The following is a 44,648-nucleotide window of genomic DNA, read 5'->3' on the forward strand; positions in this document are numbered from 1 at the left end:
TTAAATTCTGCATTAAATGTTCGACGTTCTCTTTTAGTCATCGTAGATTCTCCTCGAGTATAATATCTGTAGTCTACTTGACCTTAATTTTCCTGTCTAGTTTAGTGTAGCCGATTCAAGGTCTTTATCACAACAGTAAACAAGCATTGAGTGCAATTGTCCCCTATGGTGATAAACGTGTGCTAAAATCTCTAATAACCACTCATATCTTGTGTAGGTAACTCCCCAATATGAAGTAGTTTCAGAGATGAGTTCGTCATTAGACAATTTCATATAATTATTTTTCAATGTATAAAAATTTGTAATTAGGCCTTCTTTTATCGAATCCAAGGTGTTATATGATACTCCTGCATAATAACTTTTCATTTCTTCTTCTGATGCTTCATTGGAAATACGCCAATCAGCCTCAAAAATTACTGCTAAATGCTCTAATAACTCCCCAATTGAACGTTTCTTTGGGTTAGGTCTATTTTGTAAATCATCTTCTTCTAAATTTCCAATAATCTGAACTATTGTATTTACTGCTAATTCAATCTGATAAAAAACACTACTGCAATTCATGAATTCTCTCCTTATTCAATAATACACATTAGTACTTGAAGTAACATCGATTCTTTAGAAACTGCGCTCGATGTTGAAAAGCACTATTAATTAAAGTCGCAATGGTTCGATGGTATTTAACCACACCATCAATATACCAATGCTGTTCCAAAATTTTGTTCTCCCTTCTAACTGAGTGTACTTGTAGCTTCTTGTCCAGTACATGTACTTTCTGGCAACATAACTAATTCGTTTTAAAATCCTAGATTAAGTTTTTTTTGAACGATATTTGCACTTCCCTCATTGATAAGCTTCCAACTTTTCAAATAATAGCTTTATCAAATCATATTGGGTTTTTATTTAACTGGAAGTAAATGATCGACAACAATACTATTTATTGCATTAATATACGCATATGCACTTGCTTTTAAGATGTCAGTATCTGATGCTTTAGCAGTATATATTTCCCCTTTGAATTCAACTTGAATTTTCACTTTTCCTAGTGCTTCTTTTCCCCTTGAAACACTTCTTATATCGTATTGAACCAACTTCATATCTAAATTACATACATTCATAATTGCAGAATATAAAGCATCAATTGGACCAGATCCTATCGCAGTTCCCTTAATAGTTTGATCAGCCTTCTTTAATTCCACACTAGCAGAAGGAAATTTTGTATTACTGATCACTTGCAGATCTATTAACTCATAAAAATTGTTACTGTAATGGCTGACGTCATGATTATTCCCCTTTTCTTTTTTGTGAAAATTTTCAACCAACACATATAGATCATGATTATATACCTCTTTTTTTACATCTGCTAATTCAAGAAAGTCTACAAAGATTTTCTCGAACTCTGAATTTGAAAATTGATTCATGCCCAATTCTTCAAAAGCAGTTTTTACCGCATGGCGTCCAGAACGTGCTGTTAGAACAAGCTCCATATCATCAAGACCAACAGTGACGGGATCAATTATTTCATAAGTATTTCTTGATTTAATTAATCCATCCTGGTGAATACCTGAAGAATGTGCAAAAGCATTTTCCCCTGTAATTGCTTTGTTTACTTGTACATCAAGTCCCATGAATCCACTTACCATCCTCGACGTATTCATAATTTCCTTTGTATTAATATTCGTAAATGCTTGATATATCTCGGAACGTGTATGAACTGCCATAACTACTTCCTCTAAAGAAGCATTTCCTGCACGTTCTCCAATTCCATTCATTGTACATTCTACTTTTTCTGCACCATTTTTAATTGCTGCCAATGTATTAGCTGTAGCCATTCCTAAGTCATTGTGGCAATGAACACTTAGAAGCACTTTGTCATTCAAATTCTTCAAGCGATCATTTATCTTATTTATTAATTCACCGAACTCTTGAGGCTCAGCAAAACCAACTGTATCAGGTATATTAATAATTGTAGCTCCTGCTTTTACGACAGCTTCTATAGTTTGCCATAAATATTCGAAATCAGCTCTTGACGCATCCTCAGTTGAATATTGCACATCTGGTAGGAGTGTTTTCGCATACTTCACAGCATCCACTCCAATTTCTAATATTTGATTTTTCGATTTTCCAAATTTCTTTTCCACATGAATATCCGAAGTACCTAATACAATATGGATTAGTGGATTTTTTGCATATTTCACACTGTTATATACAGCATCAATATCGGATTTTACTGCTCTTGCTAACGCCGTAATGATCACATCCTCTGTATTTCCTATCCTTTTAGCAATTTCTTTAACAGCGTTAAAATCACCTGTTGATGAAGATGGGAATCCAGCCTCAATCATATCAACTTTGAGTTTCTTTAATTGCTTGGCGACTTCCAATTTTTCATATACATTCAATTTTGCACCAGGAACTTGTTCTCCATCTCTTAATGTTGTATCAAATACCCAAATTTTTCTTGACATGTGACACACTCCTTTTTAAATAAAATATAAAAAGCCCCGCCTCTATATAAAAATATAGAGACGAGGCATTGCTCGCGGTACCACTCTAATTGGTTAATAAAATACAAAAGTAACCCACTCATTTTCGGCGGCGATCACCACCTATCTTTATAATAACGGAAGAAATCCGACATCTCCTACTTATATGGTTCAGAGAGTAGCTCTTGGATGAGTTCAAAGGGTATAACTACCGATTCTCACCAACCATCGGCTCTCTGAAGGAGTTTATAAACCTTCTACTATTTCCAATCTTTGCTTATTTATTATTTAATTATTGGTAATAATAAATCATTAAATTTAAGCTGTCAAGTTGTAATTTTCCGAAATATTTAACTTGTTTCATTTTTCAAAAACTATTACAAAAGGTTGTCTTTCATAATTTTATGAATTGGACAAATAAAAGGGCATTTCCATTTTTAAAAACATCCTTTGTTTCAATAACCAATTCAGTAATTCGTCTGATCCTTATGAATCTGAGCAATTTCTATTTAAACATTCATAAATTCATCCTTCATCTTTACCATTTTTATGTATGAGCACTGAATATTGAAGATTATTAAGATGGTAAGGTCTTCAAACCGTAATACTATTATTATATTTTAAATTTGGCAGTCATTGCTCTTAAATTTTCTGCTAATGAAGATAATGCTTGTGCAGATGAAGAAATTTCCTCCATTGTTGCTAATTGCTCTTCCGTTGCCGCTGCACTCTCCTGATTCGATAAAACACTTGTTTCAGCAACATTCTTTACCTGTTCAGAATTATTAACTATATGCTCGCTTACAGTAGCCATTTCTTGGATTGAAACCGATACCTCCTGAATTCTTGATGATACTAAGGAAATTAATTGTTGAATATCTTCAAACGCATCGTTTACGTCTTTTGAAAGAATAATACCTTGATTGACTTTTTCTGTTCCATTCTTCATGTATGACACGGCATTATTTGTTTCTGCTTGGATTTCATTCAATGTTTCTGTGATTAACGATGCTGATTGCTTCGATTCCTCAGCTAATTTTCTCACTTCATCTGCAACTACTGCAAATCCTTTACCATGTTCCCCTGCTCTTGCAGCTTCAATAGCAGCATTCAATGCTAATAGATTGGTTTGATCAGAAATATTTTTGATGATGTTCGTTATATTTTCTATTTCTTTAGATTTTTGGTCTAAATTACTAATCAAGGTAGATAATTCACTTACGATTTCAGAAATTACTGTCATTTGCTGAACAATATTTCTAACGGTTTTAGAACCGTTTAGAGTTGAATCATTAGCTTTTTTTGACATACTTAACATATCGCTACTACTAGATGCTATTTGTTGAATTGATGCTGAAAATTGTTGAATGGAACCAGATACTTCGTTAATATTCTGAAGTTGCCTATCTGCCCCTTCAGAATTATCCTGTGATAGAGTTGCCAGTTGCTCTGTTGCTTCAGTACTTTGCTCTACACTAGCACTCAGTTCTTCGGCTGAAGCACTAACATGTTCACTTGTTTGGGAAGTCTGTTCAACAAGCGTATATAAGTTTTGTTGCATTATGTTTATACCCTTAGTTAAATGAGAAATTTCATCTTTTGTTTTTACAGAAAGAGTATTCCCTGTTAAATCACCTTCAGCAATTCTAGAGACTCTATTAACAACCAATTTTATTGAGTTTACTATCCTATTTCCGACAGCATTTGAAATAGTCATTGCAATCATTAATACAATCACTAAACTTATGATTAATGTTGTGAGAATACTTTTATACGCTTCATTATTTTCTTTTATTAATTCTTCTGCTAAGTTCTGATTAATTTCTAGCAGTTGTTGTAAGTCAGCATATGCAGAGTTGTATTCCTCTCTTCCTAACCTAATTCCATTATCTGCTTTTTCAAAATCACTTGCTTGCATTAGAGATACATTATTCTTTACTCTCGAGTTAAAAGTTTCCCAATTTAATTTAAAATCCTCAAAAACTTTCCTTTCTTTTTCATCAAGATAATTTTTTTCATACCTATCTATAAATACATCAATCTCCTCTAGATCTGTTAATGCTGTTTCTGCCATAGAACTGTCTTTACGAAGAAGTGCTTGTACCATCTGTAATCGTATGTTCCCGGATTTTTCGACTATATGTGTCAAATCGATTACCGGAACTAACCTATTCTTATACATTTCCTGTCCGTTCTTATTTATATGCGAAACTGAAAAAATAGAATAAGCACCTAGTAATATAAGCATCACTACAAAAAGAAGGTAAGTTAGTAAAAGTTTAGTTTTAATTTTTTTCATTTTTATTTTTATCCTTTCATTCATAAAAACATAAGTATTCTAAAGTTCCAATTTACTATAAATACTTGAAAACCTTTTAGATTTAATAAAAATCAGCCAACACACACAACACAGACATAGTATACAATACCTATCAATTACATATAAGATTCTGATTTTCTTACAGTTTAACAGAAGGTGATAGGCATATGTATCGATCTTCGTCACATTTTCTTCCATTGATTTTAGAGAGTATGTATATTTGTTTAATAAGTTAGTGTGATAAATTTGTAACTCTTTATAATTTCATTCTAAATGGTCTTCTCCAATCTGGTCCTAACATGTAAAAGCACTTACCTATATTCAAGATAAGCACTCGATTTTCATATAAGGATAATTAACTTGACAAAGAAAACTTTCTACCTAACAGGTATTTCTACTATAAAAGTAGAACCTATGGCTTCTTTACTATTCACAATAATTTGACCCCCATGCAGTTTAACAATCGTTCCCACAATGGATAAACCCAAACCTGTCCCCTCAACAGTTCTTGTACGCGCTAGATCTGCACGATAAAAGCGGTCAAATATCCTGTTGAGTTCCGTCTCTTTCATACCTATTCCTGTATCTTCAAAAGTAATAGAGACAAATTTCCCTTTATCTTCTAAGGATATATCGATACTACCGCTCGGTTTATTATATTTAATGGCGTTTGATAAAAGATTATCCCAAACCGTATTAAGTAAGGATGGATCCCCATTCAACTCTATATCTGGTAAAGAGTAACTTAGCATAATTCCTTTTTCATTGATTGCCCACTGGTAATGATGAACCAATTCCTTAATTTGATTACCCAAGTTAAAGGTTTTTTTCTCTAAAATATCCTCATTTCGATCTAAAGAGGCTAGTAATAATAATTGTTTGGTTAAAATGGAAAGTCTCGCAATTTCACCGTTAATGATCGAAATGTATTTACTTCTTTCCTCATGGCAGATAGAATCGTTTTCTAATAAGTTCGTATACCCTTTAATATTCGAAAGGGGCGATTGGATATCATGAGATATATTAGAGATAAATTCCTTCCTAACATCATCCATTTGCTCTAGTTGCTTAGACATTTTTAAAAAACTATCTGTAAGTTCTCCCAATTCATCATGTCGAGTTACTTTTAAATCCACATTAAACTGACCCATTGCTAGAGCTTGAGTCGCTTTTGTTAAATTTGATATTGGTTTTACCAAATACTTTGTACTAAACAAAACCATAACAATGCTCAGTGTGATAGATATAATAAGGATCCAACTAAATAAATAGTGCATTTCATTAAATAGTAGATTGATATCTGGCCTAATAAAAAGGCCATAGTTTTGTCCTTTATATTCCATTTGGACACCAATTGTATTTTTTAGTTCATTTGCGAAAAAACCAGTGACAAACGTACTTGTTGGAAACTGAAGCATCCCATGATAAATATTACCCTTTAACACATATTCCTTTGTTAACACAGGAAGACTTTTATCTCGGAAAGGTGCACCAAAATGATATTCATTTCCGGAAGAGTCTACTAAATAGATTTGATATCCGATGGATGAAATATTTTCTAAATAATGTTGAAGGTCTACACCTCGATTTTCTTCTATAAACGAAGCAATATCTTGAGCGATTACTGTATTCTTTTGATCGTTAAGGGGTTTTATTTTATGTTGATAATAGACATTGGAAACTAAAAAGGCTAACATACTACTAACAAGCATAATGCCAATGGTGATCACAACAAATTTCAGATAAAGGGACCTCATTTACGGTTTCCCTCCAGTAAATAACCAACTCCCCGCACTGTTTTAATATGAAAATCATCCGTCAATTTGGAGAAACGTTCTCTTAAGCGTTTTATGTGAACATCTACCGTTCGCTCATCGCCTTCATAATCTATACCCCAAATCTGTTCAATAAGATGATTTCTGGAAAAAACTCGCATTGGATGTGACAGAAGAAAATACAAAAGCTCAAACTCTTTTAGTGGTAAAATCATCGTTCGATTCCCGATTTGAACCTCATAACTTTTTTTATTTATAATTGTACCTCCCATCCGCAAAATGTCTTCGTCGGAATCTTTCTCATAACGCCGTAACAAAGCTTTTATTCGAAAACTTAATTCTTTCGGTTCAAATGGCTTCACTAGATAGTCATCGGTACCAGCTTGAAATCCTTGTTCTTTGTCCTCAATCTGATCCTTTGCCGTTAGAAGAATAACAGGAATATCATAATTTTTCCTTATTTCCTTTGTGAGCTCATAACCATCCAAAAACGGCATCATTACATCAACTACAGCTAAATGAAAACTTTCTTGCTGAAGAAGTTTCAATGCTTCTATACCGTCTTTGGCTTGAAAAACCTTGTAGCCTTGTTCGGATAAATGGATATTTACTAGGTTTAGAATATTGCTATCATCATCAACGATTAGAATGTTTGTCATAAATGTTTGCTCCTACTATTAAAAATGACTATGTTTGTTTACTTGCATTATAAACACAATTAAAAAGCAAAGAAACCTCAGTCGAAAAGTATCAGTTTCCTAATACTTAAATACCTAGAATTCAAAAAATAGCCCTTGGTTTCCATGTAAGGGCTACTTCAATCATACTTTTTCTATCATTATTAAAAGAATTTACTCTATCTTTGCACAATTCGTCCATCACTCATTTTAATGATATTGTCTGCATAAGAGAGCATTTCTTCATCGTGCGTAACCATTAAAGTAGTTATATTTAATGTTTTCGTTAATTCTCTTATTAATAACATAACATCTTTAGATCGTTTAGAATCTAAACTAGCGGTTGGTTCGTCTGCGAAGAGAACTTTAGGCTGGTGAATAATTGCACGAGCAATGGCTACTCTCTGTTTCTCCCCACCTGATAAAGAAGATGGATTAGCATACTTCCGATGTTCCATCCCAACTAATTGCAGAATTCTATTCACTTCTCTTTTTTGTTCCTGTTTCTTTAATTTCAATTCAGAAACATCCAGCATGAGCAATAGTTGTTCTTCTACGGTGAGAAAAGGCACTAGATGAGAAAATTGGAATACAAATCCAAATTTACTTGCTCGTATTTTCCGAATTTGCTCTGAACTCATGGTAGCCATATTTTTTCCTTCGAATAGTACTTCTCCATGTGATGATGTTTGAAGCCCTGCAGCGATTGTAAGAAGTGTACTTTTACCTGAACCTGACGCACCTACTAATGCTGTTAATTCCCCTTCTCTAAGAGAAAGGTTAATTCCCTTCAAGATTTCTTCCTCAACTTCCCCATTCGTAAACGTCTTCCTAACTTTATCAATTGTAAATATTGACATATTATATCTCTCCTTGTTGTATTGCTTGTAGTGGTTCAACCTTCTTAATTTGTATTCCTGAGAGTGTAGCTCCAACAAATCCAATAACTAGGAATACTAGAGATAATTGTGCGGTTGTTACCATGGTTAAAGTAAAAGGCATTCCTTCAGGAGCAACCATATTAAAGACTTGACTAAGTGCAATAGAAAAAGCAAGTGAAGTTACTGTAATAAGAATCATTTGGATCCATATCATTTTAAATAATTTACTAGTTTTTACACCAATTGCTTTTAAAATACCGTACAAACCAATCTTTTGAACGTTCATCATGTAGAAAAAGATCGCAAACAACATTCCACTTATGACAACCAAAAACCAAACAATCATATTTAAAGACATCTGTTCAGCGCTATAACTTGAAATGGTATTTAAAAAAGCTTTATTTGAAAAGGATTGTAAGCCTGTAAATTCTTGAGAAGAGTCCTCTCCGGGTATGAAGATTAATTGCATTTCATCTACTCTAAACATTTCTTTGTAATTCTTTATATTAATAAAAGCGACAGGTGCATGGCTAAACTTCTCTTGTTCAACAAAATCTTTTACAATAAACTCCTCACTCATTTGATTGTTTGTTAAAATATCTCCAACTTTAATCCCTTTACCCTTCATGGAGCTATCCAATATGATCTCCCCATCTTGAACATCTGGAAACATTGTTGTTTGTGTTGAAGTAACAAAAGCAACGCTTTGTTGTTTATCATCCTTATCATTTAAAAAACCCATTTGAATAGATAGTGCTGTAGCGTCTGTCTGTTCACTCAACAATTTTTCTTGAATACTACTTACTATTCTCGATAGGTTATAGTTTTCGTCTGCATTCTCACTCATGTAAAATTGTCCATCTGGTAAATTTTTTATTAATGCAGCATTGTCTTGTGATAATCCATTTGCTAAACCAGATATAATAAAAGTTAGTAAACTAACTAGAAATACAATGGAGCCTAATAGTAAAAATCTCACTTTATTTTTCTTCATTTCTTTCCACGCAAGGTTCATTATTCATTCCTCCATTATCTTATTTACATCCTAAGTTTATAATCGGTATATGAACAGAAGATGAACAAGAAATTACATTTAAAAAAAGTTCAGGTGGAAGTTATCATTAATGTATGGGTCTTGGGACATTAATGGTAATATTGTTAAACAACCTTACTGGATTTACTAAGCCAGACTATGTTGACGGGCTATTTGTAGCTGCTTCTATTTTAAAGTTTACAATCTATCGATATTATTTGTTCAGTCGCATTGAGTTGAAGTACAACGTTTCATAAACACATACTATCTTTACCATAAGTATTCAATTATTCTTGATATTCTTACTCCATTAATTGGTCCTTTAATTGAAAAAGAGCGACAGCCTTATTCAAGACTGGCACTCGATTGCTGAAGATTGGTACGTAATAATATCAAGAATTAGTGACCAACATCCTTGAACTGCGAAGTACTAGCTATACTTTCTAATTGTATAACTTGCATATGGAATGGATAATCTATCTTATGAGGTAAAGGGATAGTGGTTATTCTTCACCTACTGATGCTCCAGAGCCTTGTTCCTTTTTGTACATCCTCAAAATTAAATTTTTCTCAATGCGAACATCGGAGTGAACGAGTATGGCTACATTTATGAGTTGGTTTTTATTCATCGCACCATGGTTTTTAATAATTCCCTTAAACCCATTGCGTGTACGAAGATTTTTATCAGTTTCTTTTTTCATTGTTCTAATAACTTCAATTTTTTTTCAAGTTGCTAAAGAATTTAACTGGTGGTCTATAACAAATAATATCTTTTTTCTAACAGATGTTTCTTCATTCAATTATGGACTTCTTCCTGTAACAACTATTTTAATGTTTTACTTTTTTTACCCAAATCCATGGCTATTTTTTGGAGCTAATATAGTTGCAGATGCTATACAAGCTTTCATTATTAGTCCCTATATCTTTGAAAGGATCGGACTATACCAGATGGAAAGTATGAATAACTTTGGACTTTTTCTAATAATAGTCATCCATATTCCTTTAATTTATGGATATCAAAAATGGTATGACAAAGTCTTTAGGATAAAATACAGATCTGAATAAGATTGAAATACCCCATTTTACATGGAGTGGAATGTTTATGCTTGTTTGTATAATTGGTGTTTTCTATATACTTTTTGGATTTTACATAAAACTGACTATGTCGCTTTTTCCGTCAATTCAATATTTTCCAAACCATAAATAAGCACTTTTCCTTGTTCAAGAATAGCGCTTATTTTGCGGAAGATCGTTATTGAATTAAACTGCTTAGAAAATACCATTGACTAGTTAAGTTTTCAAGTTGAAAGTAAATTGATTATTGAAAGGGAAATTTCCTTTTCTTACTTCTTCTTTTAACTTTTCGAGTGCATTTATAGCTCCAACTATAAGCTCTTCTGTATACATTCCTCCTCATCAACTCCTTTCCATTCTTTGTTTTTTCCTTAACGTAATCCAAATCAATAAAACAGATTTCTTGGTTATTAAAAACGTATGGTTTTGCGATATTACAGTAAACAGAAACAACCTCTTCCTTTTCAATTTCCATAGCAGCAGTGTACCATTCTTTCAATGAAAAAAATTCTATTGAGGTATTGTTGAAAGTAAAAACCTTATTTTTGCTATGATGAATCAGTTTACGGCCTGGTTTACAAATGTGAAGTAAATAGTCAGAGGTTTGGTGAAGTATTACTCCTTCCCATTCATAGTGTGGAATATCAGGGAATTTAAAAGCCTTAATTTTTAGAACTTTACCCAATTTAATCATCTTTTAAATAATTTATATCCTAAACCTTTCTCCTAATTATTAGGAAGTTCCTTCTTTAATTGACATATTGTAACTTCTAAAAGAAATTTCCCTTAACTTGATTACCGTTTTTATAAGTGAGTCTTTCAAATTGGGGCTTTAAATACTAAAAAGCACACATTCTTGTTCAAGAATGTCGCTTTGATTGTGGAAGATCAATATTCTACTTAATAGTATATTTGTACTGTGCAGCAAATGACTTTGTTTTGTTAGTTATTCCTCTAGAATATAAGCCCCATTAGCATTTAATTGTAATGATTCACAAAGTCGGCTAAAAATGAAGATCCTTGCTGCATAGTAAAAAGTCTACTGTGTAATAAAAGGGTTTTCTCCAATCTGGCGCGATTGATGTAGATAGAGATGTGAATAGAATCCGGTACTTCTCTTCTTTTAGACGTGTTAATAACACTTATCCTTAGACCTTCTATCAATAAAAAACGCCTCAAACCCATTACTTTCATGGGGTTAAGGCGTTTTAACTACTCATTTTCAGATGTGCTAATAGATATTATACCGGGATGATTGGAGATGCTTGGTTCAAACCAAAGTTACCCCTACAACATCATTGGGTTGCATGTTTTTTAGACTTGTTGTCTATCGTTCTGACTCGATTAAATAGCGGAATTTGAAAATCTACTCGATATAAAACTTATCACCTTAAGAATGTTAGTACAATTTCGACAAACTCTTTTGGATATTGAAATAAGGACCCATGTCCTGCATGCTCGAATATTTTCAATTTACTATTGGGGATTCTATTTGCCAAGTCATATGAATTTTCTGTTGGAACCATGCGATCATGATCTCCATTTATTATTAGTGTTGGTTGAACGATTTTGGATAGATCCGATGGCTTCTCTTTTCCCCATTTATTGATTGCATTTAATTGCTTTCTATACGCTATTAAACTGATTGGTTTATCTCTATGGTTTTTCTTTTTTTTTATTTGAATAAGAAATTCTTTAGCTTTTTTCTTACCATTCTCTGTGTTAGGAAAAAACAGATAGGTCTTCACGTCTTTGAAGGTCAAAGTTGCACGGACAAGATCAAGATTAGTAATATGCGAGACATTGGAAATACCTGTTCCTCCTCGAGGTCCTGTACCAACTAGTACCAGCTTTCTAACTAAGCTTGGTTCCTTTAAGATCAATTCTTGAGCAATCATTCCTCCCATTGACAAAGCGATCAAATCAACCTTTAACAATCCTAATCGTTTAATATACAAGGGGCATATCATAGTCTTGTATTAATTTTACACTCCCTTTAATATTTAATATTTCAAGTGGATTTATTGCAGCAACCTTTACCTTTACTAGTACTTCATTATCTTTAATACTCGGTATAGGGATATCAACAATCTGTGCTTCTATGTTTTTCGAGTATTTTTGTATTTGAGCAGCTTTTATATTCTTAAACTCCTTTTAAAAAACCACCAACTCTTACATTGATGGTTTTTATCATTCGTTTATATTAATTCATTGGTAATTGGTAATCTAGACTTGCTACTTTTTTACCCTTGCCTGTTTTATTCTTTTAAGAAAGGATAATCTGTATACCCTTCAGCTCCTCCTGTATAAATGGTATTTTTATCAGGTGTATTTAATGGAGCTTCCAATTTTAATCGCTCGACAAAATCTGGGTTGGCTATCATCCAAGTCCCTACAGTTATAACGTCCGCAAGTTCATTATCCAAATCTACCGTAAGTGGGTCTAAAGTACGTCCTGCTCGGTTAACAAGAAGTGCTTGCGACCAAAGTTGACGGATCTCTTGTAATCATGATTCATTTCCGAAGTGCATGATGTGGAGATATGCAAGGTTGAGCTTATCTAACTCACTGACTAAATAAAGGTACATTTCACTACTTGTTTCTCCCTCTTCTATTCCGTTTAGTGTTCCTTGAGGAGAGAAGCGTATGCCCGTTCGTTCTGGTCCAATCTCATTAACAACTGCTTTTGCTATCTCAATGGCAAATCTTGAGCGATTTTCAATCGTTCCACCGTACGCATCCTGACGTTGATTAGCATTTTCACTTAAGAACTGTTGAATAAGGTAACCATTCGCTCCGTGGATTTCAACCCCATCAGCACCAGCTTCTACTGCTGCTCGTGCATAGAAGAGGTTAAAGATTGTTTAAAACTTATCCTATTATTGGATAAATTTGATCTCGTAAATTGAAATTGTAGCTTTCATCTACAATTCCTACGACTTTATCGTTGTCATAAAGTTCCATCATAAAACCTGCCATTTGCTTAGCTGTGTGATACTTTGGCATAAAGTTTTTGTAATCAAATTCATCTACATCCTGTGCAGTTTTCTCAAATTCTGTTTCTGTCACTGCTGGTGCTAAAACTTTCGCCTTCATTTTTGCACTTTTGAGCTCTAGTTCTTTTGCAAGCCCTTCTGTAAATGCACTGACAAAATATTTAGATGCAGAATAGGTAATACCTCCAATATATGTTGCATATCCAAGTGCAGACGATACGTTAATTAATTGAGTTCCCTCTACATTAGAATAATCTCGCACAAATAGTGTAGAAAGGATTGCCAATGACTCTATATTAAGACGTAACATGGATTCTATTTTCTCTAAATTCTGATCAGTCACAGAAGAAGATTCACCAAGACCGGCATTATTAATCCAAGTCTCAATTTCATACCCTTTTAATTTGTTATACAGGTTATATGCCTGCTCTGTGACAGACAAGTCAACTCTGCAAGGGAGAACATCTAATTCAGGATTTATATTATGAATTTCGTTTTTTAGTTCTTCTAATTTATCTAATCTTCTAGCAACTAAAATTAAATTTTTTCCCCGAGCAGCAAATGCTAATGCTGTCTCATACCCTATACCTGAGCTTGCTCCTGTTATAACTGTGTATTTCATATTATCTCTCCTTAAATTAAAGTAATTTAAATTATTATTTTTTCATTATCTGTTTATTAAATAGATATCAAGGTAAACTTTGGATGAACAACAAGTGACGTCCAGCTAGATTAATCATCGCCTTATCGGGAACGATCATTCTCAAAAGAGTAAAAAAATTAATCTAGTACCGAGAGTGTTATATCAATAATATTATTTAATTTTTCTATGTCATCAGTTGTTTTGGTCATGACCCGTAGTCCTACTAAGGAATTGTGAAGAAATTCCGATGTTTTTTTTGCATCATGATGTTTAGATATTTCTCCTGATTTTTGACCTCTTAGTACTAGATTATTTAGCAATAATTCAGTCTTAGAAAAGCTCTCCATTACCTTTTCTGCTGCTTGTTCATCATGTAATGACAACTCAACTGCCGTATTTACGGTCAAACATCCAATAGGTTGTTGTATATCTCTGACAATTATCATTTCAAATAATTTCCTAATAGCATCCTTTACCGAATTTAGCTGGGTTACTTCATTCTCTATTCTAGTTCGTATTTTCTCATTATAATGATCCAATGCTTTTATAAACAAAGTATGCTTGTCACCAAACGTATCATATAAACTACGACGATGGACACCCATATACTTTACTAAATCCTGCATGGAGGTTTTTTCATAGCCTTGTATCCAAAAAAGTTCCATAGCTTTTCGTAATACTTCATTTTCATCAAATTCCTTATTTCTAGCCATACTATCATTTCCTTTGAGTAATCTTAGAGTAATCAGAAAATCTTAATGCTTCAAAAATAATCATCAATCAACAAAGTAAGAATATTGACTTTCTCATCCCTCGCCAATGATATCATTTTAAGAATGAGCAGTAAAGATTAGCAATAAGAGTTACTAACAATTTCACCATTTGTTTGTATTAACCATATGTGTTAACTACTCCACCTCCTTAAAGGGATTTTTTAATCTATTTCTGTAAGCTTGAGAAAGTGCTAAGTAATGTTTTTAGAACGATCATTCTCATTATGACAAAAATTAGCTAATAACCTTACAAAACTATATTATCATTTTGAGAACGATTGGTAAAGAATTAATTTGTTTTTTATCATTTTGATTGTTAAAAGTACAGAAATTGCTGACCAAGTGCTGCTCCAGCTCATTGAGAAATAACTTATCGTTGCCATCCTCTTTCTCCTTCCAGAAGTTTAAACGCCTTGGTAATGTGATCCGACCCGCACCTACTTCATGCTCAATGCCGTGGTGAACGTGCTGATAGTACATAACGTACACCGCTTCATCGATCGGACGAATGCTTCCGCGAAAGTCCACAACTACAGGCCAAATTAAACGGCCTTAGTCCGATGTAATTCAGGACCAAGGCCGCTTAGCGGATCTTTTATTTTTTGTACTTTCTACTTGACGGGGTGCAGTTCACTTATGAGACAGCCTCTCTCTGTAGTTTTTTTGTAAGACAGATTAAAGACGTTCATAATTGTAATGATACTTGCATGGCCGAGACGCTCTGAAATAATTTTGCCAAGCACACCTTTCACGCTGAATCAAAAACTATCTGTCAAATTTGAAGGATATTCCTGTTAAGGCCTCAGAAACGCTCCACAACTTGTTTGATATGTTAGAGTCTTACAATCTTTCAATGATCGCGTCGCGCTCGTTGGATAGCCCTTTTTGCCGTCTTTGCGATCAGGAGCGATATATTCTCCCCCCTTTATCGTGGATGCTGTCGCACTATACAAGGCAGGCAACGCGCCCATATGTAAAATACACACTACTAATTGTTTTAGAGTCGTTGCTCGAAATTCTGCCCAATTCATAAAGAAGAACGCATCTCTTGCTACAGAAATGCGGTTTGTTTGTTGAAGATCTGGATTCTTTTACTTGGTGTATAAATATGATGCTTAGTATAACTTACCTTTTGTTAATATAATTCCTTTCCCACCTACAATAACTCTTGGATTATTTTTATTTATTAATTTTGTAATGATAGTAGAAGGTCTTCCCATACTATACCCTTGAAGAAAAGAGTACTCTTGATTATATTTATTTAATACGTGGTTATTAAAAAGGTAATATGTTAATGCCCCATTTGAAGTACCTGTTGCGGCTTCCTCATCAATACCATAGAGTGGGCAAAAGTTTCTACTCTCTGCTATTCCTTCTTTTGTGTCAAGCGTAAATGCATGGACACCTCCCACTGTATTGTTCTTTGTATATTCAGCAAGTGCTTTAAAATCAGGATTTAAAGCATACAAAGCATCCTGTGTTTTTATTGGAAGCATTAAATCCCAAAGACCAGTGCTTGCAGCTTGAGGTACTAGATTGAAATTTGCACTCCCTATTTGGCTTTTATCTATTTTAAAAAGGTCAGACAAATAATCATAATCATCAAATTTTTTCCCTAACTTAGGTTTGGCTTGCTCCATCATAATAAATGATTGATTCACCTCAACGGAGAGTGTACCAGCGAGTGTTTTCATAACATATGTACTGTTATCTTCAATAGCCTGACTGTCCAATAAGGCTTTAAAGGAAGCAATGGTAGCATGTCCACATAGTTCAACTTGTGAAGTTGGTGTAAAAAACTTTATTTCAAACTTTTTCCTGTCTATTTTTTTTATAAATGCTGTTTCTGAAAAGCGAACTTCTGCAGAAAATTTCTGCATAAACTCTTCATCTAAATTTTCATGAATTACTACACCTGCTGGATTCCCGCCAAATTTTGTTTCTGTAAAAGCATCAATTACATAATATAACAATATTATTTCTCCCTCGTGTAGAATATAAAAAAATGTATCTTTTGCTTAACTATAATCATTTCAGTTTTACGACATTTTTGCAATAATTCCTCTACAATCTGGCCTTTTAAATGAAAAAGTGCGACATCCTTATTCAAGAACGGCGCTTGATTGTTGAAGATCGTTATTCGACTAAAGACCCCGTTAGTTGAATAAGAACTCTAATACGTTTTGTTTTAAGTAGTCATACTGTTGCTTATTAGTATCGGCAAATGCTTCTTCTCGATTGGAAAGAAAATCACTATATATAATGTCCTCTTTAAATTGAGAAGCTGTTAAATCGTATCGTTTGTTATTAATAAAATTATAAAAATGCCATCCATCAGCCAGTTTGGTCTTCCGTATTTCCCCACCCAATATATCATTTACTACTAATGTGGTCACACCACATTGTCCCTTGGCAGGATTGACCTTACTCCATTTTGAACTTGACTCTAAAGACCAAGATCTTAACAAAGCCTCAGTTATTTGTTCTATATTTACCGTATTAGTTCCCATATAAAACCTCTTTTTTCATAAATTAATTCATTTCGAATTTTATAAGCTAACCTGCACCGTTAGTGCAAGAAGCAAAACTTCCACTATTACAGTTAAATATTACACCCGTTAGAAAAGAGAGAAAGACTATTCACCATATTTCTCCTTCATTATTTCAATTAATTTTCCTGTTATTTTCTTTCGTATCTTTCCGTGTTTATCCTCACTGTATTGCAGCTCTGCCCAATGCCATAAGTCCCCATACTGCCAGACTGGATAAGATTTCTTATCTTCTGGTTCCCACTCATAGCGAGGAAAAATATGTGCGTGTAAAAAATCATCTGAATTTCCTTACATCGAATAATTTAAGCCTCTTGGTTTACATACAGATTGAATTGCATCACCTATCAGACTCATATCTACTAAATAATCGCTTCGTTGTTCAATTGTTAAATCATTAAGTGTATTAACCTTTGGATATGCAAGTAAAACACAGTATCCAGGCAAAAACTGAGTATCCCCGATAACTGCATAACCACTTTTCATTTTTGCAATAACCATTGGATTTTCTCCACGTTCTATAGCTCCAAAACAGTCTTTTTTCCAATCCTCACTCATATTGTCACTCCCCAGCTTTATTAATTCCATATGTATATTTCGATTTTAAAACAGTAATTACCTACTACCAAACTATCCTTCCGCTTTCATCAATAGAAAAGGCTGTCGAAGCAATACAGTTAAATAAACATATGAATAATTTCATTTTTTATACAAATTATATAATTGGGAGGTGAATTATGGAAAAATTCACAAAATCACTTGCTTTACTATTTATTATTTTTTTCAATTCAACTTATTTTGTTAATGCTGAGGAGTACCATCGGAAAGGTTATGCCGAGGACCTATATAATGTGACTCAAAATGTAACACAAGAACAATACTTTAAAAATTTTACGATTGAACTATTTCTACCTTTTATTGTAAATTCGACTCAACATTACTACAACGATGAATCTGCGACTGGTATTTCTTTTAATTGGGAAGATAATTATAATGTGGTTGAAATCTCCCAACCTGAGAATCAAGAAAAAGCTAGTGAGTATTCATTTATTATTAAATTTACTGTTAATGTTCATAACGGAGATATGAACAACCATAAAATATTCGGTACAGATACTTTAACTTTTGGTATTAATTCATTTATTTTTGCTCGTGATGATATTAAAGAATTTCCTGCAATTAAACTAATTGACTATAAACACAGGAAACCAACGAATTAAAAAGATTCATTTTTTTACTTTGGTTCCGTTTTGAGGCCTTTTTCTAAAAATCCGTGCCGAAATGTTGTGACCACCATATTTTCTAAACAAGAATGCAACTATGGTGATGATTGCACCTACGAAAACTGAAAAAAACGTAACTCTATCCCAAAGGGTATTATGGTTGCCATTATGACGTATTAAACCGTTTGCCAGTACGGAACCTAAACAGATTATATAACCAATCCATTCAATAATTCTTAACATTGGTTTAACTCCTTTCAAAAAATCCCTCCAATAAATTTTACCATAAATACCCAAACTTATTTATTAAACTATACTGCTTCGTTACTACAATAAGGAGTTCAACAAAAAAAGGGCATTCATCCTGCTTGGATCAACACCCCCGATAGTTTACAATTATAAATTATCAACAACCTCTGTTAATTTATCTAAAAACTTTAATTAAGTGTAAAAATTATACTTTGACATCGTACAAATTATGGAGATTATTTTTAAAAAATAAAAATGCCATTTGATATTCGAACTCATTTATTCATTGAGTTCATTAACTGGAAGAAGTATTCAGGTTTATGAGTCTTATTTAGGCCATACCAAGAATCTAATGTATCTGGTGCAAATACATCTAATTTTTTCAGTACTTCCACCGCAAATTCCAGAGGAGCTATTCCTGATGCAGTAACTAAATTCAAATCAGATACCGCAGATCCCACCTCATAGAACTTTTCTCCTTTATAGTTAGGACATACCATTTTAGTGTATTCTAAATTATTACTTGTATGCTTTCTAGTATCTAAGTATCCCATATTCGCAAGGGCCTCAATTGCACCACAAATTGCAGCAACAATGGTACCAAGCTTTAAAGCTTGTCCAATTCTTTCCAAGATAGGTTGATGAATTTCTTCATTCCAAGTAGTCCCTCCTGGTAAAATTAAAAGATCTTTACTCTCAAGAGTACATTCATCAAGGGAAATATCTGGTTTTATGCTCAGTCCTCCCATAGTAGTAATCATTTCTTTATTAGCTCCTACTGTAATTACTTTTAAAGGTACTATATCTTTTTTGAAATATCTTCCTGAGTTTAGTTCAGCAATTAAATATCCATATTCCCAGTCCGACATTGTATTAAATACATATAGAAAAACTTTTTTTGTCTGCATCCAATAACACTCCAATCATAAATTTTATAGTTTATTTTTTTACACATCAAAAGCAATCCCACCCAAAGGAACATATGTTCTCTTACGGATAATTGTATACCATATTTAACCAAAAGTCTATTTCTTATTCAACTAACCTGTCAGTTACTTTAAGTACATAATTTCACAAGCTTACTTAAATTTTAACATATATATCCAATTAAGCAGACAGGTATTGTTCGTCAATATGGCCTTTTAAATGAAAAAGAGCGACAACCTTATTCAAGAATGGCGCTTAGAGTGTTGAAGATCATTATTTACATAAATAACTCCACAAAGTATCTAGTTATCGTCTAAATATCGCTAGGTAGCGTTGCCGAATCTTTAGTAGTTACTTTCCATGAAATTATTGTTGTACTATCGCGTACATTATTTTTCTCAATTACTTCTAATAATCTCTTAACACCATCTAGATTCGATAATCCATTGAAGGTATTAAAAACTTCAACTGAATTGTAAAAATTAGTATTTGGACACTCAATTAGCCCATCGGTTGTTAAGAAAATATGATTTTCTCCTTTTCGTAATTCTTTTCTCCCTGAGCTATAACAAGGTACTACTAAATCAAATGTATTATTTTGACCTACCCATTCATAAAAACTTCTATGATTCTGTTGAAATTCTCCTAGCGCTTTAAGTTCAGGATGAAACAAATAAAGAATACAATCTCCTATCGACAACCACCAAAGAAATTTGTCTTTCCTAATAACAAAAAGGCAAGCAGTTTCTCCTTGGACCTTCTTACAAGCTTCTCGAAAGCTTTCACCCTTGAAAATATCTAAAATAAAGGTAGCAATCTTGTCGAAAGCTTCTCCCGTCTGCTCCTTAATATTTGTTGCACTGAGTCTCTTTCTTTTTCAAAGGTTGTAAGAACTAATTCTGCACTTTGTGATGTGTCATGAGCATCAAGAATAATGACAAACTCCCATTCCTCTTCTTGATTAATCCAAATTAAACAACCATCTTCATTCTTATATTGCCCAGTTGAAGAATTACCACCAAAATGACCTATTACAAAATTATTGAGCAACGTTTCTATATGAACTTCATCTACATAATGTTTTTGGCTTCCTATCCATCTATAATCATTCATGATAAATACTTACCTCTCCCAATATACAATATTACTTCCTTTGCCCCTCTATTCGTGCTTGTATGTATCCATAATATGCACAGGTACCGTTTGTAGATAAATCCTTTATTTCAAAACCACACTTTTCATAGAATTTGAAATTATTAGCAGATGTATGTGCGAACCAATCACCGTGAGGGAGTTTTTGAACACATATCTCAACAAGTTTTTTGCCTATACCTTTGCCACGATAATCTGATAAAACTACCAGACCTAATATGTCAGCAGTCGTTATTTGATCAGAAATTACCCTAACCATACCAATCATCTTGTTATTGTCCCAAACAGTAAATGCCCAAATTAAATTTTTAAACATTAAAGAAAACTTTTCTTTCTGCCAATCGGGACTATTTCTTACCACTCAGCATCTTCAAGAAGTGCTTCAACATATTCAGCTAGAACCCCTTCAGTGCCTTCCCTAATTACTAAACCATTGAAATATTCATACATATCAAGTCCCTCCCCCCTTATTTAATATTAATAAATACTACAGTTAAAAGTTATCTCCTCTGTTTTTATTAATTATTAATTGACCTATCCCAGATCGTTACTTAGAGTAAATTTTCAAAACATCTAATATGTCTTTTAGAGTGATATTTTCGAATCTGCTCATTAACACGAAAAAACACTTATCTTTATTGAAGATAAGCGCTCGATTGTTGAAAATTAATGCTTGATTGTAGAATCGTTCTTAACTAGTTGAACCCATTGGACCTATTTTAAAGGTGCGAAATACTGAGGGTATATCTTTATAGGCTTCAATAATTCCTTTTTCTTTAATATCACATTTGTTTACTATTTTTGTTGGCACAGTTACTTCGAATGCCTGTGTAAAAGGAAAGGGAGTTAAGCCGATATACCCTTCATTAAGCCAATATGCTACAATTCTATCACTTTTCTCAACTGAAAAGAGTTCTGTACCTTCAAAGCCATTTTGATACCAAGGAATTTCATCACTTTTTGGCACACCTGGTTCATTCATGCAAATATATATTGATAAGTTATCCAAGAATTTTAATATCTCAAGATGAATATTACTATCCTCCATTGCTATATCCAATTCTAGACATAATCTCTTCTGCCGTGTCTTTTCATATTGTAAATATTTAATCTCATCTTCACTCTTACTGTTGCTAAAAAAAGATGAATAGTGTCGACTACAAAGCAATGCAGCATACTTGTTTCGTTGTTCAATCCAGTCAATCCCATATCTATAATGCGGAAGTTTAAGTGATGAAGGTAAATGAATAAATGAGTATGGGGAATTTTTTTTATCATCCCAAAGAGGTGCAGCATCTAGCCCTATCCATGCGCAATCATGATATTGGGTGGCAAAAAGAATATCTTGTTTGAGTTCCATTCCTGTAAAAAATTCTTCTTGCAAATAGCTAAAGAGATCACCTGATAAAACAGCATGGTTATGTTGCTCTATTATTACAAACTCACTTTCTCGTTCATTAATAATCAATCATATCCCCTCCTTAGAAATGCTTTACCCTACTTTACCACCAATAAGAATACTTTATCTTCTGTCAATGTAATGATATTTTTTACAACTTCCGACTGATTTGCTTACCTGTCTCAAAAAAAGTTAGAAATAATTGATCTTTTGTACATAGCAAAATCATCACGTAGCTTTTGTGAATTTCACGGAAAAACAATTTTCCTGACACTATCTAGTGGTTTTTAAAATATAATTAAATTAACTCTTTAGCATGTTAGGAATCTGGCCCTATACTAAAATAAGCACATTTCCTTGCTCAAGAACAGCGCTCGATTGTTGAAGATCATTCTCGGATAAAAAAACTTTTGTAACAGCCATACTAGTTTACGGATCAACGATAAGGTTCCCCAAATGAAAGTAATAGATAAAAATAGAATTACAATTAGTAATTACCTATGTATCCAATTTCTCCTACAATTTTATTAAATGAATTCACTTGTAATAACACTCAGTATTCTCCAACCTACAAATCCACCTTATTTTTAACTTTCCTCTTCTAACGCCTTTTTTAAACGAGCAAAATTAATCTTAATCGGTTTACGGTTTCCTACCTTACGAACAATTCCTTCTGCTGTCAAATCATTTAGAAGTGCTGTCACTGTTTCTCGAATACTGCCCATCATCATTGCTAATTCTTGATGTGTTATTGAAATTTCGAGTTGAATCCAATCTTTTTCCTTCGGATCGCCACTAGGCAATTCCCTCCCAAACTTTACTACTAGTTTATTTAATAAAAATAAGAGGCGTTTTCGAACACTACTGTATGCCATATATTCTAGTAACTCTTCTACTTCTTTTAAACGGTTGGATAACATTTCGATAAACTTCAAGGAAACACTTGGCTGATCGAGCATTACTTTTTCAAACTTACCTTTATCTATCGTGCAAATAACGGAATCCTCCCACGTTTCCGCGTACATATTTTCAGAACCAGTAGTAAATGAACCAATCTCACCAAATACATGACCAGTTCCTAATACATCTATTGTAAGCTCCTTACCACTTTCAGATAATTTATATAAACGGACTTTGCCCGATTTGATTAAATACAAGATCTTTTGATTCATATGTGGAGAAGCAATAATCGTTCCTTTTTTTATAACATTAATGGGCGCGACTGGTTCAATTTTATTTATTTCTTCTAATTCCAACCCACTAAACAGTTGTATTCTTGACAAATATTTGATCTTGTCCATGTAACCCCCCCTATTTCCGCCATGTAGTCTAAACTACATATTTTATGAACTAAACAACTTAAAATTATATATAGGTGTAACTTCATCTATTATACTAGAGGGGGAAACGGCATGGGGGCAGTAATTATACTTATTCAAATCATTTTAGTTAGTATCTTTGTACTATCAATTTCGATGAAATTGTTACGTACAAAATCAATGGTTCACCATTGGAATGAATATCGGTATCCAATGTGGTTCATGAATGTAATTATCTTGTTAGAGTTAGTGGGTGTGATTGGATTGATCATTGGATTTTGGATTCCAGAATACTTAAAATTTTCAGGGGTCCTATATACGGTTCTAATGCTTGGTGCCCTACACGCTCACTTCATAAGAGCAAAACATAAACCGATTATGGCAGTTAATGCTATCGTAATGCTTATCCTGTCTATCGTGATCATCATATTTTAGTACGTGTTAAAATAAATACAAAATAGTTTGAATATGATCCCAATCTCTCAGTGATCATAAATGAGAGATTGGGATTTAATTATTCAACTAGATGGTCTAATAAATAAAAAACGACTATCCTTATTCAAGAACAACGCCCTATATTGGAATAACTGTAATCGGCCTCATTCTTAAATTCACGACGTTTCCGTTAGTGAAATCAGGTAGTATAAGGTAGCAAAACTCATTGTTCCTTTATAGCTGATTTTAGATTATTTATTATTTCCAACTGATCTTTGCCCTTTAACTCTCTTATTCGAGATGCGAATATTGGTACAAGCCATTCATCAAGAGGAATTCGGTCAATGCCTGAAAGGTTAGAGTATTCATCTAAATACTCTTTACCGAATAGATCACGATATTTCCTCTCCGTTAACCAAGAAGGAGCATTGGGAGGTAATGCATTAGAGTTAATCATCATGTATGTTCTTGTAACATCTGCGAGTTGATGTCCAACCAAAGTGTTCAGCCAATCGATAATAATAGGTCCATTAGGAGAAAGAATGATGTTTCCAGGGTGGAAGTCATAATGGCATAGAACTTTTCCTTCAGGCAATGTCTCAAGAATTCTGAGAACAATTTTTCTCTCTGATTCCGTGATTACCTCAGTGTTAGTAATGCTCTTTGATAATTCGGTCTTCAAATTTGAGTTAACATCGATCTTAACCTGATGTATTTCAAAGTGGATTTGTGCTAATAGCTTAGCATTATAAGACACAGAAAATCTCGTTGGTTCTATGTAATTGAGCATCGTGGGACCTTCTACCTTTTCATAGATAAGACACGTCTTTCCCTCATACTCCATAATCTTAGAAAATCTAGGTGCCCTTACATTTAGCTTATTTATTATTTTGGCATTTTGAGCTTCCTTTGTTACTTCATACATTGCACTCTTAAAATCATGGAAAATCTTTATAACTTCAGATTTTCCCCATTCATAGACACTTGCGGTATTTCCTACTCCAAGGAGTTGACCAATTTTCATAAAATACTCCTCCCTAAAAGCATGTTCTACCTGGTTACTAAACAATCGCGCTTATATTGTTGAAGATCCTAGTAATGTCTTACAGTACTTTATTCGAAGATCAGTTTTACCTTGCTTTCATTTTCCAATTGTTCTTGAACGAAATTTTTCAACTCTTCTTCATTGGTAAATTCATTCAAATCTCTTTCATACCATTCTTCTAGTCTTTCCTTCGTTATGTTATATTCTAAATCGCCAAAATTAAACTTTATCGAGTCAACATTTTGGATTAATGACAATAAAAATGTACCATTGTATATCACTGTTTCTTCGTAATCTTGTTCTATTTCTACATTATAATTTATGTTTATTCCATAAGGTTCTTCCTTAGTTTTAAGTTCAAACCCTTTTAAATGTTCACTGCTTGGTAAATAACTTAAAATGTGTGAAACCGCATTGTTATCACCAATATATGAATCGTTATATTGAAAAATATCTTCATTACTGACGTTACATCCATTTATGAATATTAATAGTAAAGCTGAAAACATTAACCTTTTTACTTTTCGCAATATATATCCCACATTAGCAAGCTTCCTTCTATTGTGAATTTTATCATGAAAATGCATAAGTTAAGAGTAAATAAAAAACGCATCTAATTTCTGAAACGCGCTTCGTTTGTTGAAGATTATTATTGAACTAACCCGTTACTTGAATAACAAATTAGTGTATATTACTTTTATTTGTTATCTAATTTTCTTTCGAGCAACTCTACTCGTTCTTTTAAAGAATATAATTCCTTTATTAACTCTGCATCACTGTTCTTCTTTGACTTAATTGTAGTATTATAGATTGATTTTAACCCCCAAAAAATCATTAAAAAGCATATTCCCAGTATGAACAAAATAATTAAAATACCAAATAAGGTGTCTAAAATAATACGTCAACTCCTACAAAATTAAACTTCATCTAAATTTTTCTTTTTAATGCACCATTACTACTTAATACGTTTTTATATTAATAAATGTTTCAATACTTTACAAATCTGTTTTTATCTTCTCCAATCTGGTCCTAACACGAAAAAAAACTTACCTTATATTCAAGATAAGCGCCAAATTCTTGAATAATTTAAGAACTTCTGTTAACTAGTATTTTGTTCAAAAATGATTTTATTGTCTTAACACAAACGGCTTAGAGTCTAATTCTGATCAATCACAGTACCTAAATCTTTTTTACGTTCTATGAATATCCCAGGATTACAAAATTGCCAGTGAAAATAAATTTTTATCCATGTTATTTTTAAGTATTTTGACAAGGTCCTTAATCTACCAATCGTATAAACTAGTGGATAAATGTAATAGAAAATAGGTGAAGTAAGTATGGAGTTAGCTAAATTATATAAGACATATCAACCATTTCTCTTTTCCATTGCATACCGGATGCTTGGATCAGTTTCCGACGCAGAAGATATTGTTCATGATTTATTCCTGCAGCTTAAGCTTGAGACTGACCAAATTAAGGACATGAAGGCATATCTTGCGAAAGTGACGACGAATCGCTGTCTAAACTTTTTAAATTCGTCCCGTAAGAGAAGAGAAATTTATACAGACCCTTGGTTGCCGGAGCCTCGGGTACACCAAACAGAGCAGCCTTTAGATAAGGTTTTAATAGATGAAACAGTTTCTTATGCGTTTCTCGTTTTGCTGGATCAACTATCACCTGTTGAAAGAGCAGTGTTCGTTCTTAGAGAAGCATTTGCTTATGACTATGGGGATATTGCTAGGATACTGGAAAAGACTGAGGTGAATTGTAGAAAAATTTATAGCCGCACTAAGCGGAAATTAAAGAATGATATGCCTGTCTATCCGGAGAATACTGAACATGTTGATCTCCTGGCAAAAACATTTATAAAAGCATCGATGACCCGAAATTTCGAGGGATTTATTGATATTCTTACAGACGATGTTGTACTTGTTACTGATGGTGGAGGCAAAGTGATTTCTGCATTAAATCCAATTGTAAATAAACAGCGTGTATCTGCCTTCCTTAAAGGAATTTCTGCTAAAGGAAGTTTCATAGGAGGACTTCTTCCGGTAATGGTCAATGGTCAAAGAGGAATCTTGCAAGTAAAAGATGGGCAGCCTACCAAAGTGATTTGTTTTGAGTTAGATTCAGAGCAAAGAAATATCCGGAAAATCTTTATAGTCAGTAACCCAGATAAATTAAAACACATCCTTATTCCTTAATACGGATAAACTGAGAGCTATTGTTCGGCTCTCATTATTTTTTTCTTATGTCACAAATTAATCCTCTATATTGTCATAATAGTGAAACCCTAAAAAATTATATGGAGGAGATAGACATGAAGCAACGTATAAACTATATGCAGACAAATCAGGAAATTGTCCGATTAATGAGACAACTGGAGGACTACAAAAAAACAACAGGATTTCATCGCAAATTAATTGAATTGATTAAAATTCGTGCCTCCCAAATTAACGGATGTGCGTACTGCTTAGATATGCATACAAAAGATGCCAGAGCAATTGGTGAAACCGAACAAAGAATTTACTGTTTGAGCGGTTGGAGAGAGTCACCATTTTATCTTGAAGAGGAAAGAGTAGCACTAGAATTAACCGAGGCAGTTACAAATATTTCCGCAAACGGTGTACCAGATGATCTGTATGAGCGGGTTCGCTTTCATTTTGATGAAAAACAATTTATCGATCTTGTTACCATAATCAACACGATCAACAGCTGGAATCGATTGGCTATTTCATCCCAAAGCATACCCGGACACTACAAACCTGCAACAGAAAAGTAATTTCACCAAAAAAATCCCTTGTATTTAGAATGGATACGAGGGATTTTTTCGCTTAGCTTTTTATTCCACAAAATGGCCTTATAAATGAAAAAGAGTGACATCTTTATGCAAGAATGGCGCTTATATTTCTGAAGATCACGATTAAATTAAAGCACCCGCTCATAGTATAAGGTTAGTCCGATTTTTTTGATTTGACCCATTTCGCAACAAAACAAGTGTATTCTGCTTCAGATATTTTTTTTTTGCCTTTTCTATGCGTTGCATATAATTAATTTCCTTTTAGGATAACAGATTTGCAAAAACATTTTGTTTATGAAATGACATTAACAAGTTTGTTTAGTGCTTCGTTAATTGGAGTAACTGGACGACCAAGAACTTTCTCAAAATCATTGCTTTCAACTTCTAGTGAACCATTCCGAATGCTTTCTTGAATTCCTACTACAATCGGAATCACAAAATCAGGCAACCCTAATCCTTTCATGATCTCTGCATATTTTTGGTCACTAACTTGTTGGACAGGTATTTCTTTATCCAATACATTACCAAGAGCAGATGCCAATTCTTCTTGAGTTAAAAGTGGACCAGAAAGTTCATACACTGTATTTTCGTGACCGTTTCCAACAAGAACTGCTGCTGCAGCATCTGCATAATCTTGTTGCAGCGCCCAACCTACTTTACCTTCTCCAGCAGAAGTTACCCATGGAGCTCCTGTAATAGCACCTTGAATGCTTCCAATTTCGTTTTCCAAATACCAATTGTTACGTAAGAAAGAATATGGGATACCTGTTTTAATGATGGCTGCTTCTGTTGCAACATGAGGTGGAGCCATTAAATTTTTACTTACTGTTGCATTGGCTATACTTGTGTAAGCAATAAATCTTACCCCTGAACGTTCAGCTGCTTGGACTGCATTAGCATGTTGTTGGATTCTTGTTTCATTGTCACCATCGGCAGAAATAATTAATAATCGGTCAATCCCTTTAAAAGCACTATTTAATGTTTCAGGATGGTCAAAATCACCTTGACGAACTTCCAGTCCACGATTACGAAGTTCCTCTGCTTTCTCTGGATTTCGGACACTCACCACCAAATTACTTGCAGGTACGGATTTCAATAATGATTCTACAACTTTTGAACCTAATTTTCCTGTTGCTCCAGTAACTAAAATTTTCATTAATATTCCCTCCAGTTAAATATCATCTGTAACAATACCTATTACATGTATTCATTTTAGTTACATGTAATCAATTTGTCAACATGTATAATAATATATATTATTTTGTTCGTATTTTGGTATAATAAACTTGTAATCAATATAATTACATGATGAAGATATAAAATAATATAAGGATTAGTTAATAAGGGTGGTGACTGAATATGTCCATCAGTAGTCGATTTGCAGTAGGAATTCATATATTGGCGCTAATTGAATTAAATAAAAAAGAAGTAACTTCTTCTGAATTTTTAGCTACGAGTGTTAACACGAACCCAGCCGTTATAAGAAAACTAATGGGAATGCTAAAAAAGGCTGGTTTGATAGAGGTACACCCAGGAATTGCAGGTGCAAAACTTGCAAAGGAACGATCATGTATCACTTTGTTCGACGTATATAAGGCAGTGAATGTTGTACAGGAAAATGAGTTGTTTAGCATACATGAACGTCCACATCCTGATTGTCCCGTAGGTAGGAACATCCAAAATACAATTGAACCATTATTCACAGCAGCACAATTGGCAATGGAGAAGGTTTTAAGAAATGTTACTTTAGAAGATGTTGTGAGAGACATTGCTACTAAAGAAAAGATCTGTTAGAAAAGGCATTCCGAAGGAATGTCTTTTCTCTTTCAACTTAAACTAACATGCCCGTAGTTTAAGTTGATTGCTTCACAGTTCTTAGTTGTTGTTCCACAATCTTGCCTGATTGATAAAGATAGAGATATGAATAGAATCCGGCACTTCTCTTCTTCTAGATGTGTTAATAACACTTATCGTTAGTTCCGGATATAATAAAAAACGTCTCAATCCCAGTACTATCAAGGGATTAAGACGTTTTTCACTCATTTTCAGTTGTGTTAATAGATATTTTACAAGATGTAGAATCATCAAGAATAATAGGGAGTTTCCTCCCTCTCTTAAAAACTGTTCGATATGATATCGAAGTGAAAAAGCATCTAACTAGCTAAATTAGAAATAATATAAAATTATATCTTCAACTCTCGTACTTGATTGGTGAATATTGTTATTGAACTACAATTTCGTTTTTATTATTTAATCGCTTGTAAATCCTCAATTAGTTATTTATATATTTCTCAAATATTGCTCCAAAATCTTTCTCATGGTATTTTTCACGAGCTGAAGTTAACCATTGAAAACTGAATTCTGTTAATCCTTTGTATGTATCTGCTAAATTGTTATCATCTGTTCTAGCATTTTGTAACACCGACACAGCTTTATCTAAACTTTGAGATGCAAAGTCTAAGGTTATTCCATTTTCATAGGTAATTTCTGAAATTTGAAGGAGTGCTTTATAAAGATCTTTTAATTGTTCGATTTGATCTTTTCTCACATCAATATCAATTCTTTCATTACCAATGTTGAATTTAATTTCGACATCCATATCAAGTTTTCCTGCTGTTTCAAGCATTACCCCTGATATTTTATGCTGAGAATATGGATAACGTTTTAACGTTCTTTTAGAGGAAGCCGCACTAGTACCATCTACATGGATAATCGCTAGATTAGTAAAGCAATATTCATCCGCCTTTGTTTTTATTAGAAAGTAAATTTTCTCCTGATCTTCATGCATAACATAATCATCAGCATCCGTTTTATCAAAGTCCGAAGGCTGGATTATTGTCCCAATATCAGACAAGCCTAACGCGTCTGCAGCAATTTTTTTAAACATTTTATCCCTTCCTCTCAAATATGTTGAAGAACTCCTAAATTATAACAACAAGGACTAGAAATTGGAACACTCTTTTTGACTGGCCACAACTCCGAAAAAAATAAATGAATAGCTAAACCAATGAAATATATGCTTCAGTAAAGGATTTTTATAAAACGTCACTTACTTATTAGTTACCGAGTTGTTCCGCCAAACCAATAAGAAGTCCTTCGATTCCACGAATGTAGCAGAGCCGATACGAGTCCTCGTACTGAACCACATCACCAACGAGCTGAGCACCATACCTAGTGAGTCTGGATACCATTTCATCAATGTCTTCAACGGTGAACATGACGCGAAGATAACCAAGGGCATTTACAGGAGCAGTCCGGTGATCTGATATAGTAGGTGGGGAGAGAAATTTCGAAAGTTCAAGTCGGCTGTGGCCATCCGGGGTAACCATCATAGCGATCTCTACGCATTGACTACCCAATCCGGTTACTCGACCAGCCCATTCACCTTCGACAGTGGCTCGCCCTTCGAGTTTCAAGCCAATCTCCTCAAAGAAAGAGATTGCGTCATCAAGGGATTCTACAACGATACCGACATTGTCCATTCTTAGTAATTTGTTTTTTTCCACAGTTTTATCTCCTTATCTGTAAAAATTTATTATTTGATCACCTTCATAATTATTGTATTGAAGAGTTACAAATTTCAAACAAAAAACACATTGTCATAGTTCAGAATAATAAAAAAAGTTTCAGTATTGTAAAATGTGAAATCAGGTTTTTGGGTATGTCATATACCATTATGCCCCTTTTGGTCGACCTGTAATTCCACTTGATACATAATGGCTCAGGTATCTGATTCAAAAACTACTGTCGTTGGTTCAACCGTTAATTAGAGAGCGATTACACCTTGTTAAAAATCACTGTTTATATCATATTTCTACTACTTTCATTAAATTCCTTTTTCCTTACGAACTCGTCTATAGTAAAAAAAACTTCACCTTGAGTAAACTTTAAAAAATAGAAAACACCGTGTGATTGTATCATCAATACGGTGTGTTTGATCCAATATAATTTTATTAGCTTCCCATTTTCCTACGTGTATTACTAGTTTTTTTGGCTTGCTGACTTTTCATCTTTTGATTTTGAGCTAATCCTTTATTTGCCTGTTTTCCATTTTGTTGAGCTTGTTTTTTATTTGCAAGTTGTTGTTTCATTAACTCCTGTAAGCTAACCTTTTTCTTTTCTGTTGGTTGTGTATTTTGTTCGTTATTATTTTCATGATTTGACATTGTGATATCTCCTTTATCGTTAAAAATACTTTATAAGCTTTAACAGTACTTTACAATCAATTATAATACAATATTAATAAATAAACTAAACATAATAGGGAATTTCTTTACACTGTACACTTTTATCCAATTGGATCAATATTTAACTTAGTCTAGTTAGATAGTATGTGACATGTCATCTTCAACACTCGGGCTCAGATTGTTGAGTTCACGATTGAAAATAAACTCCCGTTACTTTAACGATGATAATAATACAATATAGTTTAGTTATTAGTGTGGTATTGAATTATTTGCAAGATAAAAAGCCATAAATATACTAAAGCAACCTAATAAAATAAGAATTGTAAAAACAACCTTTTTCCCTATCTGTCCTATGAAATAGATGTTCACTAAAAGGGTATAGATAATCGCACTTCCACCAATAAAAAGCAAAAACTCTTTCGTGTCATCACTAGAAGGGAGTGGATTTGTCACATTACTTAATACTAACCCACAAAAAATGAATATACCTATCATATTTAGTAATTTTCTCATACTTATTTCTTTTTTGGTTACAATTTTGACGTTTCGAGACGTTTGGACATTGGTCTCCAAAATGACACCTCCACTGTTTAAGACATTAATAATTATACGGATAAAAAAATAAATGTTTCATAAATTCTCCATGTTACTTATTAAACGATCTTGCATGTTGACCATTTCAAACTTTCATTTCTCAATTACTAGATTAATTTGAACCTAAACAGAAATAAGCACCTTCCCTTATTCTAGAATGGCGCTTCTACTTTTACGATGGTCCTTTTTGGATTTCACTTTCTTCATTGAATATAATATATCTAACTTACCCTTAGTTGGTCTTAACTTTTTTCCTCATGTTAGTTCTAACGCTTGTTTTGCCATATTCAAGTACTCTTCACTACCTGATACAAATGCAAATTCTGCGATTGCAACAGGATATGCCGCTTCTAATTCAATAATATGTTCTTTCATTTTCGGCCAAACATATCCCCCTGCTTCTTTGTAGGCATTGAGTAATAATTTGAGCCCCTCTTCACCAAATGTCCTATAAAGTACGACGAAATCATTCGATACATCAGACACCTTTGCTTCAGTCCAATCAATCAAACCAGTTACGTTTCCTACTTGATCAATCAGAATATGACCTGCATGAACATCGCCGTGAATGAGTCCTGTTTTCTTTGGCCACATTTCATCATTACTTATCCATGACTGCCATCTGGCCCACAGCGAATCCCCTACTCCGATTTTATTGTTCACAGCATTCATTCTTTCTTTCATTGATTGTCTTGCTTCTTCAGGTGTTTGAACGGTTAACCCAACATTCTTCGCCTTTTCTATAGGAACATGATGCAAAGCTACAAGTGCTTTTCCAAGTGTCTTGTAAAAACAATCTGGCACATTGTTAATATCAAGTACCCACACGTAATTTTGTATCTCGTGATCAATTGTCCCCGCAGGAACTCCAGTTAACTTCTTATAAGCAATTAACTCGTCTGAATAAATTGACCAAAACGGTGCCTCAAAAACAGTAGTGTGCTCAGCTACCAAGTCTAGTGCTTTTTTCTCTTCCTTTGTTCTTGGCATAACATCTTCACGTCTAGGTAAGCGTAATACCCACTCTTTTTCTTGCTGATCAACAGCGAATACGACTTGAAAGTCCAGGCCTGATTCATTAAATTCTAAGGAATCAGGATTTAGGAACAGCCCCTGTCTAGCAGCAATCTCTAAAACTGTTTTTTTCGAGTTACTCATTTTATCACTTCCTACTCAAAATTTAAGGTCATGCGCATGTTTGTGGAAGATAAAGTGTGAAATTTCACAATAAATAGGTATTCGACATCATTTTCTTTACTCCTTTTCCTCAACCAAATGTCTTTTTAGAACACAAAAAAAGCAGTCGTATTAACCGCTTTTTCCCTTTCTAATAGATCATATGATAAAGAGCGCATACCTTATTCAAGAATAGAGCTGGATTGTAGAATGACAAAAACAGATTTTTTATGAATGGTCAGTTTAAAAAAGATTCTTTCCTATTAATCCGATGGGTACCAGAAAAATAATTATTGCCTCATCTTTATTTTAACTCCTCAAAATTCTTTCCAGTAACAAGGAAATACCCAATTAGAAATATTACCATATGGATAGGAAATGAATACAAATGGTTCCATTTTAATGATTGATAAAATCCAAGCCATTCAAAAAAAGGTTCCCCTACAAAAGAGCAAAAAATTGCGTAGAGAACCGCTTTTAAAATCGGAGAAATAGTTGGCTTTATTTGCACAAAAATTAGAAAAGTTATAGGAAGAAGACTTAGATCCCAAGGTACGAAAGATGGCAAGAAAGGCAGTGGTTCATATCGGTAATCCCAATACCCCAATTCTGAACCTAAAGAATCTAGAAATATTGAAATGAACATGATAAAAAATGCTCCATATAATAAACGATGTGTAGACTCCTTTTTTCTATATTTCCACCATAAAATCCAGGGAATAATTGAGAGGAAGATACAAAACCACCATTGCCAAGATAAAAACACATATTCAAACCATATATCATGATCTTTTTGATCAACCTTGACTAACTCCTTATATACATCATCTATTTTTTTTGCAGCTTCTTCTGGAATCATCATATCTAGTTCCTTTTATAAGTACTCCATCTAATTATCACCATATAAAAGATATTTTTTTCTAGAATCTTGGTAATTATTCAAAAATCTTCAACCAATGCTCATATAGTTATCTATCCTCTTTTTAAAAGGATAAAAAAGCACCATTCTTATACAAGAACAGCGCTCTACAGTTGAAGAATATATATTTATATTTGCTGGTTTCATAAGTAACTTATCAATCATATTGTAACTTCTCTTTGAGTTTCCCAATTGAAAATAAGATCTGTGAAATTAAATTACACAACAAGATTCCTACTAGACCTCCCATTGTATAAAGAAGAATGTCATCAACATCAAACTGCCCTGCTTTCAAGATGTATTGTGAAATTTCAATCGTTGATGCAGCCACTACTATGATTTGAAGTTTTCTTAATAGCTTTAGTTGCTTTAACAGTAGTGATAAGAATATACCTAGTGGTAAAAATGCCAAGATTTGTCCTAGAGTATTGTACAACACAATATCCAGATTGAAGTTGTTATGATTTAGAATGTAATGACTAATATTCTTAAGGGGGATAAAGTTCGTATTTAAACTAAACACATATTTATCAAAGATGCTAATATCACTACGAAGGTAGGGCATAAAATTGGAATGACCATCTCCGAGTGGTATATTACGTAAATCAGTTAGTATGCGTTTGATAAGAAGTTCTGATAACAGAACATATGTATACCATAAAAATAAGCACCATATGCCAAAATGAACAAACTTATAGAAAGGTACCAATGAATCTTGCATTCCTTTTCGAATTTTAGACTCTTTTCCGAAGGATTCAATAGCCTTTTCTATTGCCACAGTTTCACTAAAGCCCTCCATTTTGTATTCCTCTTTTAACATACCCAAGTGGTCAAGAAATTCTTCTTCTATCTCAAGTCTCTCTTTTTCATCACACTTCAAATCTTTGACTAAATTTTTTACGTAATCTTCAATGCTTTTCCCCATATTAATCCCTCCGAGCTAACTTTGATTAGTTCATTAACTTTTTTCCATTCTCCTAGTTTTCTACTTAGTTCTTTCTTACCACTATCAATGATCTTGTAATATTTTCTTCTGCCCCCATACTGGGAATCTTCCCAATAAGATTCAATCCACTCTTTTTTTTCTAATCTTTTTAAAGCTGGGTATAATGTTCCTTCGCTCATATTATAGAGGTCGTTACTATTTTCTTTTAATGTTTTAACAATCTCATATCCGTACATTTCTTTTTTAGAAAGAAGAGAAAGGATTAAAATATCGATACTTCCCTTCATAATTTCTTTGTCCATATAAACGTCCTCCTGGTAACTTTTTCAAGTCCATTGTATTACAATGTACATCGAATAACAAGAGTACTTTCAAATGATAAGCACAGTCCTTATTCAAGAATGCGCCTAATTGATGAAACTGATTATTTAAGTAAAACTATTTTCCTTTGTCTTTCTTTAATAGTTCAATGATTTCATCGTTTTGTTCGTTGTTTTTTTTCAACTTTCCGTCAATTGATAAGCAACTTATTGCTATTATTACAAGACTGATAGCTATAATAAACACCAAGATTCTTCTCCCTTTTTTGCACCTTTTATAGATAGTTTATTACTTCCATTTATACTTTTCCGTTCTTGCGCTTCGTTTGTGACTCGAAATTCAACAATTGACATAAGTTGAAACTATATTTCTACACTCGCGAAAAAAAGATCCTTCTTTAAAAAAGATGCCTTATGTAAAAATTTCGTATTTGGCAATTAGTAACACTGTATAAATGTTGCATTTTTTCATGATTTAATCAAACATATATATTTTGTTTCTAAAGCTAATGCTTAACACTAATCCTAGAGCTAACATATTCCCTATCATAGAACTTCCACCATAGCTTATTAAAGGAAGTGGTATTCCGGTAATGGGAAGTAATCCAATAGTCATACCAATATTTTGGAATGCGTGAAAAGTAATCATGGTAATAACCCCAATACATATGTATGAAGAATATTGATCTTTTATATCTAATGAAAGTTTAACTATTCTATAAATTAATAAAAAATATAAAGAAATTACAATTGCTGCACCATAAAATCCAAACCTATTGGCAATGACACTAAAAATGAAATCAGTGTGACTTTCAGGTATATGGACCGGATTATCTGTAATTCCATGTAATTGACCAGAGCCAATTCCTAATAAAGATTGATATAAATGATAGCCTTCTCCTTGTCTATAAGTTTCTGGGTCTAACCACGCATAGATCCTACCTAATTGATACTTTTTAATCCCAAATGAAGAAATAATATCGGGTTGATAGATTATTAAATAGATCAAAGCTCCACCTATTATACTAATACTTAAAAATACCGGAGTAATAATTTTCCATGATATCCCTGATATAAAAACTAATCCACAATAAATAGAAATTAGAACTAATGACGTACCAAGGTCTGGTTGCTGCATTATTAATATGATAGGTATCATGGTGGTAATAGTCATTTTTACTAATAGGGATAGATCATCTTTAATACTAGCATTTGCATGACTTGATTTCTTAATAATATAACTAAGGGATATAATTAAAGATATCTTTGTGATTTCAGAAGATTGAAAAGATATGCCAGGTAGTGTAAACCAGCTTTTAGCACCATTTATCTCCCTCGCAATTGATTCAGGAGCTATTATCAAAAATACTAAAAGAAGTATTGAAAACGAATATATGTACCACCTAAGTTTTTGGATTTGTTCCATATCAAAGTACATTACACCAATAATTATAAAACCACCTATTATGTACCAAATTATCTGTTTAACAAGAAAATTCTCGGTTAATTCCCCTATGATCTGTGCATTATATATAGCTATACAGCTAACGAGGAAGAAAAGTATTAATAGTAAAATTAAACTGTAATCAAAATTATTATTTCTATGATTTTCCATTCATTAAACTCCTTGATAATTATGTTTCCTTTAAAAGAAAATCGGATACTAAAAATTATTTACTCTAGAAGATTCATTTAGCGATATCATTCACACAAACTATTAATCTGTTCGCACAACATATTCCTTTACTTTATCACTATTGTCAAAATCAATTACTAACCATTCACTGTCAATAGAAATAATGCCTCTTTCATTTCCAAGATAATAAACAATATTTTTGTCATTTTTAAAATATTCTGTGTCAGTTGGTGGACCTAGTAATGTCATAACTTCACTTTTAGTCTTTCCTTTCAAATCATATGTGCTTATTAAATCATCTACCATGTACACTCTGTCAGACATATTTTCAACCCATTTTTCTGTTGTGAAATTCGTTTTATATTCATTTATCCCTAACATGACTGCACAGATGAAAAAAGGTATAGTACCCATAATAATGATAAAGTTAAGATTCTCCTTTGCTTTCCTATCATTTTTTATATCGACTCGTTTCCATATAATTAGTATAGTTAATAGAAATAAAATAAATGGTAGGAGAATAGCAGGAACACTTATCATACTATACGAAGACTGTGCAAGAATAATAAATAGGATGTAACCAAGATACAGTAGCCCGTACAAATATCCGAATATAATAGAAAAGCAACCAAACTTCCATTTGTTTTGTGTCATATGAAACTCCTTTTTATTTCTTTTTAATACACTTTAAATTTTAACATAATTATCCAAAAATGTTATTACTTATCAAATTTAACTCTTGATAGTTTAAGGTACCCCTTCACAACCTTCAATTCATTCTACTGGGATCTTCGCCAGTCTGGCCATAAAAATAAAAAAGCACTTACCTTTATTTAAGATAAGCACTCGCTTGTTGAATAGCATTTTTAATTGTATAGTATCGTTTTACTACGCAGCTGGAAAGTTGTTCTTCTTAAAGATAAGTTCTCTACAGTTCAAAAAGAGATATGGGTGAATCCTTTACATCTTCCTCGCATATTTTACTAACTAGCTGCCAAAACTTATTTTTCGGTCCAAGCCTATTACAATTTTCATATTGAGGCTTTGAATATTGCATTAAACCCTAATAAATTTTTCAGAGGTAACTAATTATTATGTCGTTTGTTAACTTCAATCGTAATGAACTCCGGCAAATAGTTGGGAGTACATCCTTTTGCTACCATTTCATCTTTGTAAAGACCCGTTATCTCACCAAGTTTAATACAACGTGCACGATTCTTTTCATCATAAACGCCTATCCAGCCTGCGGTGAAATTCATAGCCCATTGAACTTCCGGTTCTTCCTGCGTTATATTAGCTTCTATTGCAGATAGCAAGTCTGCCGTGTTATCAGGCGGTGTTTGTCCAGTCCATCTCAATCGCGCTTGATAATACCAGAAAGTTCGCCTTTGAAGAGCAGAAGGACTATTTTCCCATGATTCCATCAATGCAATTTTTTTCTTGTCTTTGGTGAGCTGATTCGCCATTAACCAATCCATTAAGTTATTTCGCTCATTAAAAGTGTGAATCTGCATATCCTTATCCAGATTATTTAGCACATCTTGTGAAAGAAGTTTTTTGTCCATAATTAAGATTGCTAATAGTCTGGGCAAAAACTCTTCGGTTGACCAAAGTTCCATAGCTAGTTCGTGGTCTTTTTTAATGTCCTTCGCGATTTTTCGTAAGTCGCCTAGCTTAGTTTTACTATTGATCTGAGATAGAATGTTTTCTGCTTTTGAAGAGCGTTTTATTTCTGTATCTTTTTTTTCATCCATTTTATACAACTCCTTTAGTAAAGCACCGTTTCATAATATGTCCTTGACGGGATATATCAAGATCTTAATTTTGTTATAAGTCTTATTGCAGTGGTGTACCTCCAAAGTTTACCTTTTTTAATAATGTAGCAAAGCTTTTTTCCAATTATAATATAAGAGCAACCATCTTTAATATAATAATAACATTTACTTCCTATTAATTAGATACGAAAAGAGCATTCCTTTTTATAGAAAAGCCCCGTTACTTCAATAAGAATAACTAATCTTCTGAATCTAATTTATCTTGCTGATTAACTTTGTATATCGTTTTCAGTGTGTTGTTTATATTATTTAGGCTTAATAATATAAAGCCAAGCATTATAAAGGTTATAATTTCTCCTGTAAAAAAAGCAATGACACCTAAAATCAAGAAGTAAAAACTGTACCCCCAATTATTCCTTCACAAAACTCCCCATTTCTTTATTCATTAATTCTATCTCTAATAACCAACTTCTTCCACTAAACTTGCCCGTTAGCTTAAGGACATTTTTTCACAAAGTCACCTAATAATCATCATATTTATTGCGCAATATGTGTCTACTGCATACTTAACAGAGATCTTCCACAATCGGGTCAGTATGCGGAAGAAAGAGATATGTTTAGAATCTGATGTATCATTCCTCTAGAGGTGTTAATAACGCATATCCTTAGTTTCTGCACACTAAAAAACGCCTCAATCCCAGTATTATCAAGAAATTAAGACGTTTAACTACTCATTTCCAGTTGTATTAATAAATATTTCACCCGAAGTTAAGAAGCTGCCAAAAGGGGGTACCATTGCTGCACAGCACACCCCTACTGTTCAACAGTGCCGTATTTCACAAAAAATATCCGGTACCCCAAAGGATAGGGGCACCGGATAGATGACTAAAATCGTTATTGTATTGATTTATCTTAAGGTTGCTAATCAATGCATCATCATTTCTTCAGCGACTTCCTCACCGCTTAGATCAGAGAAGTAATAAGTCGGCCAGTTGGTAACTTCTTCAAGCAGTGCTTCCCGGTCATCTCCCCAATATAAGTGATAGTGATGTGCATCGGTTGGCTCGATGCTGTGATCACTGAACTGGATATAGGCTGGCATTTTTCCTTCCTGTTCTTCAGAAAGTTTGAAAATGTACCGCACTCCTCGGTTTCCTTTTTCATAGGTCAGCACTTCGTATCCGTCATAGACGTAGCTTCCTGACGACTTTTCGCCATCTTCAAAGAAGGTAAACGTATCTCCCTCAATGATAATGCGATCCACGGCTGTTTTATAACCGATTGTATAGTATTCTTTGTATTCCTCAGCTGTCATATCTCCCTCTTCTGCTTTATGGGCGAATACTTCGTCTAATGTTCCATCAAGTAAATAAGGGTAGACGGATTGCCAGTCACCTTCCCAGTCGGATAACTTACGATCTTTAATTTGATCATCTTCGAAATATCCATCATGGATTTTTTGTGCCTCTTCGTCTAATTCATGGTTGTGCTCGTGACTATGATCATGATCGTGATCATCAACTTCCACAGCAGCAGAATCTGCCAATGCAGTCGTCAATTGAGTTAGATTCTGACGCATTAACGTGAAATAGTCCTCTTCATTTTCGATATCATCTTCTGTTAAAACGGAAAGATTATGAAGTCGAAGGGATTCTGCGCCAATTTCTTCTCTGACGACATCCGCTACTTTTGTTGTTATGTTCTGTTCGAAAAAGACGTAGTGTAACCCATATTGATCGGCTGTTTCAATAATATTCTCCAACTCTTTTTGTGAAGGCTCATCAGTTGGGCTTAAGCCAGAGACAGCAATTTGATGTACATCGTATGCTTCCTCCCAATAACCATAAGCTGCATGAGAGACAATGAAGTGATTGCCTGGCGTCTCTTTCAATTGAGTGGAGAATTCTTCATGAAGTCCCTCAAGCTCCCCTTTTAGTGACTCGAAATTCTCATTAAAAAATTCTTCTTTTTCAGGCCTTAACTCTACTAACATATCTTTTACATTTTCGGCTAGTTTAATAGAACGAATTGGATCAAGCCACACGTGCGGGTCCTGATCTCCATGATCGTGGTCATGGTCGTGGTCATGGTCGTGATCACTCTCATTCAACTCAATTCCCTCGGCAGCTTCGATGATTTTTACATCTTCTGATTCAACCGCATTTGCGATTTTTTCAGCATAAGTCTCTAATCCCGCACCATTAAAAATAAATGCATCTGCTTCTGCAATGTTTATCATTTCTTTTGAAGTCGGCTCGTATGTATGTGAGTCAGAACCAGGGGGCAAAATCGATTCGACCACCGCTTCTTCGCCTGCAATCTGTTCTGCAAAAAACTGCAGTGGATATACCGTTGTATAAATTTTCAACTGTTCGGCTGAAGAAGATTCCTCCTCCTCACCGCTAGTTCTATTTGCATTGTCTCCACCACATGCAGTAAGGAATAAAACAATCAATAAACTAGGAAAAGCCATCCATATTTTTCTCATATGTATCCTCCTCTTTATTTTCACATAAAACAATATATCGTAATCATTACGATTTGTAAATAGTAATAGTTCCTTTTTAGGACAATTTCGTTCAGGTGTGTAGAGGTTGTTAAATTCGGTACAAAATATTTTAGAAGACACATCCTAGACAAAACATGATAAAAGAAATCACACCCTTATCAAGATTAGCGCTTTATAATAACCTAGGTTTTTCTTCCCAGAGTCATTTCAATAAAATGTTCAAACAATACACTGAACTTACACAAAAGGAATACCGTCTAAAATATTTTCGGAACAACTGGACCAAATAATGCAAAATACCGGATGAAAGAATATCTCTCATCCGGTGTGTATCCTTCTTATACAAAATATAGGAGTCCTAACAATATTATTATTTATTAAAAGGTTAATTAAAAAAGGTAAAGCTGTCCCTTATAAAAGGACATATTTTACAAGGATAATTAATACTACATCACATTTCTCACATTAAATCATTCCCATTATAAAAACCTCTCTTATTCAAGAATATGGCCTTATAAATGAAAAAGAGCGACATCCTTATTCAAGAATGACGCTTGATTGTCTAAGATAACAAATATTTACTATAAGCTAGTTTTGTTATGAAGTCATCGTAGGATAGATATATGTAACTTTTGTTGTCGTAACACACGTATTGAGATTTGTTATTCTCTCCTCAATTGAAAATGAAGAATAAAGGGTATCTATAATTAGATATGTTAGTATTGCTGAAAAACTAATAAATATTCCTACTGCACGTTTCATTATTTCCACCTCTTAAAACCACTTTTATACAAGTTTAATATAAAAAGGAAAACTTAATCTTTATAATAAAAAAAGCGAATATCCTTATTCAAGAACAACGCTTTATTGCTGAAGATCATTATTCAATCCCGTTTAGCGTAATTACATTAATTCACATTCTTAATCTCCAGACCGTGACATTTGAAGTTATAATCAGGATTTTTCCTAACCTCTTCTTTCTGAAGTTCATACATGGCTATTTTATAGTTGATTTCTTCCAAGTGTTTTAAGCTTTCGTCAATTTTCTTCTGCACTTCCAATTTATGCTGTATCAACATTTCTTCTCTTTGCAAGAAGGTAGGATTTCCCAATTCATAAAGTTCCTTATATTCTTTTATCTTAGAAAGAGACATTCCTGTTTCTTTAAGACAACGAATAAAAGAAAGCCAATCTATTTGTTGTTCGTTATAAACTCTATGACCTTTTTCATCACGAGATATATTTGGTAATATCCCTTGCTCTTCATAAAATCTAAGTGATTTTGCAGATATATTTAAATTCTCCACTACATATTTCATCGAATACAACATTTTACTTGTCCCACCTTTTAGTTACAGATACTGTAACTTAAATGTATCACAAAGGAGAATAAAAACACAACAAAACTGTGTATAATCATATGAAAATTAATACTTGACTTACCCTTACGTTAACAAATTACACTAGAGTAGAACTTGAAATAAGAGCGTTGTGATGGTTCAGAATGGATAAATTAGTAGTCAGTTCAACTCAACATTAAAAAAATAGTAGATAGAGAGGTTAAAGAAATGAATCAAAAGTACAGTAGGTTATTTGAATCTTTCACATTCAGAAGTGGAATAACAATTAAGAATAGAATCGTCATGGCACCTATGACAACCTGGTCAAGTAATGACGACCTTACCATCTCGGATGACGAGGTAAAGTATTACAAACAAAGAGTAAATGGGGTAGGACTCGTCATTACAGGTTGTACTCATGTTACACCTAATGGGCAAGGTTTTACGAATGAATTTGCTGGATACAACAATGAATTTACTCCAAGTTTACGAAAATTAGCTGATGCAGCGAAAAGTGGAGGCTCCCCTGCCATTCTACAAGTTTTTCATGCAGGTAATAAAGCCTTGCCTGAATTGGATGCAGTTAGTGCTAGTGCATTGCAACCCGAAGTTACTAATTTAGGTTCAACTTCAATAACTAGAGAGTTATCACATGAGGAAATCTTGTTGATTATTCGTGCTTTTGGCGACACAACGAGACGAGCGATTGAAGCTGGATTTGATGGCGTCGAAATTCATGGGGCTCATGGATTTTTAATTCAAAATTTCTGGTCGCCAGCGACCAATCAACGGACGGACCAATGGGGAGGTTCACTAGAAAATCGATTACGTTTTCCATTGGCAATCATTGAAGAAATCAAAAAGGTAATTGAAAAACATGCTACAAAACCATTCATTTTAGGATATCGATTTTCCCCTGAAGAATCCTCTAAAGAGGACGGATTACGTATGAAAGACACGTATGAATTAATTGATTTCCTTGTTGAACAAAATTTAGATTATATACACGCTTCATTAGATAATGTGTCTTCAAAGCCAGTAGATAGTCAAGACGAAAAAACACGCCTTGAATTGATTCTTGAAAAAGCCAACAGTAAGGTACCTGTATTGGCTGCTGGTTCCATAGTAACACCAGATGATGCTCTTAAAACTATGGAATTAGGACTACCACTAATCGCCATTGGGCATGCGTTAATTATGAATCCTGATTGGGTTGAAAAGGTCGCAAATGGACGTGAAGCCGAGGTCGCTTCTGAGTTGGACGTATCGAAACTTGACCAGCTTAATATTCCTGAAAAACTTTGGAATGTCATTCAAGCAATGCCAGGTTGGTTTAATATTGGTAAAAAATAAAGTAGTCCTATGGGCTACTTTTCAGGCTGTCGAGAAACCTCGGCAGCCTATTATTTTTATCTGAATACTTTAACTTTTCACCGCGTTAATTTGGTATAATATAGATAACTAATTGGGAGGGTGATATTTATGTTCAATAC

Annotated in this window: 47 protein-coding genes, 2 pseudogenes and 1 other annotated feature; of the genes and pseudogenes, 6 read left to right on the top strand and 43 right to left on the bottom strand. The window is 33.5% G+C overall.

What is annotated here, in order from left to right; translation table 11 throughout:
- Positions 1-96: 96 nt before the first annotated feature.
- The 18 genes and pseudogenes from LC095_RS24635 to LC095_RS27195 all read right to left on the bottom strand — a co-directional run bounded on the left by LC095_RS24635 (position 97) and on the right by LC095_RS27195 (position 17,762).
- Positions 97-561 carry a DinB family protein gene (locus LC095_RS24635; RefSeq protein ID WP_226530605.1) on the bottom strand — a complete coding sequence of 155 codons (465 nt, stop codon included), beginning with the start codon at positions 559-561 and terminating at the stop codon, positions 97-99.
- Between the two features lie 335 nt (positions 562-896).
- Complete coding sequence (locus LC095_RS24640) at positions 897-2,465, bottom strand: 2-isopropylmalate synthase (protein ID WP_226530606.1); 1,569 nt, start codon at positions 2,463-2,465, stop codon at positions 897-899.
- Between the two features lie 53 nt (positions 2,466-2,518).
- Positions 2,519-2,766: a binding site (T-box leader), on the bottom strand.
- 330 nt (positions 2,767-3,096) lie between these two features.
- Positions 3,097-4,806 (bottom strand): methyl-accepting chemotaxis protein, encoded by a 1,710-nt coding sequence (locus LC095_RS24645; RefSeq protein ID WP_319005850.1) that lies wholly within the window; start codon positions 4,804-4,806, stop codon positions 3,097-3,099.
- A 374-nt stretch (positions 4,807-5,180) separates the two neighbouring features.
- Entirely contained in the window at positions 5,181-6,560 is a 1,380-nt protein-coding gene (locus LC095_RS24650; RefSeq protein ID WP_226530607.1) for a sensor histidine kinase, read from the bottom strand.
- On the bottom strand, positions 6,557-7,237 hold the full coding sequence (locus tag LC095_RS24655) for a response regulator transcription factor (RefSeq protein WP_226530608.1): 681 nt from the start codon (positions 7,235-7,237) through the stop codon (positions 6,557-6,559). The genes LC095_RS24650 and LC095_RS24655 overlap by 4 nt, the downstream gene beginning before the upstream one ends.
- Positions 7,238-7,434: 197 nt before the next feature.
- Positions 7,435-8,115, bottom strand: a complete 681-nt coding sequence (locus tag LC095_RS24660) for an ABC transporter ATP-binding protein (RefSeq protein ID WP_226530609.1) — start codon at positions 8,113-8,115, stop codon at positions 7,435-7,437.
- Between the two features lies 1 nt (position 8,116).
- On the bottom strand, positions 8,117-9,151 hold the full coding sequence (locus LC095_RS24665) for an ABC transporter permease (protein ID WP_226530610.1): 1,035 nt from the start codon (positions 9,149-9,151) through the stop codon (positions 8,117-8,119).
- Positions 9,152-9,672: 521 nt separating this feature from the next.
- Entirely contained in the window at positions 9,673-9,870 is a 198-nt protein-coding gene (locus LC095_RS24670; RefSeq protein ID WP_226530611.1) for a hypothetical protein, read from the bottom strand.
- 617 nt (positions 9,871-10,487) lie between these two features.
- Positions 10,488-10,937 carry a hypothetical protein gene (locus LC095_RS24675; protein ID WP_226530612.1) on the bottom strand — a complete coding sequence of 150 codons (450 nt, stop codon included), beginning with the start codon at positions 10,935-10,937 and terminating at the stop codon, positions 10,488-10,490.
- A gap of 691 nt (positions 10,938-11,628) precedes the next feature.
- The gene (locus LC095_RS24680) at positions 11,629-12,195 is read right to left on the bottom strand and encodes an alpha/beta fold hydrolase (RefSeq protein ID WP_226530645.1); all 567 of its coding nucleotides are present in this window, start codon (positions 12,193-12,195) and stop codon (positions 11,629-11,631) included.
- 4 nt (positions 12,196-12,199) lie between these two features.
- Positions 12,200-12,382: pseudogene (locus LC095_RS24685) on the bottom strand (NADP-dependent oxidoreductase); the annotation flags it as partial.
- 119 nt (positions 12,383-12,501) lie between these two features.
- A complete protein-coding gene (locus tag LC095_RS27185; protein WP_319005851.1) occupies positions 12,502-12,669 on the bottom strand; it encodes a hypothetical protein in 168 nt (55 codons plus the stop codon).
- 81 nt (positions 12,670-12,750) lie between these two features.
- The gene (locus LC095_RS27190; protein ID WP_319005855.1) at positions 12,751-13,104 is read right to left on the bottom strand and encodes a hypothetical protein; all 354 of its coding nucleotides are present in this window, start codon (positions 13,102-13,104) and stop codon (positions 12,751-12,753) included.
- 10 nt (positions 13,105-13,114) lie between these two features.
- Entirely contained in the window at positions 13,115-13,861 is a 747-nt protein-coding gene (locus LC095_RS24695; RefSeq protein WP_226530613.1) for an SDR family NAD(P)-dependent oxidoreductase, read from the bottom strand.
- Positions 13,862-14,019: 158 nt separating this feature from the next.
- The gene (locus LC095_RS24700) at positions 14,020-14,595 is read right to left on the bottom strand and encodes a TetR/AcrR family transcriptional regulator (protein ID WP_226530614.1); all 576 of its coding nucleotides are present in this window, start codon (positions 14,593-14,595) and stop codon (positions 14,020-14,022) included.
- Positions 14,596-15,770: 1,175 nt separating this feature from the next.
- Complete coding sequence (locus tag LC095_RS24705; protein ID WP_226530615.1) at positions 15,771-16,628, bottom strand: PhzF family phenazine biosynthesis protein; 858 nt, start codon at positions 16,626-16,628, stop codon at positions 15,771-15,773.
- A gap of 183 nt (positions 16,629-16,811) precedes the next feature.
- Positions 16,812-17,165, bottom strand: a complete 354-nt coding sequence (locus tag LC095_RS24710; RefSeq protein WP_226530616.1) for a hypothetical protein — start codon at positions 17,163-17,165, stop codon at positions 16,812-16,814.
- A 330-nt stretch (positions 17,166-17,495) separates the two neighbouring features.
- Positions 17,496-17,762 (bottom strand): hypothetical protein, encoded by a 267-nt coding sequence (locus tag LC095_RS27195; protein WP_319005852.1) that lies wholly within the window; start codon positions 17,760-17,762, stop codon positions 17,496-17,498.
- Between the two features lie 179 nt (positions 17,763-17,941).
- Here LC095_RS27195 and LC095_RS24720 point away from each other — a divergent pair, with 179 nt between their 5' ends.
- On the top strand, positions 17,942-18,424 hold the full coding sequence (locus LC095_RS24720; protein WP_226530617.1) for a DUF3888 domain-containing protein: 483 nt from the start codon (positions 17,942-17,944) through the stop codon (positions 18,422-18,424).
- 6 nt (positions 18,425-18,430) lie between these two features.
- On the opposite strand, the gene LC095_RS24725 is transcribed toward LC095_RS24720, so the two are convergent.
- From LC095_RS24725 to LC095_RS24750, 7 genes and pseudogenes are all read right to left on the bottom strand, one after another.
- Positions 18,431-18,688, bottom strand: coding sequence for a hypothetical protein (locus LC095_RS24725; protein ID WP_226530618.1), 258 nt, complete (start codon positions 18,686-18,688; stop codon positions 18,431-18,433).
- A 263-nt stretch (positions 18,689-18,951) separates the two neighbouring features.
- Positions 18,952-19,584: a type 1 glutamine amidotransferase family protein gene (locus LC095_RS24730; protein ID WP_226530619.1), complete on the bottom strand. Its 633-nt coding sequence runs from the start codon at positions 19,582-19,584 to the stop codon at positions 18,952-18,954.
- 332 nt (positions 19,585-19,916) lie between these two features.
- Complete coding sequence (locus tag LC095_RS24735; protein WP_319005856.1) at positions 19,917-20,453, bottom strand: protein phosphatase 2C domain-containing protein; 537 nt, start codon at positions 20,451-20,453, stop codon at positions 19,917-19,919.
- On the bottom strand, positions 20,402-20,716 hold the full coding sequence (locus LC095_RS27200) for a hypothetical protein (RefSeq protein WP_319005853.1): 315 nt from the start codon (positions 20,714-20,716) through the stop codon (positions 20,402-20,404). The genes LC095_RS24735 and LC095_RS27200 overlap by 52 nt, the downstream gene beginning before the upstream one ends.
- A 31-nt stretch (positions 20,717-20,747) precedes the next feature.
- Positions 20,748-21,205, bottom strand: a pseudogene (locus tag LC095_RS24740) (GNAT family N-acetyltransferase).
- Positions 21,206-21,446: 241 nt separating this feature from the next.
- Positions 21,447-22,223 (bottom strand): DUF3891 family protein, encoded by a 777-nt coding sequence (locus LC095_RS24745; RefSeq protein ID WP_226530620.1) that lies wholly within the window; start codon positions 22,221-22,223, stop codon positions 21,447-21,449.
- A gap of 518 nt (positions 22,224-22,741) precedes the next feature.
- Positions 22,742-23,455, bottom strand: coding sequence for a Crp/Fnr family transcriptional regulator (locus LC095_RS24750; protein WP_226530621.1), 714 nt, complete (start codon positions 23,453-23,455; stop codon positions 22,742-22,744).
- Positions 23,456-23,566: 111 nt separating this feature from the next.
- On the opposite strand from LC095_RS24750, the gene LC095_RS24755 reads away from it, so the two are divergent.
- Complete coding sequence (locus tag LC095_RS24755; protein ID WP_226530622.1) at positions 23,567-23,908, top strand: DoxX family protein; 342 nt, start codon at positions 23,567-23,569, stop codon at positions 23,906-23,908.
- Positions 23,909-24,131: 223 nt separating this feature from the next.
- Here the strand turns inward: LC095_RS24755 and LC095_RS24760 are convergent, their stop codons facing one another.
- Both LC095_RS24760 and LC095_RS24765 read right to left on the bottom strand, forming a co-directional pair.
- Positions 24,132-24,932 (bottom strand): aminoglycoside phosphotransferase family protein, encoded by an 801-nt coding sequence (locus LC095_RS24760; protein ID WP_226530623.1) that lies wholly within the window; start codon positions 24,930-24,932, stop codon positions 24,132-24,134.
- A gap of 89 nt (positions 24,933-25,021) precedes the next feature.
- Complete coding sequence (locus LC095_RS24765) at positions 25,022-25,495, bottom strand: DUF4825 domain-containing protein (protein WP_226530624.1); 474 nt, start codon at positions 25,493-25,495, stop codon at positions 25,022-25,024.
- Between the two features lie 795 nt (positions 25,496-26,290).
- Here LC095_RS24765 and LC095_RS24770 point away from each other — a divergent pair.
- Positions 26,291-27,157 carry an RNA polymerase sigma-70 factor gene (locus LC095_RS24770; RefSeq protein ID WP_226530625.1) on the top strand — a complete coding sequence of 289 codons (867 nt, stop codon included), beginning with the start codon at positions 26,291-26,293 and terminating at the stop codon, positions 27,155-27,157.
- A 116-nt stretch (positions 27,158-27,273) separates the two neighbouring features.
- On the top strand, positions 27,274-27,735 hold the full coding sequence (locus LC095_RS24775) for a carboxymuconolactone decarboxylase family protein (protein WP_226530626.1): 462 nt from the start codon (positions 27,274-27,276) through the stop codon (positions 27,733-27,735).
- Between the two features lie 310 nt (positions 27,736-28,045).
- On the opposite strand, the gene LC095_RS24780 is transcribed toward LC095_RS24775, so the two are convergent.
- Positions 28,046-28,909: an SDR family oxidoreductase gene (locus tag LC095_RS24780; protein ID WP_226530627.1), complete on the bottom strand. Its 864-nt coding sequence runs from the start codon at positions 28,907-28,909 to the stop codon at positions 28,046-28,048.
- Positions 28,910-29,112: 203 nt separating this feature from the next.
- Here LC095_RS24780 and LC095_RS24785 point away from each other — a divergent pair, with 203 nt between their 5' ends.
- Positions 29,113-29,547 carry an Rrf2 family transcriptional regulator gene (locus LC095_RS24785; protein ID WP_226530628.1) on the top strand — a complete coding sequence of 145 codons (435 nt, stop codon included), beginning with the start codon at positions 29,113-29,115 and terminating at the stop codon, positions 29,545-29,547.
- Between the two features lie 81 nt (positions 29,548-29,628).
- On the opposite strand, the gene LC095_RS24790 is transcribed toward LC095_RS24785, so the two are convergent.
- The 15 genes from LC095_RS24790 to LC095_RS24860 all read right to left on the bottom strand — a co-directional run bounded on the left by LC095_RS24790 (position 29,629) and on the right by LC095_RS24860 (position 43,134).
- Entirely contained in the window at positions 29,629-29,838 is a 210-nt protein-coding gene (locus LC095_RS24790; protein ID WP_226530629.1) for a hypothetical protein, read from the bottom strand.
- Positions 29,839-30,025: 187 nt separating this feature from the next.
- On the bottom strand, positions 30,026-30,640 hold the full coding sequence (locus tag LC095_RS24795) for a PH domain-containing protein (RefSeq protein ID WP_226530630.1): 615 nt from the start codon (positions 30,638-30,640) through the stop codon (positions 30,026-30,028).
- Positions 30,641-30,809: 169 nt separating this feature from the next.
- Entirely contained in the window at positions 30,810-31,259 is a 450-nt protein-coding gene (locus LC095_RS24800) for a VOC family protein (RefSeq protein ID WP_226530631.1), read from the bottom strand.
- 447 nt (positions 31,260-31,706) lie between these two features.
- A complete protein-coding gene (locus tag LC095_RS24805; RefSeq protein WP_078433641.1) occupies positions 31,707-31,919 on the bottom strand; it encodes a hypothetical protein in 213 nt (70 codons plus the stop codon).
- 270 nt (positions 31,920-32,189) lie between these two features.
- Positions 32,190-32,513, bottom strand: a complete 324-nt coding sequence (locus LC095_RS24810) for a hypothetical protein (RefSeq protein WP_226530632.1) — start codon at positions 32,511-32,513, stop codon at positions 32,190-32,192.
- Between the two features lie 276 nt (positions 32,514-32,789).
- On the bottom strand, positions 32,790-33,692 hold the full coding sequence (locus LC095_RS24815; RefSeq protein ID WP_226530633.1) for a macrolide 2'-phosphotransferase: 903 nt from the start codon (positions 33,690-33,692) through the stop codon (positions 32,790-32,792).
- A gap of 322 nt (positions 33,693-34,014) precedes the next feature.
- A complete protein-coding gene (locus LC095_RS24820) occupies positions 34,015-34,569 on the bottom strand; it encodes a CBO0543 family protein (RefSeq protein WP_226530634.1) in 555 nt (184 codons plus the stop codon).
- A gap of 217 nt (positions 34,570-34,786) precedes the next feature.
- A complete protein-coding gene (locus tag LC095_RS24825) occupies positions 34,787-35,554 on the bottom strand; it encodes a VanZ family protein (protein ID WP_226530635.1) in 768 nt (255 codons plus the stop codon).
- A complete protein-coding gene (locus LC095_RS24830) occupies positions 35,527-35,877 on the bottom strand; it encodes a PadR family transcriptional regulator (RefSeq protein ID WP_226530636.1) in 351 nt (116 codons plus the stop codon). The genes LC095_RS24825 and LC095_RS24830 overlap by 28 nt, the downstream gene beginning before the upstream one ends.
- Before the next feature lie 493 nt (positions 35,878-36,370).
- Complete coding sequence (locus LC095_RS24835; RefSeq protein WP_226530637.1) at positions 36,371-37,510, bottom strand: FtsW/RodA/SpoVE family cell cycle protein; 1,140 nt, start codon at positions 37,508-37,510, stop codon at positions 36,371-36,373.
- A gap of 102 nt (positions 37,511-37,612) precedes the next feature.
- Positions 37,613-38,185, bottom strand: coding sequence for a hypothetical protein (locus LC095_RS24840; RefSeq protein ID WP_226530638.1), 573 nt, complete (start codon positions 38,183-38,185; stop codon positions 37,613-37,615).
- Positions 38,186-38,616: 431 nt separating this feature from the next.
- On the bottom strand, positions 38,617-39,285 hold the full coding sequence (locus LC095_RS24845) for a DNA alkylation repair protein (protein WP_226530639.1): 669 nt from the start codon (positions 39,283-39,285) through the stop codon (positions 38,617-38,619).
- A gap of 946 nt (positions 39,286-40,231) precedes the next feature.
- Complete coding sequence (locus tag LC095_RS24850; protein ID WP_226530640.1) at positions 40,232-41,794, bottom strand: metal ABC transporter solute-binding protein, Zn/Mn family; 1,563 nt, start codon at positions 41,792-41,794, stop codon at positions 40,232-40,234.
- Positions 41,795-42,412: 618 nt separating this feature from the next.
- Positions 42,413-42,577, bottom strand: coding sequence for a hypothetical protein (locus LC095_RS24855; protein WP_226530641.1), 165 nt, complete (start codon positions 42,575-42,577; stop codon positions 42,413-42,415).
- A 146-nt stretch (positions 42,578-42,723) separates the two neighbouring features.
- Positions 42,724-43,134, bottom strand: coding sequence for a MerR family transcriptional regulator (locus LC095_RS24860; protein WP_264196194.1), 411 nt, complete (start codon positions 43,132-43,134; stop codon positions 42,724-42,726).
- 249 nt (positions 43,135-43,383) lie between these two features.
- Between LC095_RS24860 and LC095_RS24865 the strand changes: the two genes are divergently transcribed.
- Positions 43,384-44,508, top strand: coding sequence for an NADH-dependent flavin oxidoreductase (locus tag LC095_RS24865; RefSeq protein WP_226530643.1), 1,125 nt, complete (start codon positions 43,384-43,386; stop codon positions 44,506-44,508).
- Positions 44,509-44,648 lie beyond the last annotated feature (140 nt).

It is taken from the genome of Metabacillus niabensis (assembly GCF_020524345.1).
GTDB lineage: Bacteria > Bacillota > Bacilli > Bacillales > Bacillaceae > Metabacillus > Metabacillus niabensis_B.

Bases quoted from the DNA above. Each gene is read 5' to 3' on its own strand.
- LC095_RS24755 (WP_226530622.1), top strand. From the start codon at position 23,567: ATGGGGGCAGTAATTATACTTATTCAAATCATTTTAGTTAGTATCTTT.
- LC095_RS24790 (WP_226530629.1), bottom strand. From the start codon at position 29,838: ATGATTCTACATCTTGTAAAATATCTATTAACACAACTGAAAATGAGT.
- LC095_RS24730 (WP_226530619.1), bottom strand. From the start codon at position 19,584: ATGCAGACAAAAAAAGTTTTTCTATATGTATTTAATACAATGTCGGAC.
- LC095_RS24845 (WP_226530639.1), bottom strand. From the start codon at position 39,285: ATGGATGAAAAAAAAGATACAGAAATAAAACGCTCTTCAAAAGCAGAA.
- LC095_RS24710 (WP_226530616.1), bottom strand. From the start codon at position 17,165: ATGGGAACTAATACGGTAAATATAGAACAAATAACTGAGGCTTTGTTA.
- LC095_RS24635 (WP_226530605.1), bottom strand. From the start codon at position 561: ATGAATTGCAGTAGTGTTTTTTATCAGATTGAATTAGCAGTAAATACA.
- LC095_RS27195 (WP_319005852.1), bottom strand. From the start codon at position 17,762: ATGAGTGAGGATTGGAAAAAAGACTGTTTTGGAGCTATAGAACGTGGA.
- LC095_RS24750 (WP_226530621.1), bottom strand. From the start codon at position 23,455: ATGGACAAGATCAAATATTTGTCAAGAATACAACTGTTTAGTGGGTTG.
- LC095_RS24650 (WP_226530607.1), bottom strand. From the start codon at position 6,560: ATGAGGTCCCTTTATCTGAAATTTGTTGTGATCACCATTGGCATTATG.
- LC095_RS24815 (WP_226530633.1), bottom strand. From the start codon at position 33,692: ATGAGTAACTCGAAAAAAACAGTTTTAGAGATTGCTGCTAGACAGGGG.
- LC095_RS24775 (WP_226530626.1), top strand. From the start codon at position 27,274: ATGAAGCAACGTATAAACTATATGCAGACAAATCAGGAAATTGTCCGA.
- LC095_RS24855 (WP_226530641.1), bottom strand. From the start codon at position 42,577: ATGAAACGTGCAGTAGGAATATTTATTAGTTTTTCAGCAATACTAACA.
- LC095_RS24860 (WP_264196194.1), bottom strand. From the start codon at position 43,134: ATGAAATATGTAGTGGAGAATTTAAATATATCTGCAAAATCACTTAGA.
- LC095_RS24770 (WP_226530625.1), top strand. From the start codon at position 26,291: ATGGAGTTAGCTAAATTATATAAGACATATCAACCATTTCTCTTTTCC.
- LC095_RS24655 (WP_226530608.1), bottom strand. From the start codon at position 7,237: ATGACAAACATTCTAATCGTTGATGATGATAGCAATATTCTAAACCTA.
- LC095_RS24640 (WP_226530606.1), bottom strand. From the start codon at position 2,465: ATGTCAAGAAAAATTTGGGTATTTGATACAACATTAAGAGATGGAGAA.
- LC095_RS24780 (WP_226530627.1), bottom strand. From the start codon at position 28,909: ATGAAAATTTTAGTTACTGGAGCAACAGGAAAATTAGGTTCAAAAGTT.
- LC095_RS24785 (WP_226530628.1), top strand. From the start codon at position 29,113: ATGTCCATCAGTAGTCGATTTGCAGTAGGAATTCATATATTGGCGCTA.
- LC095_RS24700 (WP_226530614.1), bottom strand. From the start codon at position 14,595: ATGGCTAGAAATAAGGAATTTGATGAAAATGAAGTATTACGAAAAGCT.
- LC095_RS24835 (WP_226530637.1), bottom strand. From the start codon at position 37,510: ATGGAAAATCATAGAAATAATAATTTTGATTACAGTTTAATTTTACTA.
- LC095_RS24825 (WP_226530635.1), bottom strand. From the start codon at position 35,554: ATGGGGAAAAGCATTGAAGATTACGTAAAAAATTTAGTCAAAGATTTG.
- LC095_RS24840 (WP_226530638.1), bottom strand. From the start codon at position 38,185: ATGACACAAAACAAATGGAAGTTTGGTTGCTTTTCTATTATATTCGGA.
- LC095_RS24675 (WP_226530612.1), bottom strand. From the start codon at position 10,937: ATGATTAAATTGGGTAAAGTTCTAAAAATTAAGGCTTTTAAATTCCCT.
- LC095_RS24830 (WP_226530636.1), bottom strand. From the start codon at position 35,877: ATGGACAAAGAAATTATGAAGGGAAGTATCGATATTTTAATCCTTTCT.
- LC095_RS27200 (WP_319005853.1), bottom strand. From the start codon at position 20,716: ATGAATGATTATAGATGGATAGGAAGCCAAAAACATTATGTAGATGAA.
- LC095_RS24760 (WP_226530623.1), bottom strand. From the start codon at position 24,932: ATGAAAATTGGTCAACTCCTTGGAGTAGGAAATACCGCAAGTGTCTAT.
- LC095_RS24805 (WP_078433641.1), bottom strand. From the start codon at position 31,919: ATGTCAAATCATGAAAATAATAACGAACAAAATACACAACCAACAGAA.
- LC095_RS24795 (WP_226530630.1), bottom strand. From the start codon at position 30,640: ATGTTTAAAAAAATTGCTGCAGACGCGTTAGGCTTGTCTGATATTGGG.
- LC095_RS24865 (WP_226530643.1), top strand. From the start codon at position 43,384: ATGAATCAAAAGTACAGTAGGTTATTTGAATCTTTCACATTCAGAAGT.
- LC095_RS24720 (WP_226530617.1), top strand. From the start codon at position 17,942: ATGGAAAAATTCACAAAATCACTTGCTTTACTATTTATTATTTTTTTC.
- LC095_RS24850 (WP_226530640.1), bottom strand. From the start codon at position 41,794: ATGAGAAAAATATGGATGGCTTTTCCTAGTTTATTGATTGTTTTATTC.
- LC095_RS24645 (WP_319005850.1), bottom strand. From the start codon at position 4,806: ATGAATGAAAGGATAAAAATAAAAATGAAAAAAATTAAAACTAAACTT.
- LC095_RS24695 (WP_226530613.1), bottom strand. From the start codon at position 13,861: ATGAAATACACAGTTATAACAGGAGCAAGCTCAGGTATAGGGTATGAG.
- LC095_RS24820 (WP_226530634.1), bottom strand. From the start codon at position 34,569: ATGATTCCAGAAGAAGCTGCAAAAAAAATAGATGATGTATATAAGGAG.
- LC095_RS24670 (WP_226530611.1), bottom strand. From the start codon at position 9,870: ATGAAAAAAGAAACTGATAAAAATCTTCGTACACGCAATGGGTTTAAG.
- LC095_RS24660 (WP_226530609.1), bottom strand. From the start codon at position 8,115: ATGTCAATATTTACAATTGATAAAGTTAGGAAGACGTTTACGAATGGG.
- LC095_RS24665 (WP_226530610.1), bottom strand. From the start codon at position 9,151: ATGAACCTTGCGTGGAAAGAAATGAAGAAAAATAAAGTGAGATTTTTA.